The 57671-nt window shown below is 68.7% G+C and carries 51 protein-coding genes (1 of these 51 running past the window's edge); 32 read left to right on the top strand and 19 right to left on the bottom strand.

What is annotated here, in order from left to right:
- Positions 1–786, bottom strand: partial view of a beta-ketoacyl synthase chain length factor gene (locus tag J7I44_RS10795; RefSeq protein ID WP_209620274.1) — the 5' portion only. Its footprint begins 12 nt before the window's first position; only the first 786 of its 798 coding nucleotides appear in the window; its start codon is at positions 784–786; its stop codon lies beyond the left edge, outside the window.
- Positions 783–1988 carry a beta-ketoacyl-[acyl-carrier-protein] synthase family protein gene (locus J7I44_RS10790; RefSeq protein ID WP_209620273.1) on the bottom strand — a complete coding sequence of 402 codons (1206 nt, stop codon included), beginning with the start codon at positions 1986–1988 and terminating at the stop codon, positions 783–785. The genes J7I44_RS10795 and J7I44_RS10790 overlap by 4 nt, the downstream gene beginning before the upstream one ends.
- Positions 1989–2139: 151 nt before the next feature.
- Between J7I44_RS10790 and J7I44_RS10785 the strand changes: the two genes are divergently transcribed.
- Together J7I44_RS10785 and hemF are read left to right on the top strand one after the other, a co-directional pair.
- A complete protein-coding gene (locus J7I44_RS10785) occupies positions 2140–2859 on the top strand; it encodes a YdcF family protein (protein ID WP_209620272.1) in 720 nt (239 codons plus the stop codon).
- Between the two features lie 457 nt (positions 2860–3316).
- Positions 3317–4234 carry an oxygen-dependent coproporphyrinogen oxidase gene (hemF, locus tag J7I44_RS10780; protein ID WP_209620271.1) on the top strand — a complete coding sequence of 306 codons (918 nt, stop codon included), beginning with the start codon at positions 3317–3319 and terminating at the stop codon, positions 4232–4234.
- Positions 4235–4302: 68 nt separating this feature from the next.
- On the opposite strand, the gene J7I44_RS10775 is transcribed toward hemF, so the two are convergent.
- A complete protein-coding gene (locus J7I44_RS10775; RefSeq protein WP_209620269.1) occupies positions 4303–4947 on the bottom strand; it encodes a DUF4097 family beta strand repeat-containing protein in 645 nt (214 codons plus the stop codon).
- Between the two features lie 135 nt (positions 4948–5082).
- Here J7I44_RS10775 and gpmA point away from each other — a divergent pair, with 135 nt between their 5' ends.
- Positions 5083–5826, top strand: a complete 744-nt coding sequence (gene gpmA / locus J7I44_RS10770; RefSeq protein ID WP_209620265.1) for a 2,3-diphosphoglycerate-dependent phosphoglycerate mutase — start codon at positions 5083–5085, stop codon at positions 5824–5826.
- Between the two features lie 241 nt (positions 5827–6067).
- Positions 6068–6592 (top strand): CcdC protein domain-containing protein, encoded by a 525-nt coding sequence (locus J7I44_RS10765; protein ID WP_209620261.1) that lies wholly within the window; start codon positions 6068–6070, stop codon positions 6590–6592.
- Between the two features lie 49 nt (positions 6593–6641).
- Here the strand turns inward: J7I44_RS10765 and glnK are convergent, their stop codons facing one another.
- Positions 6642–6980, bottom strand: coding sequence for a P-II family nitrogen regulator (glnK, locus tag J7I44_RS10760; RefSeq protein ID WP_091338139.1), 339 nt, complete (start codon positions 6978–6980; stop codon positions 6642–6644).
- Between the two features lie 174 nt (positions 6981–7154).
- On the opposite strand from glnK, the gene J7I44_RS10755 reads away from it, so the two are divergent.
- The 3 genes from J7I44_RS10755 to J7I44_RS10745 all read left to right on the top strand — a co-directional run bounded on the left by J7I44_RS10755 (position 7155) and on the right by J7I44_RS10745 (position 11515).
- Positions 7155–7412, top strand: coding sequence for an accessory factor UbiK family protein (locus J7I44_RS10755; protein ID WP_209620258.1), 258 nt, complete (start codon positions 7155–7157; stop codon positions 7410–7412).
- 251 nt (positions 7413–7663) lie between these two features.
- Entirely contained in the window at positions 7664–9166 is a 1503-nt protein-coding gene (locus tag J7I44_RS10750) for a YifB family Mg chelatase-like AAA ATPase (protein ID WP_209620256.1), read from the top strand.
- Between the two features lie 555 nt (positions 9167–9721).
- On the top strand, positions 9722–11515 hold the full coding sequence (locus tag J7I44_RS10745) for a cation:proton antiporter (protein ID WP_209620253.1): 1794 nt from the start codon (positions 9722–9724) through the stop codon (positions 11513–11515).
- Between the two features lie 165 nt (positions 11516–11680).
- Here J7I44_RS10745 and aceA read toward each other — a convergent pair whose 3' ends face one another.
- Positions 11681–12976: an isocitrate lyase gene (gene aceA / locus J7I44_RS10740; RefSeq protein WP_209620250.1), complete on the bottom strand. Its 1296-nt coding sequence runs from the start codon at positions 12974–12976 to the stop codon at positions 11681–11683.
- 102 nt (positions 12977–13078) lie between these two features.
- Positions 13079–14698 (bottom strand): malate synthase A, encoded by a 1620-nt coding sequence (aceB, locus tag J7I44_RS10735; RefSeq protein WP_209620247.1) that lies wholly within the window; start codon positions 14696–14698, stop codon positions 13079–13081.
- 258 nt (positions 14699–14956) lie between these two features.
- On the opposite strand from aceB, the gene J7I44_RS10730 reads away from it, so the two are divergent.
- Positions 14957–15865 (top strand): LysR family transcriptional regulator, encoded by a 909-nt coding sequence (locus J7I44_RS10730; protein WP_245188120.1) that lies wholly within the window; start codon positions 14957–14959, stop codon positions 15863–15865.
- A 153-nt stretch (positions 15866–16018) separates the two neighbouring features.
- Here the strand turns inward: J7I44_RS10730 and J7I44_RS10725 are convergent, their stop codons facing one another.
- From J7I44_RS10725 to J7I44_RS10680, 10 genes are all read right to left on the bottom strand, one after another.
- Positions 16019–16606, bottom strand: coding sequence for a hypothetical protein (locus J7I44_RS10725; RefSeq protein WP_209620241.1), 588 nt, complete (start codon positions 16604–16606; stop codon positions 16019–16021).
- The gene (locus J7I44_RS10720) at positions 16603–18051 is read right to left on the bottom strand and encodes a phospholipase effector Tle1 domain-containing protein (protein WP_209620238.1); all 1449 of its coding nucleotides are present in this window, start codon (positions 18049–18051) and stop codon (positions 16603–16605) included. The genes J7I44_RS10725 and J7I44_RS10720 overlap by 4 nt, the downstream gene beginning before the upstream one ends.
- 20 nt (positions 18052–18071) lie before the next feature.
- Entirely contained in the window at positions 18072–18650 is a 579-nt protein-coding gene (locus tag J7I44_RS10715) for a hypothetical protein (RefSeq protein ID WP_209620235.1), read from the bottom strand.
- A 229-nt stretch (positions 18651–18879) separates the two neighbouring features.
- Complete coding sequence (locus J7I44_RS10710; protein ID WP_209620232.1) at positions 18880–19473, bottom strand: 1-acyl-sn-glycerol-3-phosphate acyltransferase; 594 nt, start codon at positions 19471–19473, stop codon at positions 18880–18882.
- Positions 19470–19892 (bottom strand): alternative ribosome rescue aminoacyl-tRNA hydrolase ArfB, encoded by a 423-nt coding sequence (arfB, locus tag J7I44_RS10705; protein ID WP_209620229.1) that lies wholly within the window; start codon positions 19890–19892, stop codon positions 19470–19472. The genes J7I44_RS10710 and arfB overlap by 4 nt, the downstream gene beginning before the upstream one ends.
- 76 nt (positions 19893–19968) lie before the next feature.
- Complete coding sequence (locus tag J7I44_RS10700) at positions 19969–20667, bottom strand: pseudouridine synthase (RefSeq protein ID WP_209620226.1); 699 nt, start codon at positions 20665–20667, stop codon at positions 19969–19971.
- Between the two features lie 147 nt (positions 20668–20814).
- Positions 20815–22461, bottom strand: a complete 1647-nt coding sequence (gene ubiB / locus J7I44_RS10695; RefSeq protein WP_209620223.1) for a ubiquinone biosynthesis regulatory protein kinase UbiB — start codon at positions 22459–22461, stop codon at positions 20815–20817.
- Positions 22458–23105 (bottom strand): ubiquinone biosynthesis accessory factor UbiJ, encoded by a 648-nt coding sequence (locus J7I44_RS10690; protein WP_209620220.1) that lies wholly within the window; start codon positions 23103–23105, stop codon positions 22458–22460. The genes ubiB and J7I44_RS10690 overlap by 4 nt, the downstream gene beginning before the upstream one ends.
- A gap of 119 nt (positions 23106–23224) precedes the next feature.
- Positions 23225–23692, bottom strand: a complete 468-nt coding sequence (gene trmL / locus J7I44_RS10685; protein WP_209620217.1) for a tRNA (uridine(34)/cytosine(34)/5-carboxymethylaminomethyluridine(34)-2'-O)-methyltransferase TrmL — start codon at positions 23690–23692, stop codon at positions 23225–23227.
- 60 nt (positions 23693–23752) lie between these two features.
- Positions 23753–23959, bottom strand: coding sequence for a hypothetical protein (locus J7I44_RS10680; protein ID WP_209620214.1), 207 nt, complete (start codon positions 23957–23959; stop codon positions 23753–23755).
- Positions 23960–24211: 252 nt separating this feature from the next.
- On the opposite strand from J7I44_RS10680, the gene J7I44_RS10675 reads away from it, so the two are divergent.
- The 4 genes from J7I44_RS10675 (at position 24212) to J7I44_RS10660 (ending at position 31156) form a co-directional block, all read left to right on the top strand.
- Entirely contained in the window at positions 24212–27073 is a 2862-nt protein-coding gene (locus tag J7I44_RS10675) for a M16 family metallopeptidase (RefSeq protein WP_209620211.1), read from the top strand.
- A 141-nt stretch (positions 27074–27214) separates the two neighbouring features.
- A complete protein-coding gene (locus J7I44_RS10670) occupies positions 27215–27619 on the top strand; it encodes a DUF4156 domain-containing protein (protein WP_209620208.1) in 405 nt (134 codons plus the stop codon).
- A gap of 227 nt (positions 27620–27846) precedes the next feature.
- Positions 27847–30081, top strand: a complete 2235-nt coding sequence (locus J7I44_RS10665; RefSeq protein ID WP_209620931.1) for an NADP-dependent isocitrate dehydrogenase — start codon at positions 27847–27849, stop codon at positions 30079–30081.
- A 55-nt stretch (positions 30082–30136) separates the two neighbouring features.
- Positions 30137–31156, top strand: coding sequence for a TraB/GumN family protein (locus J7I44_RS10660; RefSeq protein WP_209620206.1), 1020 nt, complete (start codon positions 30137–30139; stop codon positions 31154–31156).
- 88 nt (positions 31157–31244) lie between these two features.
- On the opposite strand, the gene J7I44_RS10655 is transcribed toward J7I44_RS10660, so the two are convergent.
- Both J7I44_RS10655 and J7I44_RS10650 read right to left on the bottom strand, forming a co-directional pair.
- Positions 31245–32198: an aldo/keto reductase gene (locus tag J7I44_RS10655; protein ID WP_209620203.1), complete on the bottom strand. Its 954-nt coding sequence runs from the start codon at positions 32196–32198 to the stop codon at positions 31245–31247.
- Between the two features lie 195 nt (positions 32199–32393).
- Positions 32394–32564 (bottom strand): hypothetical protein, encoded by a 171-nt coding sequence (locus tag J7I44_RS10650; protein WP_209620200.1) that lies wholly within the window; start codon positions 32562–32564, stop codon positions 32394–32396.
- A gap of 132 nt (positions 32565–32696) precedes the next feature.
- On the opposite strand from J7I44_RS10650, the gene J7I44_RS10645 reads away from it, so the two are divergent.
- The 6 genes from J7I44_RS10645 (at position 32697) to J7I44_RS10620 (ending at position 37879) form a co-directional block, all read left to right on the top strand.
- Positions 32697–33611 carry a LysR substrate-binding domain-containing protein gene (locus J7I44_RS10645; RefSeq protein ID WP_209620197.1) on the top strand — a complete coding sequence of 305 codons (915 nt, stop codon included), beginning with the start codon at positions 32697–32699 and terminating at the stop codon, positions 33609–33611.
- 122 nt (positions 33612–33733) lie between these two features.
- Positions 33734–34846 carry an S-(hydroxymethyl)glutathione dehydrogenase/class III alcohol dehydrogenase gene (locus J7I44_RS10640; protein WP_209620194.1) on the top strand — a complete coding sequence of 371 codons (1113 nt, stop codon included), beginning with the start codon at positions 33734–33736 and terminating at the stop codon, positions 34844–34846.
- Between the two features lie 145 nt (positions 34847–34991).
- Positions 34992–35654: an NYN domain-containing protein gene (locus tag J7I44_RS10635; RefSeq protein ID WP_209620191.1), complete on the top strand. Its 663-nt coding sequence runs from the start codon at positions 34992–34994 to the stop codon at positions 35652–35654.
- A 33-nt stretch (positions 35655–35687) separates the two neighbouring features.
- The gene (locus J7I44_RS10630; protein WP_209620188.1) at positions 35688–36566 is read left to right on the top strand and encodes a class I SAM-dependent methyltransferase; all 879 of its coding nucleotides are present in this window, start codon (positions 35688–35690) and stop codon (positions 36564–36566) included.
- A 1-nt stretch (position 36567) separates the two neighbouring features.
- Positions 36568–37101: a pseudouridine synthase gene (locus J7I44_RS10625; protein WP_209620184.1), complete on the top strand. Its 534-nt coding sequence runs from the start codon at positions 36568–36570 to the stop codon at positions 37099–37101.
- 28 nt (positions 37102–37129) lie between these two features.
- A complete protein-coding gene (locus J7I44_RS10620; RefSeq protein ID WP_209620181.1) occupies positions 37130–37879 on the top strand; it encodes a class I SAM-dependent methyltransferase in 750 nt (249 codons plus the stop codon).
- A 284-nt stretch (positions 37880–38163) separates the two neighbouring features.
- On the opposite strand, the gene J7I44_RS10615 is transcribed toward J7I44_RS10620, so the two are convergent.
- The gene (locus tag J7I44_RS10615) at positions 38164–38949 is read right to left on the bottom strand and encodes a TatD family hydrolase (RefSeq protein WP_209620178.1); all 786 of its coding nucleotides are present in this window, start codon (positions 38947–38949) and stop codon (positions 38164–38166) included.
- A gap of 273 nt (positions 38950–39222) precedes the next feature.
- On the opposite strand from J7I44_RS10615, the gene J7I44_RS10610 reads away from it, so the two are divergent.
- The 14 genes from J7I44_RS10610 to gspD all read left to right on the top strand — a co-directional run bounded on the left by J7I44_RS10610 (position 39223) and on the right by gspD (position 57494).
- On the top strand, positions 39223–41178 hold the full coding sequence (locus J7I44_RS10610) for a S8 family peptidase (protein WP_209620174.1): 1956 nt from the start codon (positions 39223–39225) through the stop codon (positions 41176–41178).
- Between the two features lie 293 nt (positions 41179–41471).
- Positions 41472–43052, top strand: a complete 1581-nt coding sequence (locus J7I44_RS10605; protein ID WP_209620171.1) for a M4 family metallopeptidase — start codon at positions 41472–41474, stop codon at positions 43050–43052.
- 124 nt (positions 43053–43176) lie between these two features.
- Positions 43177–45582 carry an ESPR-type extended signal peptide-containing protein gene (locus J7I44_RS10600; protein WP_209620168.1) on the top strand — a complete coding sequence of 802 codons (2406 nt, stop codon included), beginning with the start codon at positions 43177–43179 and terminating at the stop codon, positions 45580–45582.
- Positions 45583–45790: 208 nt separating this feature from the next.
- The gene (gene gspE, locus J7I44_RS10595) at positions 45791–47521 is read left to right on the top strand and encodes a type II secretion system ATPase GspE (RefSeq protein ID WP_209620166.1); all 1731 of its coding nucleotides are present in this window, start codon (positions 45791–45793) and stop codon (positions 47519–47521) included.
- Positions 47522–47733: 212 nt separating this feature from the next.
- On the top strand, positions 47734–48951 hold the full coding sequence (gspF, locus tag J7I44_RS10590) for a type II secretion system inner membrane protein GspF (protein ID WP_209620164.1): 1218 nt from the start codon (positions 47734–47736) through the stop codon (positions 48949–48951).
- 108 nt (positions 48952–49059) lie between these two features.
- On the top strand, positions 49060–49482 hold the full coding sequence (gene gspG / locus J7I44_RS10585) for a type II secretion system major pseudopilin GspG (RefSeq protein WP_342451976.1): 423 nt from the start codon (positions 49060–49062) through the stop codon (positions 49480–49482).
- Between the two features lie 83 nt (positions 49483–49565).
- The gene (locus tag J7I44_RS10580) at positions 49566–50021 is read left to right on the top strand and encodes a GspH/FimT family pseudopilin (RefSeq protein ID WP_425599755.1); all 456 of its coding nucleotides are present in this window, start codon (positions 49566–49568) and stop codon (positions 50019–50021) included.
- 68 nt (positions 50022–50089) lie between these two features.
- Positions 50090–50551: a type IV pilus modification PilV family protein gene (locus J7I44_RS10575; protein ID WP_425599754.1), complete on the top strand. Its 462-nt coding sequence runs from the start codon at positions 50090–50092 to the stop codon at positions 50549–50551.
- 50 nt (positions 50552–50601) lie between these two features.
- Entirely contained in the window at positions 50602–51384 is a 783-nt protein-coding gene (locus J7I44_RS10570) for a type II secretion system protein GspJ (RefSeq protein WP_209620155.1), read from the top strand.
- A complete protein-coding gene (locus tag J7I44_RS10565; protein ID WP_209620152.1) occupies positions 51381–52229 on the top strand; it encodes a type II secretion system minor pseudopilin in 849 nt (282 codons plus the stop codon). The genes J7I44_RS10570 and J7I44_RS10565 overlap by 4 nt, the downstream gene beginning before the upstream one ends.
- A complete protein-coding gene (locus J7I44_RS10560) occupies positions 52226–53392 on the top strand; it encodes a PilN domain-containing protein (RefSeq protein ID WP_209620149.1) in 1167 nt (388 codons plus the stop codon). The genes J7I44_RS10565 and J7I44_RS10560 overlap by 4 nt, the downstream gene beginning before the upstream one ends.
- The gene (gspM, locus tag J7I44_RS10555) at positions 53389–54051 is read left to right on the top strand and encodes a type II secretion system protein GspM (RefSeq protein WP_209620147.1); all 663 of its coding nucleotides are present in this window, start codon (positions 53389–53391) and stop codon (positions 54049–54051) included. Before J7I44_RS10560 ends, gspM begins: the two co-directional genes overlap by 4 nt.
- Positions 54048–54872 carry a hypothetical protein gene (locus tag J7I44_RS10550; RefSeq protein WP_209620145.1) on the top strand — a complete coding sequence of 275 codons (825 nt, stop codon included), beginning with the start codon at positions 54048–54050 and terminating at the stop codon, positions 54870–54872. The genes gspM and J7I44_RS10550 overlap by 4 nt, the downstream gene beginning before the upstream one ends.
- A 3-nt stretch (positions 54873–54875) precedes the next feature.
- Positions 54876–57494 (top strand): type II secretion system secretin GspD, encoded by a 2619-nt coding sequence (gspD, locus tag J7I44_RS10545; protein ID WP_209620142.1) that lies wholly within the window; start codon positions 54876–54878, stop codon positions 57492–57494.
- Positions 57495–57671: the final 177 nt, after the last annotated feature.

Below are 57671 nucleotides of genomic sequence, written 5' to 3'. Positions count from 1 at the left end.
CTCCAGGTCCACATCCATGGCGAGCGAGCCGGCCGCCATCAGCCGGCAGCGACCCCCGCCCTGTGCGAGCAATGCCAGCAGCGGCAGCGCCACGGCCGAGGGGCTGCTGGCGATCCATTCCGCCGGCACCGGCGATGAGGCCGGTACGTCGGCGATGCTACCGGGGCAAAGGTGCAGAACAAGTCGCCCCAGCGTAGAGGGACCGGGTTGTGGGCTCAGCACCAGCGCGCAGCCGAACGGCGCCGGGCTGTCGGTCACCTCGGCCAGCGGGCCATTGCCGGCGACGTCGCTGCATACCAGCAGTACCGGGCGTGCGTCGGCCAATGCGAGGCTGGCCGCCTCGAGCAGGCCGGCACCGACGCTGGCGCGCTGCGCGCAGACCGCATTGGATGGCGCGTGGCAGCCGGTGGCCATGGTCCAGTAGCCGGCCGGCGCGTTGTGCACGGAGTTATGGAAGCGCGTGGGCGAGAGTTCGGACGGCGCACTGGCCAGCACCGTGCACATGTAGTCCATGATCGCCTGGTCGCCGTGCGACGAGGTGAAGACGCAGGGCAACGTGGCCGCCTCGCGCCCGCTCATCGCAACCGCCTGGGCGGCCACCTCCACCGCCAGCAGCACGCTCTCCGGTGCCCGGCGACGCTCGCCCGCCGGCAGCACGGTGGCTGCCGGGCGCGTGGAAGGGGGCGTGGGCACCTGACCCTGCACGGCGGCACGCAAGGCGTCGAAGTCGGCCAGCTGCGGCGACCACACGCCGGCGCCTTCGACGTAGACCGTCAGCGCGCTCATGCACCACGCTCCGCACGGGCGAAGGCAAGGCAGGCGTTATTGCCGCCGAAGCCGAACGAGTTGCTGAGCGCCACGTGGACCGGGCGCGCTTCGTTCGACCAGGCGAACTGCGGGCCACAGGCCGGGTCGGGTTGTTCGGCGCCGAGGTTGCCCGGCACCAGGCCGTGTTCGATCGCCAGCAAAGCGACAACCGCTTCCAGGATCCCGGCGGCACCGAGCGTGTGGCCGGTGAAACCCTTGGTGCTGCTGGCCCGGGTCGCTGGCGGGAAAGCGCGGGCGATCAGCGCGGCCTCCACCTCGTCGTTCTTGAGGCTCGCGGTGCCATGCAGGTTGATGTAGTCGACCTGCGCCGGTTCGAGCCCCGCGCGCGCAAGCGCGTCACGCAAAGCCAGTTCCGCGCCCAGCCCTTCCGGGTGTGGCGTGGACATGTGGTGGGCGTCGCTTGCCTCGCCGTAGCCGAGCAGCCGTGGCGCATCCGGCGCGGCGCCGGCGCGTTCGAGCAGCGCGAAGCCGGCCGCCTCGCCGATCGAGATGCCGCTGCGGGCCTGGTCGAACGGGCGACACGGCGCGGGGGAGACCAGCCCCAGCGCATTGAACCCGAACAGCACGCTCTCGCACAGCGTATCGACGCCGCCGACCAGCGCGGCATCGACCACGCCCAGCCGGATCAGCCGTTCGGCGCTGGCAAACACCTTCGCGCTGGAGGAACAGGCGGTGGAGATGGTCAGGCACGGCCCTTCCAGTCCCAGCGCCTCGGCCAGGAAGCCGGCCAGCGAGTGCGGTGCGTGGATCGGCGGGCGCAGCATGTCCTCGGGGAAGCCGCCGTCGGGACCCAGGCGGCGATAGGCCTCTTCGGTCGCGCCGATGCTGGCCGTGGACGTGCCCACCAGGAGCGCCACGCGCGTCGCGCCATAACGCTCGCGCGCGGCGTGAACGGCGTCGAGCACGCCGTCCTGATGGAGACCCAGCCAGGCCAGCCGGTTGTTGCGGCATTCCCACACCGCCAGCGGTGCGGGCAAGGGGGCCTGTTCGACGCCGTCGACGCGCCCGACCCAGCAGGCCAGCGGGGCCAGGCTGAAATCGTTGGCGCGCAGGCCGGTGCGGGCCGCCTCGAGGGCGCGACGGTGCGCTTCGCGACCGCGGCCGAGGGCGGAAGTGGCGGTGTAGGCGCTGACCGCCAGGGGGTTGATGGGTTGCAACATCGAACCAGCCTAACGGCGGCCCGCGGGCTTGCCTAGCCTCGCCTCCGGGCGGCCTGGCCACGGTTCATGCTTTGGCGGGCGAAGCGGTTCGGCCGGCGTTCGGGCACGGCGCGATTGCAGCGACACAGCCGGCTGCGCACACTGGTTGTTTATGCTTCGCCGACCCGCCGTGCCGCCGTCCCTCTCACAACGCAACCCATGGCGATACCTGCGCGATGCCGACGTGCTGCATGCGGCCGTGGTGACCCTGCTTGCGGTGGGGCTGAGTGCGGGCATCGCCTGGCTGGGTTGCGTGGTGCACGTATGGCGGATCGCGCGGCGGGCGCCGACCACGCTGCCGGGGCGCTGGGTGGTGCTGGTGTTCGGGCAGCGGCTGATCGCCGATGAACCCGGGCACGACTACCGCAGCCGACTGGCTCGGGCACGCGTGTTGCTCCGCGAAGGCGTGGCCGGCCGGATGTTGCTGCTCGGCGGTCGCAGCGGCGGCACGCGCAGCGAGGCCGCCGCCGGCCATGCCTGGCTGCGCGGGCAGGGGTTGCCGGCCGGTGCCCAGGTCGAGCTGGAGCAGGAATCGGTGGACTCGCTGGAGAACCTGCGCCATGCGCGCGGCCTGCTGCAGGGTGGCGACCGGTCCGAGGTGCTGCCACCGGTCGCGCTGCTGACCAGCCGCTATCACCTTGCGCGTTGCCTCCTGCTGGCACAACGACTCGGCTTCGACGGCCACGCCCTGGCCGCGGAAGACACCTTGCCGCACACGCCGCGCTACCTGACGCTGCTGTTGATGGAGGCAACCTATCTGATGTGGATCGATCTGGGCATGCGCTGGGCGCAGCTGATCGGACACCGCCGCATGGCCGCGCGGATCCGTTGATGTGCCCTGGGCCGACGCCGCGTGCGCGGCTGGCTCGCGCCGCGCTCCGAGGCGTACCCCGCGACAGACCCGTGCCGATCGCCGTACCCACGGGCATGAACGACATGCAGGTCGGCAAGGCGCTGCCGCCGCGGCTGGACCGTCACCGGCGCGCGGGTCGGCAACACCAGCGCCAGCTCGGCGCAACGATCGGGCGCCAGGATCGATTTCGACACACGGCTCGTGCGGATGCGCCACGTCGACAGCAAAAACCTCAAATAGCGCTCTGGCGTGCATGCGCAGGATCCCCGCCAGCGACATGGGCTCGATGCCATGGTTTGCGGCGACATCGGTCGCAACCTCGGCTCATTTCGGCCGCGGCAGGCTGATCGCTCAAGCGCCCGCGTCGACGCGCCACAGCGTGGGCGCGGGCCCGCTTGCTAAGCTCTGCGGCAGTCACGACCGCGCGATCCTTACGATGAGCCAGCAAGCCGACCAGGCCGAAACCTTCCTGCAGGACGTGCAGGACCGCATCTGCAGCGCGATCGAACGACTCGACGGCGGCGCGCGCTTCGTCGAGGACCGCTGGACCCGCGAAGCGGGCGGCGGCGGGCGCACCCGCGTGCTGCGCGACGGCGCGATGTTCGAGCAGGCGGGGGTGAATTTCTCCCGCGTGCACGGCCACACCCTGCCGCCCAGTGCCACCGCGCACCGGCCGGAACTGGCTGGCGGCAGCTTCATCGCCACCGGCGTGTCGCTGGTGCTGCACCCGAAGAACCCCTACGTGCCGACCACGCACGCCAACGTGCGCTATTTCGAGGCCAGCAAGCCGGGCGTCGAACCGGTGTGGTGGTTCGGTGGCGGCTTCGACCTGACCCCGTTCTATCCGTTCGACGAGGATGTGCGGCACTGGCATACGGTCGCACGCAACCTGTGCGCGCCCTACGGCGCGGACGTCTACCCGCGCTACAAGCGCTGGTGCGACGACTACTTCTACCTCAAGCACCGCGACGAGACGCGCGGCGTGGGCGGGCTGTTCTACGACGACCTCAACGAGGGCAGCTTCGAGCGCTGCTTCGCCTTCACCCGCGACGTGGCGCAGGGCTTCCTGGATGCCTACCTGCCGATCGCCGAACGCCGGCGCGACATGCCGTACGGCGAGCGCGAGCGTGAGTTCCAGTTATACCGACGCGGCCGCTACGTCGAGTTCAACCTGGTGTGGGATCGCGGCACGCTGTTTGGCCTGCAGTCGGGCGGGCGTACCGAGTCGATCCTGATGAGCCTGCCGCCGCGGGTGCGTTACGAGTACGGCTACGTGCCCGAGCCGGGCTCGCCAGAGTCGCGGTTGCAGGACTACCTCACGCCGCGCGACTGGTTGCCGGCAACCGACTCGTAGGGTGGGCTCCAGCCCACCGCAACCTCGCGGCGAGCTGCCGGTGGACCGAAGGCCACCCTACGCGAACCTTACGGCTGCGAGCCGCTGAACTTCACTGGCGTGGCACCCTTCACCGCGCCGATCTGCGCGCTGTCGCTGACTTCGAGCACCACTTCGTGGCGGAACTCCAGCGTGCCCTGCACGACGGCGTGCGGGCCGATCACGATGTGCGGCGTGCGGTTGTGGTGGAACCAGCCGCCGTTGGGCTTGTCGACCAGGATGCCGCCCTCGACGCGCGAGTTGGCGCCGATGTCGATGTCGCCATCGACGGTTTCCACCCCGCCGCCGACGTGCGCCGCATCCAGCTCGATGCGACCGTTGACGTTGGAAACGCGCCCGCTCACGTCGGCGCCCCTGGCCAGCTCGATATGGCCATTGACCGCCTCGATCTCGCCGCTGACCTTCGCGCCGGCCTGCAATTCGATGCCGCCGTTGACCGTGTTGACCGAACCGATGGTGGCGCGCGCGCCGAGCGTGACACCGCCGTTGACCGTATCGGCCTTGCGCGCGCTGGCGCCGTCGGCGAGCGTGATGTCGCCATTGACGGTGCTGAGCTCGCCGGCGCTCTGGCCGGCGTCGATGCGGATGTCACCGTTGACCTTGTCGACGTCGTTGTCGGAAGCGACCGCCGCCAGCGGCAGGGCCAGGGCGAGGGCGATGATCAGATGGCGCATGGTGGTGCTCCTTCGTGGGAATGGACGTCAGATGCGCGGCCGGCCGCCGCGGTTTAGCGTGACCTTCGGCAGGGGCCGATTTGACGCCGTCGCGGGGCCGCCCCACCATTTCGCGTTTTCCGCCAGGTTACCGCCATGCACAAGCTCGTCCTGATCCGCCACGGCCAGTCCCAGTGGAACCTCGACAACCGCTTCAGCGGCTGGGCCGACGTCGACCTGACTGCGCAGGGCATGGCCGAGGCGAAGGAAGCCGGCCGCTTGCTGGCGGAGGGAGGCTACACCTTCGATGTGGCGCACACCTCGGTGCTCAAGCGCGCGGTGCGCACGTTGTGGGGCGTGCTCGATGCGATGGACCTGATGTGGATCCCGGTGATCACCGACTGGCGCTTGAACGAACGCCACTATGGCGGGTTGACCGGCCTCAACAAGGCCGAGACGGCCGCCAAGTACGGCGAGGAGCAGGTCAAGATCTGGCGCCGCAGCTACGACATCCCGCCGCCGCCGCTGGAGCGGGCCGACAACCCGTCGCTACGCGATCCGCGCTACGCCCTGCTCGATCCGTCGATGGTCCCCGACACCGAGTGCCTGAAGGACACCGTCGCCCGCGTGCTGCCCTACTGGCACGACGTGCTGGCGCCGGCGGTGGCCTCCGGCCAGCGCGTGCTGGTGGCCGCGCACGGCAATTCGCTGCGCGCGCTGATCAAGTACCTGGACAACATCTCGGACGAGGCCATCGTCGAGATGAACGTGCCCAACGGCGTGCCGCTGGTGTACGAGTTCGATGACCAGATGAAGCCCCTGCGCAGCTACTACCTGGGCGACGCGGACGCGATCGCCGCGAAGATGGCCGCGGTGGCGAACCAGGGGAAGGCGAAGTAGGGCAGTTTGCCCCCGGCCCTCCGTCGGTCGCTTTTTCCGCCAACGGAAGGACGCTTCGAGTGAGGAAGGGTCGGGATAAGCCTGCCGCCACGCATTCGGTCGCGGATGCCTCCACCTTCCATGGGGAAGGTGCGACCGGCGGATGGGGGTGATCCGGGCCGGCGCCCACCTTCCAGCCACTCTCGCCTCGCCCGCCCGCCGGGGTTAGGCTTGCTCGATATCCCATCCCGAGAACCTGGACATGGCGCCCAATCTCCTCATGCCCGCGCTGATGTCGCCGCTGCTGGCCTTCATGGTCTGGCGTCGGGTGCGCCGGCAGTTCGGGCGCCAGCCCGTGCGACGCGGCGCGATGATTACCCGCGTGGTGATCCTTCTTGCGGTAACCGGCCTGCTGTCGCTCGCCGGCGTGCACGATCCGCAGGTGCTCGAAGGCCTCGCCGGCGGCCTGCTCGGTGGCATCGCGCTGGGCCTGGTCGGCCTGCGCCTGACCCGGTTCGAACGCGGCGCCGATGGCCGCGATCTGTATCTTCCCAACGCCTGGATCGGCGCTGCCGTCACGGCCCTGCTGGTCGGACGGCTGGCCTGGCGCTTCCTGGTGCTGGCGCCGGATGCAGGTCACGCCGGCGCGATGGCGGTCCCGGCCGTGCCGCAACTAGGTAACAGCCCGCTGACCCTGCTGGTGGTCGGTCTGATGATTGGCTACTACGTCAGCTACTACGCCGGCCTGCTGGTGCACCACCGGCGATTCGTGCGCGCACAAGGCTGAAGAAGCCGCAGGTGGGCTCAGCCCACCTTGGGATGGGTGCGAAGCCGGGCTAGAGCGCGTCGTTGTCCAGCTCGCCGGTACGGATGCGGATGACCTGTTCGAGCGGACTGACGAAGATCTTGCCGTCGCCGATCTTGCCGGTACGCGCCGACTGCTGGATCGCCTCGATCACCCGCTCGAGCTGGTCGTCGGCCACCGCCACTTCCAGCTTGATCTTGGGCAGGAAATCGACCACGTATTCGGCACCACGATAAAGCTCGGTATGGCCCTTCTGGCGGCCGAAGCCCTTGACCTCGGTCACCGTGATGCCCTGGACGCCTACTTCGGCCAGCGCCTCGCGCACGTCGTCCAGCTTGAACGGCTTGATGACCGCCACAACCAGCTTCATGGATGCTCCTCGCTCGCTCTTCCCTTCGTCCGTACCATTGTGCCTGCCGCCTCGCGGCCTGTCGCCCCGGCGGGGCGTGTAAGACAATTCCTACATTCTCTGACGGAGCCGGCCGATGGTGCACCAGTGTTCACGTTACTTAGACTTCCTTCCGACCCGTTCGAGGCGCCGTCCATGATGGATCGGCAGGAAATCGACCGAATTGCCCTGCGACTTGTGTCGCTGGTACCGCCAGGGTTGGCACAGGCGCAGCAGGATTTGCGAACCAACTTCCACGATGTCCTGATGCAAGGATTGCGTCGCCTCGAACTGGTCACCCGCGAGGAGTTCGAAGCCCAGAGCCAACTGTTGGCGCGCACCCGCGCCAAGGTCGACGAACTGGAAAAGCGCATCGCCGAACTGGAGGCCGATGCGACGGCCCGCGGACTCTAGCTGCCAGCTCCCGGGAGCCGCCCCCGATCCGTCACCCTCACCCCGAGAGCGATCGGGGGCGGTTATTTTTTTCTGACGTCGATGGGGTCGCGTTCCACCATGCATTCTCGCGACGCCATCGCTCACGGCCAGCGCGATTCGCGCGCGTCACGCGTGAGCGCGTGGCCGGTCGCAAGGGCGAATCCCACAACCGTGTTTCTCCAGCCGTTGCGGTCAGGGATGACCGCGTCCTGGCCCGGGCGGATGGTTCCGTGAGCCTGGCGGTCACCCTGAGCCGTGCCCAGGAAGGTGTCAGCGCGCCGCAGGTGATGGTCGAGGTACACCTTTCCGGCGGTCTTCCGGGCACGCACATCGTTGGCCTGCCGGAAGCGGCGGTGCGTGAGGCGCGCGATCGCGTCCGGGTAGCGATCCAGAACGCCGCGTTCGAATATCCCAACCGTAAGGTAACCGTGAACCTGGCGCCGGCCGAGTTGCCCAAGGACGGCGGGCGTTTCGACTTGGCCATCGCGCTGGGCATCCTGGCCGCCGGTGGGCAGGTGCCGCGCGAAAAGCTCAATGAATGCGAGTTCCTGGGCGAACTGGCGCTTTCGGGCGACCTTCGTGGCGTTTCCGGCGTATTGCCGGCGCTGCTGCGGGCGCGGGCGCGCGGCCGGCGCGTGGTGGTCCCGCGCGACAACGCCGCGGAGGCCGCGTTGGTGCCGGACGCCGACGTGCTGGTCGCCGACACCTTGGCCGATGTCTGCGGTTGGCTCCGCGACGCGCAGGAACTGGCCCTGCCGGGCCAGGCCGACACGGGGCAGACGGTCGATCCGAGCGTGCCCGACCTGGTCGACGTGCGTGGCCAGTTGCAGGCCCGACGCGCGCTGGAAATCGCCGCCGCGGGCGGCCACCACCTGCTGCTGATCGGTCCGCCGGGCACCGGCAAGACCATGCTGGCCGAGCGGCTGCCCGGCATCCTGCCGCCGCTGGGTGAGATCGAGGCACTGGAAACCTGCGCCGTGCTGTCGGTCGCCGGCCAGCGCGTTGATCCGGCGCGCTGGCGCCAGCGGCCGTTCCGCGCACCGCACCATACCGCCTCGGCGGTGGCGCTGGTCGGGGGAGGCTCGCATCCGCGACCGGGCGAGATTTCTCTGGCGCACAACGGCGTGCTGTTTCTCGATGAGCTGCCCGAATTCAGCCGTCACGTGCTCGAAGTGCTGCGCGAACCGCTGGAGTCCGGGCAGATCCTGGTGTCGCGGGCTGCGCGCCAGTCGACCTTTCCGGCCCAGTTCCAGTTGATCGCGGCGATGAACCCGTGCCCTTGCGGCTACGCCGGTGATGCCCGCGAACGTTGCCGCTGCACGCCCGACCAGATCCAGCGATACCGGGGACGTATCTCCGGCCCCCTGCTGGATCGCATCGACCTGTGCGTGGAGGTGCCGCGCGTCCCTCTGGCCGAACTGGGCGCGCCGCGCAGCGTGTACGACGAGGATTCGGCCACCGTGCGTGCGCGCGTGGTGCAGGCACGGGAGCGCGCGCTGGCCCGCGCAGGTCGGGCCAACGCCGAAATCAACACGCGTGAACTGGAGCGAGACTGCGCGCTGGGCGAGGCCGAGCGACGTTGGTTCGAGGCGGCGCTTGAGCGGTTGGGGCTGTCGGCCCGGGCGTATCACCGCATCCTGCGGGTGGCCCGGTCGATCGCCGACCTCGACGGTGGGGCGGCCTTGCTGGACCGCACACACTTGGCCGAGGCCCTGCAATACCGCCGTTTCTGAGATTTTCTGAACTCACGGGTATTGACTTCCCCTGCGCTGCATCTAATATCTGCACTCGCCGGTTCTTAAATGCTTCCGGCCTGCCGCCCCGGTATCGGTCCCCCTCCTCCCCCCCGCCCGATACCGGGGTTGGCCTCTTCCCTCCCCGGCAACCTGTTCCGAAGGCCGACAGTCGCTTGCAGGAACCCTGTGCGGGACGCTCTTCGAGAGCCTGGCCCGCGACTGGCTTGCAGAAGACGCCCCACGGGTGCCGTCCCAGGCGCTCACCAAGCCAAGCCTCTACCCCAGAGGAGACTCGGCCTCGATCGGGTATGCCCGCGAAAGCGGAAGGCGCTGTTCAACAGCGAATGCGGCACATCCATGCAGGCCTGGGCTCCCTAAGGCGAGATGGACCCGTTTTGACGGACATAGACGCCGAGAAAATCGAGCAGCGCAGGGTTCGTTCAGCTGACGCCCGACGCTGATCGGGTCCCTTGCGGACGCCAGCGGCATGCGGTTTCGATTCGGCGATAGCTCTCGGGCAGAATGGGCGCCCCGGAAAGCGAAGGACGGCCGATGACGCTACAACCCGGGCTGATGCTGGCGTGCATGCTGGGTATCGGCTTCCTCGCCCAGTGGCTTGCCTGGCGGGTGAAGCTGCCGGCGATCCTGTTCCTGCTGCTGGCCGGCATCGTGCTGGGACCGGCAACCGGCGTGTTCCGGCCGGATGCGATGCTGGGCGACCTGCTGTTCCCGCTGGTTTCGCTGGCGGTCGCGCTGATCCTGTTCGAAGGCAGCATGACGCTGCGCTTCCACGAGCTGCCCGGTATCGGTCGCGCCGTGCGTGGGCTGGTCAGCTACGGGGCGATCGCGGCGCTGCTGCTGCTGGCGCTGTCCGCGCGACTGATCGCGGGACTGGGCTGGGACGTGGCGCTGTTGTTCGGCGCGCTTACCTGCGTGACCGGGCCGACGGTGATCGCGCCGATGCTGCGCACGCTGCGTCCGAATGCGCGCATCGCCAACACGCTGCGCTGGGAGGGCATCGTGATCGACCCCCTCGGCGCGCTGTTTGCGGTGCTGATCTACGAGGCGATCGTCTCGCACAAGGAAGGCCACACGGTCGGCGTGTTCCTGGGCACGATCGGCTGCGGCGCGATCATCGGCGCGCTGGCGGCTTGGGCGCTGGCCTGGCTGCTGCGGCGCCAGCTGATTCCCGAATACCTGCAGAACTTCGGCGTGCTGGCGACGGTGCTGCTGGCTTTCAGCCTTTCCAATACGTTCGCGCACGAATCGGGCCTGCTCGCCGTGACCATCATGGGTATCGCGCTGGGCAACATCCGCAACGTGCACATCGATGACATCCTGGACTTCAAGGAAAACCTGACCACGCTGCTGGTTTCCAGCCTGTTCATCCTGCTGGCGGCGCGGCTGAAGTGGCCGCTGCCGGACGGCATGCTGTGGGCCGGCATCGCGGTGTTCCTGGTCGCGCAATTCCTCGTCCGGCCGCTCACGGTGGTCTTCGCCAGCGTGGGTAGTTCGCTCAGCTGGCGCGAGCGCGCGCTGATTGCCTGGGTGGCGCCGCGCGGCATCGTGGCCGCCTCGGTGTCGGCGCTGTTCGCCCTGCGCCTGCAGGAGCTGGGGGTGGCCGGCGCGGATGCGATGGTGCCGCTGGTGTTCATCCTGATCATCGGCACGGTGGTGCTGCAGAGCGCGACGGCACGGCCGCTGGCGCGTTGGCTGGGTGTGGCCGAGCCCGAGCCGCGCGGCGTGCTCATCTACGGTTCGGACGAGGTGGCGCGCGCGGTGGGGAAGGCGCTGGCCGACGCCGGTTTCCGCGTGGTGCTGGCGGACGATTCCTGGGACGGCATCCGCCATGCGCGCATGGAAGGGCTGGCGACCTTCTTCGGCAACCCGGCCTCGCCGCATGCCGAGCGCAACCTGGATCTGACCGGCCTGGGCCGGCTGCTTGCCATGTCGACTCATCGGGAACGCAACTCGCTGGCCTGCGTGCACTACCGGCGCGAGTTCGGCCGCGAGAAGGTGTATCGACTGCGCAATCTCGCGCCGCATGAGGCGACCGATCGCGCGGCCATCGCCGGCAACCTCCTGGCGCCGCCGCTGTTCGGCGAGGACATGACGCATGCGCGCTTTGGCGAGTTGCTGGCGACCGGATGGCGCATCAAGTCGACGCGCCTGACGCCGGCGTTTGGCTGGAGCGACTTCACCGAGCGCAACGGCGCCCAGTCAGTGCTGCTGTTCGGCGTCGATGAAAAGGGCAACCTGCGGGTGGCGTCGGCCAAGCGGCTGCTGGAGCCAAAGGCGGGGTGGCTGGCGATTGCGCTGACCCCGCCGGCGGAGCCGGCGAGCTGAGGCAGGGTGCCCCATCCGCCCTTAGGGCGCCTTCCCCTGTGGAGCGAGGGAAGGCTCGATAGGGACCGATGCTCCTCCCATCCGATCTGCGAAATGCCGACTGACCTGCAGGCCCTTCCCCCGTCCCACGGGGGAAGGTGCCCAAAGGCCGATGGAGGCCTTGCCTCAGGCGGCCGAGGCGCGCTGGAACTGCGCTTCCTCGGTCGAACCCTTAAGGGCGACGGTCGAGGACTGGCCTTGCTGGATCGCCTGGGTGACCTGGTCGAAGTAGCCGGTGCCGACCTCGCGCTGGTGCTTGACCGCGGTGAAGCCACGCTCGGCGGCGGCGAACTCCTTCTCCTGCAGGTCCACGAACGCGCTCATCTGCCGGCGCGCGTAGCCGTGTGCCAGCTCGAACATGCCGTAGTTGAGGCTGTGGAAACCGGCCAGCGTGATGAACTGGAACTTGTAGCCCATCGCGCCCAGCTCGCGCTGGAACTTCGCGATGGTCGCGTCGTCGAGGTTCTTGCGCCAGTTGAAGCTCGGCGAGCAGTTGTAGGCCAGCAGCTTGTCCGGGTACTTGCCGCGGACGGCCTCGGCGAAGCGGCGCGCGTCATCGAGATTCGGCTTGCTGGTCTCGCACCACACCAGGTCCGCGTAGGGCGCGTAGGCCAGGCCGCGGCTGATCGCCTGGTCCAGGCCAGGCCTGACGCGGAAGAAGCCCTCGACCGTGCGTTCGCCGGTAAGGAACGGCTTGTCGTTGTCGTCCACGTCGGAGGTGAGCAGGTCGGCCGCGTCGGCGTCCGTGCGGGCGACCAGCAGCGTCGGCACGCCGCAGACGTCGGCGGCCAGACGCGCGGCGGTAAGCTTGTCGATCGCCTCGCGGGTCGGCACCAGCACCTTGCCGCCCATGTGGCCGCATTTCTTCACCGCGGCGAGCTGGTCTTCGAAATGCACGCCGGCAGCGCCGGCCTCGATCATCGCCTTCATCAGTTCGAAAGCGTTGAGCACGCCGCCGAAACCGGCCTCGGCGTCCGCCACGATCGGCGCCAGCCAGTCGATCTCGTCGCTGCCCTCGGCGTGGTGCAGCTGGTCGGCGCGCAGCAATGCGTTGTTGATGCGCTTGACCACCTGCGGCACCGAGTTGGCCGGGTAGAGCGACTGGTCCGGATACATCTCGCCGGCCACGTTGGCGTCGGCGGCGACCTGCCAGCCGGAGAGGTAGATGGCCTTCAGGCCCGCCTTCACCTGCTGCATGGCCTGGTTGCCGGTCAGCGCGCCGAGCGCGTTGACGAAATCCTCCTTGTGCAGCAGGTGCCACAGCTTCTCGGCACCGTGGCGGGCCAGCGAATGCTCGATCGGCACGGTGCCGCGCAGGCGCGCGACGTCCTCGGCGCTGTAGTTGCGGCGCACGCCGGCCCAGCGCGGGTTGTTGGTCCAGTCCAGGGTGATCTGTTCGGCGGTCGGCAGGGTGGTTTTCATCGGTCTCTAGGCTCCGTGAGGGTGTCCTGCAGGAGCGCACCTTGAGCGCGACCGGGATGCATGGCGGTCGCGCACAGGGTGCGCTCCTACAAAGGCGGGCGGTCAGGCCAGTTGCTGGTAGGCGGGCAGGGTGAGGAAGGCGCCGAGCTGTTCGGCGTGGGTCAGTTCGCTGAGCAGATGCGCGGCGTCCTCGGCGCGGCGGGCGCCCGGATGCGTGCTTTCGCGCAGGCGATGGGTGTGCGCGGCCAGCGCCTGGTCGAACAGCGCCATGTCGATCGGCGCGCCATCGGGGAACTCCAGCGGCACGCAGTCGGAAATGACGTCACCGGCGTAGTGCAGCCATTGCCACAGCTGCGCGCGGGCGATCTCGGCGGTGGCGGCGTCTTCCATCAGGTGGTGGATCGGCACGCAGCCCAGGCCGTCGAGCCAGGCGGCCGTGTAGCGCAACGCGACCTCGACGTTGTTGTCGAAGCCGGCGCGGGTGATCGTGCCGCAGGCCGGCGCCAGCAGCTGGTCGCGGGTGACGTGGACGTCCTCGCGCAGCACGTGCAACTGGTTGGGCTCGGGCATGTAGCGGTCGAAGATCGCCTGCGCCACCGGCACCAGTGCCGGATGCGCAACCCAGGTGCCGTCATGGCCGGCGTGCACCTCGCGCAGCTTGTCCGCGCGAACCTTCTCCAGCGCCGCTTCGTTCGCGGCGTCATCGCCCTTGATCGGGATCTGCGCGGCCATGCCGCCCATGGCGAAGGCGCCGCGGCGATGGCAGGTCTTGATCAGCAGTTCGGAATAGGCCTTGAGGAACGGCACGGTCATCTGCACCTGGCCGCGCTCGGGCAGCAGGCGGTCGTGGTGGCCGCGCAAGGTCTTGAGGTAGGAGAAGATGTAGTCCCAGCGGCCGCAGTTGAGGCCGACCACGCGCTCGCGCAGCGCATGCAGGATCTCGTCCATTTCGAAGGCGGCCGGCAGCGTCTCGATCAGCACCGTCGCCTTCATGCAGCCGCGCGGGAGATCGAGCTGGTGCTCGGCATGCGCCATCACCGCGTCCCACAGTGCGGCCTCTTCCATCGCTTCCAGCTTGGGCAGGTAGAAATACGGGCCGCGGTCGCGCGCCTGCAGTGCGCGGGCGTTGTGGAAGACGAACAGGCCGAAATCCACCAGCGCGCCGGCCATCGGCTCGCCGTCGACCAAGAAGTGCCGCTCGGGCAGGTGCCAGCCGCGCGGGCGCACGATGAGCACCGCCGGATTCGCGCCGAGCTTGTAGTCGCGACCGTCGGGCGAGCGGTACGAAATGGTGCCGGCCACGGCGTCGATCAGGTTCTCTTGGCCGTCGAGCTGGTTGGCCAGGGTCGGCGTCGAGGAATCCTCGAAGTCGGCCATGAACACCTTCGCGCCGGAATTGAGCGCGTTGATGATCATCTTGCGCTCGACAGGCCCGGTGATCTCCACGCGGCGGTCGCGCAGCGCGGGGGGGACCGGTGCAACCTGCCAGGCGCCCTCGCGGATGGCGCGGGTGTCGGCGCGGAAGTCGGGCAGGGCCCCGGCGTCCCATCGCGCCTGCCGCTCGTCGCGGGCGGCCAGCAGTTCCCGTCGACGGGCATCGAAACGGTGGTGCAGGTCGGCCAGGAAGGCCAGCGCGTCGGCGGTGAGCAGGCTGGCGTAGGCGGCGGTGTTGCCGTGGACGGTCAGCGGGCCGGGATCGAGTCGTTCCTGTGGGACGGCCATGGATGCAGCTCCTTGGAGGGGTGCCATCCACGCTAGGCCTGCATGCCAGGCTTTGACAAAGCGAATGTTTCAATCTTTCTTATTGAGAAATTCAAAGTAGCAGGCAAAATCGCGCCTTACCGAGCCGAAAGGGAGGCAACGGCAGTGAACGGAACAAGACAGGGGCGGCGGGCGAAGCCTGCAAAAGCGGCCGCGAGGGCCCGGGAAGCGGTCGAGGTTGCAGAGCGTTACTACTACAAGGGCAACCGCCACAAGCAGCTGCGCGCCTTCGTGAGCATCGTCAAGCTGGGCACGCTCACCCGTGCGGCTGAGGCGCTGTTCCTCTCCCAGCCGACCGTCACCCTGCAATTGCAGGCCCTGGAGCGTGAACTCGGCGTGCCGTTGCTGGAACGGCGGCGCCGACGCATCAACCTCACCGATGCCGGCGAGGCGCTGTACGAGCTGGCGCGTCCGCTGATCGAGGGATGGGAAAACCTCGACCGCGACTTCCAGGCACGCATCAAGGGTCTTACCGCGGGCCGGTTGACCATTGCCGCCGGCGCTTCGACCATCCAGTACCTGCTGCCCGATCTGGTGCGACGCTACCGCGAGGCTTACCCCGCGGTGCACCTGCAGCTGGCCAACGTCACCGGCCGCGACGGCCTGGCGCTGCTGCGCGCGGACGAGGCCGACTTCGCGGTGGGCTCCATGCTGGACGTACCCAACGACATCGCCTGGGCGCCGCTGCGCCAGTACGACCCGATGCTGATCACCCCGCGCAACCACCCGCTGGCGCACAAGGCGGATATCGCGCTGGAGGACCTCTCCCCCTACGGCCTGATCCTGCCGCCGCATCGGCTGTCGACCTACCGGCTGGTCGACCTGGTGTTCCAGCAGCGCCAGGTACCTTACCGGGTGGCGATCGAGGTCGGCGGGTGGGAAGTGATCAAGGAGTATGTCGCTTCAGGGCTGGGCATTTCGATCGTCACCGGCATCTGCATCACCGAGGCCGACCGCGCCCGCCTGGCGGTGCGCAACATGAAGCGTTTCTTTCCCCAGCGCAGCTACGGTGTGGTGATGCGCAAGGGCAAGTTCCTGAGCCCCGAGGCGCGCGCCTTCGTCGACATGATCAAGCCCGGCCTGCTGACCCATCGCGAGCACGACGAGCCAGGCCACTCCGGCCGCTGACGCTTGGTGCGGCGCGCGCCCAGTGCGCGACCGGGAGGCTGGGCGGTCGCGCGCCGGTGCGCTCGCACAGAAGGCCATGCCGGCAGGGCGGATTCCCGCCCGCCCCGCCCACTGCCAAGCACGCGCCCGATCGGCGATGACCGGGGGAGATGTTCAATGGATGGGCCGATACTCGCCGTGTGTGCCGTAACGAGGCGCATGGGCCGCGATGCGCGCGCACAAGCCGTCGCCGCAGGGCCGCAAGGCACCCGAGCGAGTGGCCTCCAGCAGGTCCGCGGAGAAGTGGGCCCGCTCGATCGCCTGATGGTTGCGCCAGGCCAGGTAGCCGCTGCCGCCCGCGGCGAGGACGGCGCCTGTCAGCAGGGCAAGGCCACCCTTCCAGAGAACCGAACGCGACAGCCGGCGCATCCGCTCCAGTTCGCGTTCCATGGCGCCGGCGGCGCGCGTGGCCGCATCGCAGGCCGCCTGCAGTCGTTCGCCACCCTGGCGCATGCCCGCTGTCACGTTCCGTTCGATCCCCGTGCGGACTTCCTGGCCAACGCTCGCGGCCAGCTCCCGTGCAAGCTCTCCGGCTTGCAGGCCCAGTCCCTGCGCCGTTTCCTTCAGGGCTTGCGTGCCGCGCCCGGTTTCCTCGACCAGACGTTCGGCATGCTCGCCCAGGACGTTGGCGAAGGCGCTCAGACGCAGCGCCAGTTGCTGCAGGTCCTCGGGCGCGACGCGCTCTTTCACATCACTGGTCACACGCGCATACCCGGGCTTTGTGTTGCGACGTCCGGCGTCAGCACCATGGACGGTTGATCCTCCCCCATCCGCGCGGCCTGATGGGCCAGCTGGCCTTGTTGCAGCCAGATCTGGCCGTCCCCGGTCTGGGCGAACTGCCGACCGGCGTCGAGGATGCCGCGGGCGTTGCGATCGAGGGCCGCATCGCTCATCTGCAGGAACATCTGGTTCCAGTCCACCCTGATCGGTGGTGCGGGCGCGACGTGTGGCCGGGTTTCAAAGAAGGCCGGGAGTGCCGAGTCTTCTCGCTCAGGCGGGACCGGAACGAGCTGGTGGCGAAAGCGCGCGTCCAGCGCCTTGTTCATGGGCTCGGCGTCGCGGGTGTTGGAGAACAGGCTCTGCAGCTCGTTTATCGCCCGATAGGGAGAAATGGGTCCCACCAGCCGGTCGACCGTCATACGGTGCCCCAGCGAGGAGTCCAAGGCCGTTGTGTAGAACCATTGGTGCTGCTCGCTGCGATGGATGACATTCATCGCCGGCGCGCTCGGCACTGTCTTTTCCTCAAGGAAGGGCACACCGCTGAGCGCGTTGAGGTACGCGGTCATCAGGTTGCCGCTGCGCACGGACAATCCGTTGAGCAGATAGGACCCGCCGACGTCGCAGTGCGCGCCGTGCACCTGTGCGTTGAAGAACCGGCCATCGGGCGAGATGCCCGGATCGATGATCTGCTTGGAGGCAAATTCGTCGCGCCGTTCGTCCAGAGCCGTGATCTGGAAGCCGGAAATTACAGACGGCGGCAGACGCACGTCCGCCTCGTTCATCACGCCAGTGGCGACCGGATCAAACAAGCCCACCACCTGCGCGGTCTGTCCCGGCGGGACCAGCGGCGGGCGGGTGGGCGTGAGGCTCAGGATGCGGCCTTTCTCGTCGCGTTCGATGATCATGCCCGCCGGATCCTGGATACCGCGTTCCTGGACCATGCGGGCGAATATGGCGGTAGTGACGCCACCGCGGCTGAAACCGATCGATGCCACGCTAATCTCGGCGTTGGGGTCCTCCCTTTTCCAGCGCGCAGCCTGTTCGATGAACTGGAGGTACATATCGTTCATGCGCGGGCCGTAGCTGTAACCGAGCGCGCCGTCCACCGCCTTGGAGAAATCCTCCGTCTGGGTACCAACTCCTGTGACATAACCTGCCTGCACTGCGCGCTTGTGGCCACCTCGCCGGATTTGGTCAACCACATTAGCAACATTAGTAGCGTGTTCCGGATCCGCGTACTTGTCGTTGCCTGTGCCATCAAACCCGGCGATATAAAGTCGAGCGTGCGGCATTTGCGGGCCGACGAGCACCGGGACGGCAAGCTGTGCCAGCGCCTTGCGTTGCTCACGGTAGCCTTCCAGGGCTTCTTCACCGGCTGGACGTGTTTCGACACCATCCGGCCAGCGCCGTAACTCGTCGTCGGTCATGAGTTCGTCCTTGAAGCCAGTCAGTACGTCTTGCTGTGAACAAGAATCAGGTCGTCACGGAAACTGCTATACGGGTTTCCGGCAATCTGGAGTTTGTTGGTCGTAACGAACGCACGCATATAGACGTTGATCGTCCGATCGTTGACCTCAAGGATAATGCCCGGGTAGACAGGGGCTTTGAGTATTGCTGGCAGATCAGCTTGTGGTACGCGATGGCGAACCGTTTGATCTGCAAAGATCTTGGCAATATCTACTTCGGCCTCGTGCGGTTGGCCGTCCTTGGATCGCCATGTCACATGTGCCGGACGAGGGAAGTTCCGAATCCCGATCCAGCTGGCATACATGTCGTCCGGGTACTTGGCGCCCAGTGACGCCGACGAAGCCTGCTTGACGTCTTCGGGGTCATGGCTGTCGTAGCGCCCGTTATAAAGAACCTTGCAACCGTAGGTATCGAAACAGTACGAGCCAAAGCTGTGCTCGTCGAACGGGATCGGCTTGCTGGTATCGATGTGGACGATGTGATGGGCGTCCAGCGGGATGTGCGCGGGGATCACGCCCGATGGCGAGGGTGCGCGCGACGACGCAGGTGACTGTCCCATTGGCGAGCATCCTGCGAGAAGAAGGGCCATTCCGCACAGGTACGCGGTGGCGGGCGGCCGGGGGCCGATTCGGGGGCGCGTAGGGCTTGGGGTCATGTCCGTTTGACGCAGTCCAGTGACCCCGGGGACGTTATCACGCGGCAACGGGCCGGACGGCTGCGGGCCTGCACGCTTGCCGTAGGGCTGGGCGAACGGGTCGCGTAGGGTTTGCCCCACGCGTGGCACATCCCTACTCGGAATCCCGATGCTTGCCGCGATAGCCGCGGAACAGCGCGCGGATGCGCGCCATGTCGGCGTCCGGATCGTCCGTTGCGTACTGCGGCGTGCCCAGCGTGAAGGTTCTGGTCGGGTAGTCCAGGAACACCGGCAGGATCGGCACCTGGGCCTCGCGCGCGATGCGCAGGAAGCCGCTCTTCCATTGCGTGACGTGCTTGCGCGTGCCCTCGGGGGTGATGCCCAGCCACATGCGCGGATGGTCGCCGAAGCGGCGCACCATCTGGCCGACCACGTTCAGCGCGGCCTTGCGGTTGATGCCGATCATGCCCAGTGGCCGCAGGACCAGGCCCAGCGGGCTGTCCAGCACCTCGCGCTTGATCATCACCTTGATGTCCGCGCCCAGCGCGATCTTCATCATCAGGCCCCATACGCCGTCCCAGTAGGAGGAGTGGGGTGCGCCGATGATGATCAGCTTCGGAACGTCCGGCAGTTCGCCGAGCAGGCGCCAGCCGGACAGGCGCAGCAGGCCGCGCATCAGCCAGGGCCAGAAGCGGCTGTCGATCCGCGGCGCCTGTGGCGGCAGCGGCGGCAGGATGGCACCGCTCATTCGCCGCTCCAGTCACGCGAGCGGCCCTGCTTGAGCTTGCCGCGTTGCTGCTTGCCAGCCAGGCGGCGCTCCTTCGAGGCGCGCGTGGGGCGCGTGGCCAGGCGCTTCTTCGGCGCGGCCAATGCGCCGCGCACGATATCGGCGAGGCGCTCGCGCGCGTCGTCGCGGTTGCGCGCCTGCTCGCGGAAGCGGCGTGCCTGGATCACCAGCACGCCTTCGTCGGTCATGCGCCGGTCGCGCCGCGAGAGCAGGCGCGCACGCACCGGCTCGGGCAACGACGGCGAGGAGGCGACGTCGAAACGCAGCTCCACCGCACTCTCGGTGCGGTTGACGTGTTGCCCGCCGGGGCCGTCCGCGCGCAGGAAGCGTTCGGTCAGTTCGGTGTCGGGGAGCGTGAGGGTGCGGCTGATCTGCAGCATCGGCGCAGTTTAGGGGATCGCGGTTGGTAGGCTGAAGCCCACCCTACGGCCATGCCGTGCGCCAGTAGGGTGGGCTTCAGCCCACCAACCCCCAGCCAAAACGCCCCAGCACAGCCTGGAACGCCTCATCCAGCGGCGCCTCCAACCTTACGGGCGCGCCGCTGACCGGATGCGCGAACTGCAGATGCCAGGCGTGCAGCAGCATGCGGTGGCATCCGAAGTGCTGCTTGTACAGGCGGTTGTGGTCGCCGCGTCCGTGCTGGCAATCGCCGATCACCGGATGATGAATGTGCGCCATGTGCTTGCGGATCTGGCGGAAGCGGCCGGTCTCCGGCTCGGCCAGCACCAGTGCGTAGCGTTGCTGCGGATAGCGGCCCAGCGCGATCGGCACCTCGACCGTGGCCAGGCGCCGGTAGTGCGTGCGTGCCTCGCGGCGCGGGCCGGTTTCGCGCGAGCCGGGCAGCGGATAGTCGACCAGGTCCTCGGCCGGTTCAGGCCAGCCGCGCACCACGGCCAGGTACTGCTTGTGCACCTGGCGGGCCATGAACTGCTCGCCCAGTGCGGCGGCCACCGCAGTCGAGCGGGCGACCAGCAGCACGCCACTGGTGGCGCGGTCGAGGCGGTGGGCCAGGAACAGCTCGCCACCGATCTGTTCGCGCAGCAGGTCGATCAGGAAGGCCTCGGCCGGCCCGATCAGCTTCGAGCGATGCACGGGCAGGCCCGCGGGCTTGTTGACCGCGAGCAGGGCGTCGTCCTGATGGAGGATATCGAGCATCATTTCTTCAGGAGCTCAACAACTTGATGAACCCTTGTGGGAGCGCACCCCGTGCGCGGCCTCACCGGACTGGCAGGCGCGTGGTCGCGCACAGGGTGCGCTCCTACAGGGGCACTGCGCGGCGATTGGAGGTTCTGCAGCGCCGGATCAGCGGCGGGCGCTGGTCAGGAAGGCGAGCAGGGCGACGGCCAGGCAGCCCAGTGCCACCCAGTCCGAGCCGGCCGGTCCGCCCGCAATCCACAACAGCGTGGCGCAGCCGAGCAAGGCCGTACCGAACAGTCCGCCGAGCAGCGCGCGCCGCCGGCGCAGCGCAAGCTCCGCATGCAGCGCCAACTGCGCCGGGTCGGCCAGCTGCCGCTGCTCACCACTGGCCGTCTGGCGCAGTGCATCGCGCACCAGCTCGGGCAGCTGCGGTGCGGCGTGCAGCCACTCGGGCAGCCGTTGGCGCACCGCACGCAGGGTGCGCCGGGCGCTGTAGCGCTCGCGCAGGATGCGCTTGAGCACCGGGTGGGCCACTGCCCAGATATCGATATCCGGATCGAGCATGCGCCCGACGCCCTCGATGTTGAGCAGCGTCTTCTGCAGCAGGATCAGCTGCGGCTGCAGGGTCAGCTCGAAGCGCCGCGCGGTCTGGAACAGCTTGACCACCACCTCGGCCAGCGAGATCTGCGACAACGGACGGGTGAAGTAGGGCTCGCACACCGTGCGGATGGCCGCCTCCAGCTCGTCCAGGCGCACCGTCGCGGGCATCCAGCCGGCCGCCACGTGCAGTTGCGCGATGCGCGCGTAGTCGCGCTCGAACAGGGCGATGAAGTTCTGTGCCAGCCAGTACTGGTCGGCCTCGGGCAATGAACCCATGATGCCGAAGTCGAGCGCGACGAAGCGCGGTTCCGCGCGCCGCTCGAGATCCACCCAGATGTTGCCCGGGTGCGCATCGGCGTGGAAGAAGTTGTCGCGGAAGACCTGCTCGTAGAACACCCGCACGCCCTTGGCGGCCAGTGCCTTGCGGTCGATGCCGGCCGCGTCGATGGCGGCGATGTCGTCCGCGCTCACGCCGTGCACGCGCTCGAGCGTGAGCACCCGCTCGGAAGTGAAGTCCCAGTGCACCGCCGGCACGTAGAGATCCACGCCGCTTTCGAAGTTGCGCTTGAGCAGGCTGGCGCTGGCGCCTTCGCGCTGCAGGTCCAGCTCGTTCTCGAGCATCTTTTCCACTTCGGCGACGACGTCGAGTGGACGGATCTTGTCCGCGTTGGGATGCCAGCGTTGCGCCAGCTCGCCCAGCGAACGCATCAGCGCGATGTCGCGCGCGATCTTCTGTTCGATGCCCGGACGCAGCACCTTCACCACCACGGCGCTGCCGTCGTGCAGGGTGGCGGCGTGGACCTGGGCGATCGACGCGGAGGCCAGCGGCGTTTCGTCGAATTGGGCGTATAGCCGTCCGATGCGTGCCTTGAGCTCGTTTTCCACGATGACGCGGGCTTCGCTGCCGGGAAACGGCGGCACCTGGTCCTGCAGCTGCGCCAGCTCGTCGGCGATGTCGGCCGGGATCAGGTCTCGCCGGGTCGACAGCACCTGCCCGGCCTTGACGAAGATCGGCCCCAGCTCCGTCAGCGCCATCGCCAGCCGCGCGCCGCGCGGAAGTTCGCGGGCGCCCGGGCGCGAGCGGGCGAGCAGCGGCCTCAGCAGCTTCAGCGGCCGATACAGGTGCGCCGCGTCGACCAGCTCGTCCAGCCGCCAGGCGAGCAGTACCGAGGCCACTCGCAGCACGCCAGGCACCACCTTCAGCGGCGTCATGCGCGCGGCCCCATGCGCTGGCGCAGGCGCACCAGGCGGGCTTCGAGGCGTTCGCTGCGCTCGCGCAGCGCGTCCACGCCGTCGAGAAAATCGTCCACTTCGCCCATCGCCGGAGTCAGCCGGGCCTCGTCGCGCAGCCAGTCGGCGCTGTCCTGGCCGAGATGCTGTGCACTTTCGCGCGCATGGCGCAGGCCTTTGGTGATCGCCTGCGCCAGCGGCACGCCGAGCACGTCGCCGAAGCTGCGCGCGAAGGCTTCCTCGAAATCCGGCTGGAAGGTGCTGGCCAGTTTCTCCAGCCGGCGCGCCAGGTCGGCGTCACCGGCGATCTCGACCTTGCCTGGCGAGACGCCCTCGTCGCCGCGGCGCAATGCCATCGCCAGCAGGCTGCCGGGGCTGGCCGCCACGCGCAACTGGCTGGTGTCCTGCGGCGGGCCGACGTGCAGGCGCTCGCCCTCCACCGTCACGCAGAGCGCCAGCTCCGGCCCGCGCAGGTGCAACTGAATGCTGCGACCGGCGAGCGCAGCCAGTTTCTGCCGCGTGTCCGGATCGAGCGAGAGCGTGTGGTTGAGCGCGGTTTCCAGCGCGCGACCGGCGAGCTTGCGCAGCGGCTGCGGGAGCCATGCGTTCGGGGTGGGGGCGTTCATCCGGCGATTGTAGCGGCCACCAGCGCCACATCGGCCTTCGTGCCTTTGAAGGAACCCGCTTGCGGGCGAGGCCCTGCCTTGCTGCCACCGGATCACGAGCATCGCCCGCAAGCGGGCGCCTACGACACGGCGCCGGCAAACCCCAGCTGGCGCCAGGCTTCGTAGACGGCCACCGCCACGCTGTTGGACAGGTTGAGGCTGCGGCTCTCGGGCCGCATCGGCAGGCGCAGGCGCTGGTCCGGCGGGATGGCGTCCAGCACATCGCCCGGCAGGCCGGCGGTCTCGCAGCCGAACAGCAGGGCGTCGCCCTCGGTGTAGCGGGCATCGACATGGGCAACGCGGCCGCGGGTGGAGAAGGCGAATACGCGCGGCTGGCCCAGCGCTGCCAGGCACGCGGCCAGATCGTCATGCACCCTGACGCGGGCGTACTCGTGGTAGTCCAGGCCCGCACGGCGCAGACGGGCGTCGTCCAGTTCGAAGCCGAGCGGGCGGATCAGGTGCAGTGAGGCGCCGGTGTTGGCGCACAGGCGGATGGCGTTGCCGGTGTTCGGCGGGATTTCCGGGCGGAAGAGGATGACATGCAGCATCCGGCCATTATCCGCTGCGCGGGCCGTCGATGGCTCGGGCAGGGGTCAGGCGCACGCGGGTCAGCTTTCCTGCCGCGGGCAGACCACGCCATCGGGCGGCAGCATGCATGCGCCGGGCACGGCCAGCATCACGCCGAGCTGGGCGCCATCGCCGCTGCCGGCCAGCTGCACCGGGCCGGGCGTGAACACCATCGAGGCCATGATGCATCCGCATACCAGCAGGCAGGCGGCGAACAGGCTGCGCAGCAAATAGGTTTCAAGTTTCATGGCTTCGGTTCCTTGGGGCAGGGGGGGTTCCTGTAGCCAGTGTGGCAAGCCCCGTGCCAGCCATGCAGTGGCAGCAAACCCGTTGATCTACTGACGTTTGTCAGACCTTGCGCCATGCGCGTGGGTTGTCCGCGGACAGTGTGCGGTCCGCGGGCGGACACCGTCCGGACAGCGCCGCGACCTCTGGCGCTTGTGCTTGCTTGTCCCGGACCGATAGCCTCGGACCTCTTTCGTGAGACAGGAGGTTGCACCGTGGCAAAGCGTTTCCCACCCAAGACCGCGCTGGCGCTGATCGCCGCCAGCCTGCTCGCCGGACCGGCCCTGCTGCCGGTGGCGCAGGCCGCCGACGCGCCGGCGGCGCAGGCGTCGAAGATCCCCGAGCTGAAGTACGAGCGCTTCACCCTGCCCAACGGCCTGACGGTCGTGGTGCACGAGGATCACAAGGCGCCGGTGGTGGCCGTGAGCGTGTGGTACCACGTGGGCTCCTCCTATGAGCCGAAGGGCAAGACGGGCTTCGCGCATCTGTTCGAGCACCTGATGTTCCAGGGCTCGGAGAACCACAAGGACGAATACTTCAAGCCGTTCGAGCTGGCCGGCGCCACCGACATGAACGGCACCACCTGGCTGGACCGCACCAATTACTTCGAAACCGTTCCCACCACCGCGCTGGACATGGCGCTGTGGATGGAGTCCGACCGCATGGGCCACCTGCTCGGCGCGATCGGCCAGAAAGAGCTGGACGAGCAGCGCGGTGTGGTGCAGAACGAGAAGCGCCAGGGCGAGAACCAGCCCTACGGCCGCGTCAGCGAGCTGATCCAGGCCGAGGCCTTCCCGGCCAATCATCCCTACCACCACGACACGATCGGCTCGATGGCCGACTTGAACGCCGCCTCGCTCGCCGACGTCAAGCAGTGGTTCAAGGATTACTACGGCGCCGCCAACACGGTGGTGGTGCTGGCCGGCGACATCACGCCGGCGCAGGCGAAGCAGAAGATGCTCAAGTATTTCGGCGACATCGGTTCCGGCCCGGCCGTGCCGCGCCCGCAGGTGTGGATCACCCCGCGCGACAAGTCCACCCGCGGCGCGATGACCGACAACGTCGCGCAGACACGCATCTACCGCGAATGGAACGTGCCCTCGCGCAACGACCAGGAACTCAACCAGCTGCAGCTTGCGGCGGCAGTGCTGGGCGGCGGCAAGACCTCTCGCCTGTACCAGCGTCTGGTCTACAAGGACAAGCTCGCCGACGACGTCTCGGTCGACATCGAGCAGCACGTGCTGGCCAGCCTGTTCGAATTGCAGGTGGACGTGAAGAAGGGCGCCGACCCGGCCAAGGTCGAGGCCGCGGTGGCCGACGAGTGGGCGAAGTTCCTCAAGGACGGCCCCACCGCCGACGAGCTCGAGCGCGTCAAGACCGGCATCCGCGCGTCGTTCGTGCGTGGCCTGGAGCGGGTCAACACGCAGGCGATGATCCTCGCCGAGGGACAGCTCTATCAGCAGGACCCCAGCGCGTACCAGAAGGACTTCGCCACGCTGATGGCGGCCACCCCGGCCAGCGTCAAGGCTGCCGCCAACCAGTGGATCGCCAAGGGCGACTACACCGTCACCGTCACGCCGGGCAAGGTCGAGGAAACGGACTTCGCCACCTACGGCGGCCGTCCCGCGCTGCCCGGCAAGCCCGAACCCAGACTTGCTGCCAAGGGCGACTTCCACACCACGCCCAGCCCGGTCGACCGCAGCAAGGGCGTGCCGGAGGTGACCCAGTTCCCGGGCCTGACCTTCCCGACCCTGCAGCATGGCAAGCTCGCCAACGGCATCGAAGTCACCCTGGCCGAGCGCCACGAGGTGCCGGCGGTGCAGGTGCAGCTGCTGTTCGACGCCGGCTACGCCGCCGACCAGGGCCGCAAGCTTGGCACCTCCAGCTTCACCATGGCGATGCTGGACGAGGGCACGAAGGCGCTGGACTCGGTCGAGATCGCCAAGCGCGAACAGCGCCTGGGCGCGGTCATCGGCAGCGGCTGCAGCCTGGATTTCTGCAACGCCTCGCTCAACGCGCTGAACGACAAGCTCGGACCGTCGCTCACGCTGTTCGCCGACATCGTGCGCAACCCGGCCTTCCGTACCGATGACGTCAACCGCCTGCGTGGCCAGTGGCTGGCGCGCATCGCGCAGGAGAAGAGCCAGCCGATCGGCATCGCGCTGCGCACGCTGCCGCCGCTGCTGTATGGCCCGGGCCATGCCTATGCGATCCCGTTCACCGGATCGGGCACCGCCGAATCGATCACCGCGCTCGACGTCAACGACATGCGCCGCTTCATGGGCGATTTCATCCGCCCGGACAACGTGCAGATCCTGGTCGCCGGCGATACCACGCTGGAGACGATCATTCCGCAGCTGGACAAGGTGTTCGGCGACTGGAAGCCGGGCGCGGGCAAGGTGCCGGCCAAGAACGTGGGCCACGTGGCGGCGCCCGAGTCGTCGCGCGTCTACCTGATCGACCGCCCCGGCGCGCAGCAGAGCCTGATCCTGGCCGGCAGCCTGGCGCCCTCGACCAAGGTCGACAACAACCTGGCGATCGAAACCATGAACGGCGCCTTCGGCGGCACCTTCACTTCGCGCCTGAACATGAACCTGCGCGAGGACAAGCACTGGGCCTACGGCGCCTACAGCTTCATGCCCGATGCGCTGGGGCAGCGCCCGTTCCTGATGTACGCGCCGGTGCAGACCGACAAGACCGCACCCTCGGCCGAACAGATCCTGGCCGAGGCCCGCGGCGTGGTCGGCAAGCATCCGCTGACCGCGCAGGAAATCGCCAAGATCAAGGAAGGCGACGTGCGCAGCCTGCCCGGCGAATACCAGACCACCTCCTCGGTGATGGGTGCGCTGGCGGACATCGCCCAGTACGACCGCCCCGACAACTGGATCCAGACCGAGAAGGCGCGCATCCAGGCGCTGAAGGATCCGCAGGTGCAGGCGGCCGCCGACGAGGTGATCCATCCGGACCACCTGACCTGGGTGATCGTCGGTGACCTCAAGAAGATCGAGGCGCCGGTGCGTGCGTTGAACCTGGGCAAGGTGCAGGTGCTCGACGCCGACGGCAAGCCGGTGAAGTGACAGGCCCGCTCTCTCCCGGCGCAGCCGGGGGAGAGCCGCAGGGCAGGCGAGGACCGTGGGTTTTCGCCTGCCCTTCAGCCCACTCCCGTGCCGCCACGGTACGATGAGCCTCTTCCCGATCGCCCTTTCGGAGCCCCACCCATGCGCAAGACCCTGCTGCTGCTCGTCCCCGTCCTGCTCCTCGGCGCCTGCACCTGGGGCATCACCCTCAACGATGCGGGCAAGCAGGTGCGCACGGCCTGGAACGGCGACGTCTCGCAATGCCGCGACCTGGGCAAGGTCACCGTGTCGGTGATGGAGCGGGTCGGCCCGGTCGACCGCAACGACATCAAGGTGCGCGACGAGTTGGAAGTGATGGCGCGCAACGAGGCGGCCAAGATGGGCGCCGACACGGTCAAGCCGCTGGCCGAGCCGGTCGATGGCGAGCAGGCCTGGGGCGCCTACCAGTGCGGCAGCGCACGTCCGGCCTCGACCAGCCGCCCGACCACCCAGCCGGCACCGGCCGCCAGCGGCGGCGTGCAGACCTATCCGATCAGCGGCGGCTGAGCGCTTCTTTTCCCTGGCTTGCGTGCTCCGCTGACGCCTCGGGGCACTTCATGGCGTCGGCCGTTTCCGTCCGCGCGTTGACGTGCGTGCGCCAGTCCCCCGTGCGCCCGCGTATGCGTGTGCGATAGCCAGCGCGGGCCATTCGGGCGAAAATGGCCGTCTTTTCCTCGCGGCGCGGCTGCTTGTCGCGCTCCCCGTACGCCTTTGCACGAGAGGTCATGCAGACGATGTCCCAGGCTCCGAAGATTCTCTACACGCTGACCGACGAAGCGCCCTTCCTCGCCACCCAGTCGCTGCTGCCGATCGTGAAAGCCTTCGCCCACACCGCGGGCATCGACGTGGAGACGCGCGACATTTCGCTGGCCGGGCGCATCCTCTCGCAGTTCCCCGAGTGCCTGAAGGAAGACCAGCGCATCGCCGACGACCTGGCCGAGCTGGGCCAGCTCGCCACCACGCCGGACGCCAACATCATCAAGCTGCCCAACATCAGCGCCTCGGTGCCGCAGATGAAGGCCGCGATCAAGGAACTGCAGGCGCAGGGCTACGCGCTGCCGGACTACCCCGACGAGGTCCATGGCGACGTCGAGCAGTACAACATCAAGGCGCGCTACGACAAGGTCAAAGGCAGCGCGGTCAACCCGGTGCTGCGCGAGGGCAACTCCGACCGCCGCGCGCCAGCCTCGGTGAAGAACTACGCACGCAAGCATCCGCACCGGATGGGCAAGTGGAGCGCCGATTCGAAGACCCGCGTGGCGCACATGGACGCCGGTGATTTCTACGGCTCCGAGCAGTCGGCCACGATGGACAAGGCCGGTAGCCTGAAGATCGAGCTGCTCGGCAAGGACGGCAGCGCCACGGTGCTGAAGGAAAAGGTGGCCGTGCAGGCCGGCGAAGTGGTCGACGCGGCGGTGATGAGTCGCGCGGCGCTGGCGCGCTTCGTCGACGCGGCGATCGCCGACGCCAAGGCGGCCGGCGTGCTGTTCTCGCTGCACCTGAAGGCCACCATGATGAAGGTCTCCGACCCGATCATGTTCGGCGTGGTGGTGCGCGAGTTCTACAAGGACGTGCTCGGCAAGTACGCGACCGAACTGAAGCAGATCGGCTTCGATGCCAACAACGGCATCGGCGATCTCTACGCGCGCCTTTCGCAGCTTCCGGAAGACAGGCAGGCGGCGATCAAGGCCGACATCGACGCCGAGTACGCGAAGCGTCCGGCGCTGGCGATGGTCAATTCCGACAAGGGCATCACCAACCTGCACGTGCCGTCCGACGTGATCGTCGACGCCTCGATGCCGGCGATGATCCGCGACTCGGGCAAGATGTGGAACGCCAAGGGCGAGCTGCAGGACACCCTCGCGCTGATCCCTGACCGCAGCTACGCCGGCATCTACCAGGCGGTGGTCGAGGACTGCAAGGCGCACGGCGCCTTCGATCCGGCGACCATGGGCTCGGTGCCCAACGTCGGCCTGATGGCGCAGAAGGCCGAGGAATACGGCTCGCACGACAAGACCTTCCAGATCGCCGCCGACGGCACCGTGCGGGTGACCGACCAGGACGGGCGCACCGTGTTCGAGCACGCGGTCGAGGCCGGCGACATCTGGCGCATGTGCGAAACACGCGACGCGCCGATCCAGGACTGGGTCAAGCTCGCCGTCACCCGCGCACGCCTTTCCGGCACGCCGGCGGTGTTCTGGCTGGATCCGCAGCGCGCACACGACGCGCAGCTGATCGCCAAGGTCGAGCGCTACCTCAAGGACCACGACACCGCCGGCCTGGACATCCGCATCCTGTCGCCGGTCGAGGCCATGCGCGTCTCGCTGGAGCGCATCCGCAAAGGCCAGGACACCATCTCGGTGACCGGCAACGTGCTGCGCGACTACCTCACCGACCTGTTCCCGATCATGGAGCTGGGTACCAGCGCCAAGATGCTCTCGATCGTGCCGCTGATGGCCGGCGGCGGCCTGTTCGAGACCGGCGCCGGCGGCTCGGCGCCCAAGCACGTGCAGCAGTTCGTCGAGGAGGACTACCTGCGCTGGGATTCGCTGGGCGAGTTCCTGGCGCTGGCCGCGTCCTTCGAACACCTGGCCGAGCGCTACGGCAACAAGCGCGCCGCCGTGCTGGCCAAGGCGCTGGACGAGGCCAACGGCCGGATCCTGGACAACAACAAGTCGCCCGCGCGCAAGGTCGGTGAGCTGGACAACCGCGGCAGCCATTTCTACCTGGCGCTGTACTGGGCGCAGGCGCTGGCCGCGCAGGACGAAGACGCGGGCCTGAAGGCCACCTTCGCGCCGCTGGCCAAGGCACTGGCCGACAACGAGGCGGCCATCGTCGCCGAACTGAATGGTGCCCAGGGCAAGCGTGTCGACATCGGCGGCTACTACCACCCGGATCTCGCCCGCACCCGCGCGGCGATGCGGCCGAGCAAGACCTTCAACGACGCGCTGGCAACGCTGAAGGATTGAACCGGAAGGCGCGCTACGGCGCGCCTTTTTTTATACGTAGACAGGGACGGACCCCATGCGCACGATCCTTCTGTCGCTGCTGATGTTGCTAGCCACGGCCGCCGCCGGCCGGCAGGCCACACCCGTGCCGGCCGCCTCGGTCACCACCCTGGCGCCGGTACTGGTGCGCGGCGAGCAGCCCGGTCCGGGTCTGTGGAAAGTGAGCTCGCCCCAGGGCCACGTGATGTGGGTGCTGGGCACGCTCGAGCCGCTGCCGCGCGACATGCAATGGCAGTCGCGCGAGGTGCTCGACCGGCTGCGCGGCGCGCAGGAACTGCTGCGTGAACCGGGCATCCACCTGAAGTCGAACCTGGGCTTCTTCGGCAAGCTGGCGCTGCTGCCGCGGCTGATCGGCATCCGCAACAACCCCGACCACGCACGGCTGGCCGAGGTCGTGCCCGCGGCCAGCTATGCGCGCTGGCTGGCGCTCAAGGCGCGCTACATCGGTCGCGATGGCAAGGTGGAGAAATGGCGGCCGCTGTTTGCCGGATTCCGTTTGTACCAGGCGGCGATGGACCGGGCCGGCCTGGATCGCAAGGGCGTGGTGCCCGGCCTGCTGGATGCGGCCAGGCAGGCCGGCATCCCGCGCACGTCGACCGCCTACGTGGCCACCATCGAAGACCCCAGGGCGCTGGTGAAGGACTTCAAGCGCGAACGCCTGGACGACCTGACCTGCTTCGACGCCATGCTTGCCCAGGTGGAGGTGGACCTGACACAGATGGGCCAGCGCGCCAACGCCTGGGCCAGCGGTGACCTGGCGACCCTGCGCCGGCTTCCCGGCGATGCGGCGCGGGCGCCGTGCGCCGATGCGCTGAGCGGCGCAGGCTTCGCCCGCAAGCTGGGCCTGCAGGATGTCGAGGGCAAGATGCGCCAGGCCTGGCTCGCGGCGGCGCGCAAGGCGCTGGCGGCCCACGCGAGCAGCTTCGCGCTGCTGCCGATCGACCAGGCCTTGCGCCACGATGGCTACCTCGCGGCGCTGGCGGCGGAAGGCTACGTGGTCGAGTCGCCGGACGACACCGGCGAGACGGCACCGTAGCGCAGGCCCGGCCGGTGCGCCTTTCGCGAGGCGTGCCTCCAGGCAGGGCTGCGCACGGTGATCCGTGAGCAACCGTCGGAGGCCTGCATCAGGACGGCTTGGCGCTGGCCTGGTCGAGCAGGGCGATTTCATCCGGCGCCAGCGCAAGTTTCACCGCATCCAGCAGCTCATGCAGTTGTTCCAGGCTGGTCGCGCTGGCGATCGGCGCGGTGAGGCCCGGGCGGGCGATCAGCCAGGCCAGCGCGATCTGCGCGGGGGTGGCCTGGTGGTTGGCGGCGACGCGGTCGAGCGCGTGGAGGATGTCCAGTCCGCGTGCGTCCAGGTATTTGCGCACGCCGGCGCCGCGCGCGCGGCTCTTGGCCAGATCCGCCTCGCTGCGGTACTTGCCGGTCAGGAAGCCGCTGGCCAGCGCGTAATAGCTGATCACGCCGACCTGCTCGCGCCGGATCAGCGGTTCCAGCTCGCGCTCGTAGCCGGTGCGGCGCAGCAGGTTGTATTCCGGCTGCAGTGATTCGTAGCGCGGCAGGCCATGGTCGGCCGACATCTTCAGCGTCTCGGCGAAGCGGTCGGCGGTGTAGTTGGAGGCCCCGATCGCGCGTACCTTGCCCTGCTCGATCAGCCGTCCAAACGCGCCGAGCGTGTCGGCCAGCGGAACCGAGGCGTCGTCCTCGTGCGCCTGGTACAGGTCGATGCAATCGATCTGCAATCGCCTGAGCGAACCTTCCACCGCCTGCTGGATATTGACCGGTGACAGGCCCGGCTGTTCGGCCCACTTGGCCACCTTGGTCGCGATCAGCACTTTGTCGCGCTTGCCGGTGGCCTTCAGCCAGCGGCCGATGATGGTCTCCGATTCGCCGCCGCGGTTGCCCGGCACCCAGGCCGGATAGACGTCCGCCGTATCGACCAGGTTGAAGCCGGCGTCGACGAAGGCGTCCAGCAGCTCGAAGGAGCGTTTCTCGTCCGCACTCCATCCAAACACGTTGCCGCCAAAGACAAGCGGGGCGATGGCAAGCGGCGAGCGGCCGAGGGGGCGCAGATGCATGGGGATCCTCCGGGCTGGGAATCCTCAACAGATGGAGCGCCTTTTCCAAGGAATCAACGGCAGGAGCACGCCTCTGCACGACGGCAGTCCCGGCGTGCGGGTGTTGTCCGGGCGGACCCATTGCGCAGGGCGGGCGGGCTTCAGCCCATCCGCCGCATCGCGAGGGTGGACTGAAGCCCACCCTGCGCCGGCGTCCTAGCTGACCAGCGCCGCGCGTAGCACCTCGCGCCAGCGCAGCATCGGTGGCGCCGGCTTGCCGGTCGCCACGGTACGGCCACCGCGCTCCGGCGCGTCCTCACGCCAGCTCAGCCCGGTGGGCAGGGCGTGGCCATGCAGGTAAAGCAACTGTTTCCAGAACGGTTTCACGAGAACCTCCGGTGTGGGGTGTTGCCTTGGGGAGCGCTCAAGGTACGCCGCATGCGGGGCGCCCAAAAGCGATATATTCGCAAGCCAGCCTTGAGTGGACTTCAAGTCGCCAACGCCTCGGAGGCCGACCTCGTGAGCCATGTTCCGCTGGGTCTGTTGCAACAGTTCGTGCGGGTCGCGCGCGTCGGCAACCTGTCGCGCGCGGCGGTGCAGGCCAACCTCACCGTCAGCGCGTTGAGCCACCAGATCCGCCAGCTGGAGGAGCGCCTGGGCCGTCGCCTGTTCGAACGCGGTCCGCGCGGCGTCACGCTCACCACCGAAGGATGCGGCCTGCTCGAAGCGGTCGGCGAGCACTTCGACGGCATCGACCACGCGCTCGCGCGCTACCGTGAGCGGCGGCACGATTCGCTCACCCTGAGCGCAAGCTCCGGGATCATGTCCAGCTGGCTGGTACCGCGGCTGCCGGGACTGGTGGCCGCGCACCCGGAGCTGGAGCTCAACCTGCAGACGGCCACCACGCTGGTGGATTTCGAGCGCGAACCGGTCGATGCCGCGCTGCGCTATGGCCGCGGCCAGTGGCCGGGGCTCACCAGCGAACGGCTGTTTGGCGAGTGGCTGGCGCCGGTGGCCACGCCGGCGCTGATCGCACGCATGGACGGCGCCGATCCGGGCCAGCTCGGCGACTGGCCGCTGCTGGGCGACCCGGGCGATCGCTGGCGCGAGTGGTTCGCCCAGGTGGGCGGCACGCCGCCGAAGCGCTACGTGGCGCACTTCGACAGCACCGACGCGCTGCGCCACGCGGCTCTGGAGGGTCTGGGCGTGGGACTGGGCCGCATGGTCAGCTCACGCTCGCTGATCGAGGCCGGTCGGCTGGTGGTGCTGGGCCAGCGCTACCTGCCGATCCAGGAGGCCTATTGGCTGGTCTACCCGCCGCGCTCGCAGGAACACCGGGGCCTGCAGGTGTTCCGCCAATGGCTGCTGGGCGAGGCGCAGGCGTACTGCACACAGATGCCGCGGTTGCGCGAGGTCGAGCCCGTCAGCGCCTGATCCTGCAGCAGCGCACCTGGGCGCGACGCGATGTTCACGGTCGCGTACCGGTGCGCTCCTGGAGGTTTCTTCGAATCCCTGCGCGCGGCATCATCGGACCTTCCCCTCGCCAGGAACTCCCCATGAAATCGCGTGCCGCCGTCGCCTGGGAAGCAGGCAAACCGTTATCGATCGAGGATGTGGACGTCGCCGGGCCGAAGGCCGGCGAGGTGCTGGTGCGCATCGTCGCCACCGGCGTCTGCCACACCGACGCTTTCACGCTCTCCGGCGCCGATCCGGAAGGCTTGTTCCCCGCGATCCTCGGCCACGAGGGCGGCGGCATCGTCGAGGAGGTGGGCGAGGGCGTGACCACGCTTGCCGTGGGTGATCACGTCATTCCGCTGTACACGCCCGAATGCGGCACCTGCGAATACTGCCGTTCGGGCAAGACCAACCTGTGCCAGCGCATCCGCGCCACCCAGGGACAAGGACTGATGCCCGACGGCACCTCGCGGTTTTCGAAAGACGGCCGGATGATCCACCACTACATGGGCACCAGCACCTTCAGCGAATACACGGTGCTGCCCGAGATCGCGGTGGCCAAGATCAACCAGGCCGCGCCGCTGGAAAAGGTCTGTCTGCTCGGCTGCGGCATCACCACCGGCATCGGCGCGGTGCTCAATACGGCCAAGGTCGAGCCGGGCGCCAGTGTGGCGGTGTTCGGGCTGGGCGGCATCGGCCTGTCGGTGGTGCAGGGCGCGGTGATGGCCAAGGCCGGGCGCATCGTGGTGGTCGATACCAACCCGTCCAAGTTCGAAATGGCCAAGCTGCTGGGCGCCACCGATTGCGTCAATCCGAAGGACTACCCCGATACGCCGATCCAGCAGGTGATCGTCGAGCTCACCGGTGGCGGCGTGGATTACTCGTTCGAGTGCATCGGCAATGTCGATGTGATGCGCGCGGCGCTGGAGTGCTGCCACAAGGGCTGGGGCGAGTCGGTGATCATCGGCGTCGCCGGTGCGGGCCAGGAGATCCGCACGCGGCCATTCCAGCTGGTGACTGGACGGGTGTGGCGCGGCTCGGCGTTTGGTGGCGTCAAGGGCCGCTCGCAGTTGCCCGGCTACGTCGACCGCTACATGGCCGGCGAAATCAGGATCGACGAGATGGTCAGCCAGGAGCTGCCGCTGGAGCGCATCAACGAGGCGTTCGACGCGATGCACGAAGGGCGCGTGATCCGCTCGGTGATCCGCTACTGAGCCAGCCCCGCTCTTCGTAGGAGCCCACTTGTGGGCGATGCCTTTGCGCCAGGAACAAAAGCATCGCTCACAAGCGGGCTCCTGCGGCGGCGCCGGCGCTCGGCTAGAATGCGCGCGCCTTCCCGGCACTCCCCAAAGGACCCCCATGCAACGCACCGCCATCCTCGTCGACGGCGCTTTCTTCCTTGCCCGTTACCGCAAGGTGTGGGGCGAGCGTGACGCCAACGACGCGCGTACCGTGGCCAAGACCGTGTTCGGCATGGCGCTGGAGCACCTCAAGGCGCTGGACCGTCCGCGCGAGCAGCTGTACCGGATCTTCTTCTACGACTGCCCGCCGCTGGACAAGGTGCTGGTGCGTCCGCTCAGCGGCGAGGCGGTGGACTTCTCGCGCACCGGCGCGGCCGCCTTCCGTCGCGAGCTGCACGACCAGCTGCGGCGCCAGCGCAAGATGGCGCTGCGGCTTGGCCGGCTGGCCGAGCGCGGCGAATGGAAGCTCCGCCACAACGCCTACCAGCAGCTGCGCGAGGGCACCCTGGCGTGGGAGGATCTGGGCGACGAGCATTTCGAGCCGGACATGCGCCAGACCCAGGTGGACATGAAGATCGGCATCGACATCGCGGCGCTGACCTACAAGAAGCTGGTCGACCAGATCATCCTGGTCGCCGGCGATGCGGATTTCATCCCGGCGGCAAAACTGGCTCGCTACGAGGGGATCGACTTCATCCTCGATCCGATGTGGCAGGGTATAGCCCCGGACCTGCACGAGCATATCGACGGCCTGCAGTCGGTTTGCCCGCGTCCTTTCTGAAACATTCGTCCCGCGTGGTCGTAAGGAGACACCATGAAGACCTTGTTGCTTACCGCTTTCTGCACCACCGCCCTGCTGGCCCTGCCGGCCATCGCACAGGACCAGCCCACCGATGCGCTGGTGCCGCCGACCTCGGCCAGCGACTACACCGCCACCCAGCTTGCCCAGGTCATCGGGGGCGACTGGCGCCCGACCGACCAGCGCGCGCGCGACACCTACCGTCACCCGAAGGAAACGCTGACCTTCTTCGAGCTGCGCCCGGACCAGACGGTGATCGAGATCACCCCCGGCGGCGGTTGGTACGCACAGATCCTGGCACCCCTGCTGCGCGACAACGGCCATTACATCGCCGCCGAAAAGCAGCCCTCGGCCGACAGTGAAGCGCGCGACGACGACAGTGCCCTGCGCAAGCTCTTCCTCGCGCACCCGGCGCAGTTCGGCAAGGCCGCCATCGTGGCCTTCGATCCGAAGGCGCCGGTGCTCGGCCCGGCCGGCTCGGCCGACCGCGTGCTGACTTTCCGCAACGTCCACAACTGGGCGATGGACGGCACCGCGCCGGCGATGTTCAAGGCCTTCTACACGGTGCTCAAGCCCGGTGGCGTGCTTGGCGTGGTCGACCATCGCGCCGACGCCGGCGCCACGCTGGACGAGGTCAAGCGCAGCGGCTACCTGCCGGTCGATTACGTCATCAAGCTGGCGACCGACGCCGGGTTCGTGCTGGACGGCCGCAGCGAGATCAACGCCAACCCGAAGGATGACCACGATCATCCCGAAGGTGTGTGGACGCTGCCGCCCACGCTGGCGCTGGGTGACAAGGACAAGGACAAGTACCTGGCGATCGGCGAGTCCGACCGCATGACCCTGCGTTTCGTGAAGCCGGAGGCGCCGGCCCACGCGGCCTCCTCGCCGTGACGTGCTGATCGCGCTCAACAAGCCCTATGGCGTGTTGTGCCAGTTCTCCGGCGATGGCAGCCGGCCGACGCTGGCCGGCTACGTGCGCGAGAAGGACGTCTATCCGGCCGGACGGCTGGATCACGACAGCGAAGGCCTGCTGTTGCTGACCGACGACGGCCGCCTCGCGCACCGCCTCACCGATCCGCGCCACAAGCAACCGAAGACCTATCTGGTGCAGGTCGATGGCGCCATGACCGACGAGGCGCTCATTGCATTGCGGCGTGGCGTCGCGCTCAACGACGGTCCCACGCTCCCGACGGGCGCCGAGCACGCGGTCGAGCCGGACTGGCTATGGCCGCGTGACCCGCCGGTGCGCTTCCGCAAGGCGATCCCCACCAGCTGGCTCACCGTCACGCTGCGCGAGGGGCGCAATCGGCAGGTGCGGCGGATGACGGCCGCGGTGGGCTTTCCCACCCTGCGGCTGATCCGTGTGCGCATCGGCGACTGGGCGCTGGATGGCCTGCCCCCGGGCCAGACCCGCCGGCTCCTGTAGGAGGGCCGCTCCGCGGGACAATGCGCTCATGCCGACCTTCAAAGACCACTTCTCCGCGCACGCCACGCTCTACCGGGATGCACGACCGCTGCCGCCCGCCGACTGGTTCGACTGGCTCGCCGGCCAGGCGCCGGACCATGCGCTGGCCTGGGATGCCGGTTGTGGCAATGGCCAGGCCAGCCTGGGGCTGGCGGTGCACTTCGAGCATGTGGTGGCAACCGACCCGAGCGCGACACAGATCGCCCAGGCCAGCGCGCACCCGGCCATCGACTACCGCGTGGAACCGGCCGAGCACAGCAGCCTGGCGACGGGCAGCGTAAGTCTGGTCAGCGTGTCGCAGGCATTGCACTGGTTCGACCTGGAAGCGTTCCATGCGGAAGTGCGCCGGGTCGCCAGGCCGGGGGCGCTGCTGGCGGTTTCCGGCTATGGCAACTGCAGCGTGGACCGGGCGGTGGATGCGGTCGAGTGGAGGCTGTACGCCGACACGCTCGGCGGCGACTGGCCGCCCGAACGCGCGCTGGTGGATGAGGGTTATCGTGGGTTGCCGTTTCCCTTCGAGCCGGTCGCGGCGCCAAGCTTTGCCATGCAGGCGCGCTGGAACCTTGCGCAGTTCCTTGCTTATCTGCGCTCCTGGTCCGCGACACAGCGTTACGTCAGGCGCACGGGTGTCGATCCGGTGGCGGCGGCTGCAGCCGACCTGGCGCACGCCTGGGGCGACGTGGGCCTGGTGCGGACCGTGCGTTGGCCTTTCTTCACCCGCGTCGGCCGCATCGCCTGATTCTCTTTGAACCAGTCCGGGTGCCGACAGGCGATCGGAAGCCTTCGGCACGCGAGCCAGGTCGTGGAACACCCACGCAAGAACCACAACCAAAGCCACTCATGCGGGAAGCATCACGGCGAGCCCCGGCCCCTCACTCCAGCCCTCTCCCCGGAGGGGAGAGCAAGCCAAGTGCGGCGCTCGCGCCGCAAGTCCTCCCACGCCGCCGCTTCAACGCCTCTGCCCTGAACGCGGGAGAGCCCGGATAAAGCGCAGCCCTGTACCGCCGTAGGGCAAGACGCCCGCTACAGTCCGAAGAACGCCATCGCCGCGGCGGTGCTGTTCGCTGCCGTCAGCTCGACCGGCTCGCCGCGATCGCGCGCCACTTCCTCGCAGATGTGCCTGAGGTACATCGGCTCGTTGCGCCGATGGCTCGGTTGCGGGCGCACCGTGCGGGGCAGCAGGTAAGGCGCGTCGGTTTCCAGCATCAGGCGTTCGGCGGGAATCTCGCGCACGAATTGGCGCAGGTGCGTGCCGCGGCGTTCGTCGCAGATCCAGCCGGTGATGCCGATGTGGCAGTCCAGCGCGAGGTAGTCGTGCAGCGCCTCGCGGGTGTCGGTGAAGCAGTGCACCACCGCCGCCGGTACGCGGTCGCGGTAGCGCTTGAGCAAGGCCAGAAAATCGGTGTGCGCGTCGCGCTGGTGCAGGAACAGCGGCTTGCCCCGTTCCGCCGCGATCGCCAGTTGCTGCTCGAACACGCGCAGCTGCACGTCGCGCGGGGAGTAGTTGCGGTGGTAGTCCAGCCCCGTCTCGCCGACCGCGCGCACCGCGGGCAGGCCGGCCAGCTCGCGCAGGCGCGCGTCGGTGGCCTCGTCGTAGTCGATCGCGTGGTGTGGATGCACGCCCGCGGTCGCCCACAGCACACCAGGGTGTTCGTGCGCCAATGCCAACGCCTGCTCGCTGCCTTCGCGCGAAGCGCCGGTCACGACCATTCGCGTGACCCCCTCTGCAGCGGCCCGCGCGAGTACCTCGGCGAAGTCGTGGCGGAAGGATTCGTGCGTGAGATTGGCGCCGATGTCGACCAGCTGCATGGCTTGTCCGCAAAAGCGCGCATTGTTGCAGAGCAGGCCGGATTGGCAAGGCGCGCAGCCGTCCAGCCCGCTGTCACATCGAGGCGACAAACGACCCCCTAGCTTGCCAATCGACGACGGCAGGGAAGCAGTGGGGCGTGGGTGATGCAGTCACGCGACAGCCGGCAGGATGCGTCCAGGGCGACCGTCGTCGACGGAAGCGGAGTTTCAGGACTTCGTGCAGTACTGCCCGCCGTGCAAGGCGGCGGGTGCTCAAGACCGGGGAATCACTTCATGTCAAATCGTATGCGGATCGGGGCGCTGCTCGGCGCTTCCATGGCCTTTGCCTTCTCCATGGCGGCGCACGCCGCCGCTCCTGCCGGGGGATTGGGCGCCACCCACTACAACCTCAGTTCGCTCAAAAGCGACGGCCATTACGACCGCTTCATCGTTACCTGGCGGCCAGGCAGCGCCGAGCGGGCCAATCCTTCGCTGATGCGCCAGAGCATGGGCGCGGCGCTCTCGCGCGCCGGCCTGGTGCGCGCCACGCTCAGTGCGCAGGGCATGATGCAGGCGCCGGTGCAGGCGAGCTACGGACGGCGACTGGCGATTGGCGCCGACGTACTGCGTACCTCGCGCAAGCTCGATCGCAATGAGGCGGCCGCGCTGATGGCGCAGATTGCCAGCGACCCGGCCGTGTTGCACGTGGCGCCGGACGTGCTGCGCCACGCCGTGCGCGACATCGCCGCGCCGGCCTCGCTGCGCCCCAGCGCGTTCAAGCCCAGCGACACCGAATTCCGCCAGTACCAGTGGGACCTCAAGGCACCCAGTGGTCGGGCCACCGCATTCGGCGACCGCAACTACGGCGGCGCGCACGTCAACGCCGCGTGGGACCTGGCCGACGGCAAGGGCATCGTGATCGCCGTGCTCGATACCGGCATCACCACCCACGTGGACGTCAACACCAAGCTCGCCGGCGCCGGCTATGACTTCATCACCGACGCGTTTCTTTCCGGCCGCAAGAACGACGGCCGCATCCCCGGCGGTTGGGATCCGGGCGACTGGACGACGGGCAGGCCGTGGCAGTCGATGTGCACGGATGAGTTCAACCCACCGCAGCCCAGCTCCTGGCACGGTACCCACGTGGCCAGCACGGTCGGCGCCGAGCGCACCAACAACGGCATCGGCCTGGCCGGCATCGCCTACCGTGCGCGGGTGCTGCCGATCCGCGTGCTCGGCCACTGCGGCGGCTACGACAGCGACATCAGCGACGCGATCATCTGGGCCGCCGGCGGCCACGTCGATGGCGTGCCGGACAACACCCATCCGGCGCAGGTGATCAACCTCAGCCTGGGCGGTTACGGCCAGTGCACCGCGGACGATCCGATGGGACAGGCGATCGCCCTGGCCAACAAGCGTGGCGCGGTGGTGGTGGTCGCGGCAGGCAACGACAACGACAACGCCAAATACTTCTCGCCCGCCAGCTGCCCGGGCACCGTCACGGTGGCTGCCACGGGCATCACCAGCCGGCGTGCCTACTACTCCAATTACGGGCGCACGGTCGACCTGGCCGCGCCGGGCGGCGGCATCTACGCGGGCGACCGCAGCAGCGGCGAGCAGGTGTCCGACGGCTTCGTCTGGCAGGCGATCAACAGCGGCGCCACCAAGCCGGTCGCGGACGACTCCAACTACGCCGGCTACGCTGGTACCTCGCAGGCGACGCCGCACGTCAGCGGCACCGTGGCGCTGATGCAGGCCGCGCGACTGGCCCGCGGCCTCAAGCCGCTGACCCCCGCTGCGGTGCTGGACATCCTCCAGCGCACCGCCGCCACGCCCAAGGTCGCGCCCGACCATCGCATCGGCGCAGGCATCCTGGACGCCTACGCGGCAGTGAACATGGCCATCAACTCCGGTGGGACGACCAGCCAGGCGACGCTGCTGGGCAACGGCGTGGCGCTTTCGGACCTGTCGGGGGCCAAGGGTAGCCGCACGGTGTATCGCATCGACGTGCCCGAAGGCGCCGGCAAGCTGAGCCTGCGTACCAGCGGCGGCAGCGGCGACGTCACCCTCTACGTGAACCGGGGCACTCCCGCCACGGCGGAGGATTACCACTGCCGCTCGGCCCACGCCGGCACCAGCGAATCGGTGGTGCTCGATCACCCGGCAGCCGGCAGCTGGTTCGTCACCGTGGTGGGCCGCACCGGCTACCGCGGCGTGAGCCTGGTTGGGAAGTACCTCGCCTCCCGCTGATCGGGGACAATGGCCGGCGGCGCATGTCGCCGGCCATGGCATTCGTGGTCTGCAAGGCACGCTGCGCGGTACGCCACTGAAAGGCGATGCGCACGTCTGCCTCCCCGGAGGCAAAATCCGGCCAAACCCTTGAGTGATAGCACAGGCCGACAGCGGCGACTCTTGGAAAATTTCGTGGTTGACGCTCCCGTCAACCCTTCCTACTGTGACGCGGTCGTCATTTTCGCGATATGACGACGTTAATCGAGTCCCGCTGCGCCACGCCGGGGCTACCGTCCGCAAGGGGAAAAAACATGTTCCAGAAGAAGCTCGTCGGCGCCATGCTCGCCGCGCTGGGGTGCGCGTCGGCTTCGCTGTGTGCCGCCACGCCGGTGCATATTCATGCCGGTCGCCTCGGCCAACTCGCGCCGGCCACGCTGGCCAGTCGCCTGGGTCTGGGGCAGGGCAGCACCTTCACTGCCGGTGCGCACGCCAGAACGGTGCGCGGCACCGTCAAGACGCGTGAATGGCAGACTTTTCAGGGCGTACCGGTGTACGGGCGCAGCCTGGTCATCGAACGTGACGCCCGCGGCAACGTGGTGAGCGCCCACGGCGAGGCCGAGGCCAGCCTGTCGGGCCAGTTGCAGTCGGTGCGCCCGCACCTCGACGGCACGCAGGCCCAGGCCGCCCTGCAGGCCAAGCTGGGCCAGCAGGGCCTGGCCGCGAGCAATGTGCGCAGCGAGCTGTTCGTCTATCCGCAGGCCAAGGGCAACGCCCGGCTGGCGTACCGTACCTCTTACCTGGTGACGTCCAACGGTCGCATCTCGCGTCCGACGGCGATCGTGGACGCCAACACCGGCGAGGTCCTGCGTCATTGGGATGGCCTGACCACCGGCCGCCGCCCGCCGGGCACCGGCACGCCGACGCCGGTCGACGCCAATGGCCCGGGCGGCAACGAACTGACCGGCCTGTACCACTACGACGGTTCGGGGGCCGGTCTGGAGCTGCTCAGCGCCACGCGCATCGGCAGCACCTGCTACCTGCAGGACGACAAGGTCGCCACTTACAACGTGGCCGGCGGCCAGCGCGTGACCTTGTGGTCGTTCGGTTGCGCGGGCACCAATCCGGCCGGCTGGACCAGCATGGGCGACGCGATCAACGGCGCCTATTCTGCGATCAACGACGCGCACCACTTCGGCGGCGTGGTCTATGACATGTACAACAGCTGGTTTGGCGCGCCGCCGCTGAAAAATGGTGACGGCAGCCCGATGCAGCTGCACATGTGGGTGCATTACGGCGCCAACTACGAAAACGCCTTCTGGGACGGCTCCGAGATGGTGTTCGGCGATGGCGACCAGTATTTCTATCCGTTCGTGGTGCTCGACATCACCGGCCATGAAATCAGCCACGGCTTCACCGAGCAGCATTCGGGCCTGGAATACGACGGCCAGTCCGGCGGCATGAACGAGGCGTTCTCGGACATGGCGGGCGAAGCGGTGAAGTATTTCGACCGCGGCAGCAACGACTTCATGACCGGCGCGGAGATCGTCAAGCCGGCCACCGTGCCGCTGCTTGGCATGGCAGCGCTGCGCGACATGTGCACGCCGAGCAACGACGGCATCTCGATCGACAACGCGTCGCAGTATTACGACGGGCTCAACGTCCATTACTCCAGCGGCGTCTACAACCGGGCGTTCTGCACGCTGGCCAAGACCGCCGGCTGGAACACGCGCACCGCGTTCGAAGTGTTCCACGACGCCAACGCGCTGTACTGGGGGCCGACCGAGTCCTTCGACAGCGGCGCCTGCGGCGTCGAGCAGGCGGCGACCGACCGTGGGTATGCGACCGCGGACGTCGCGGCCGCTTTCAGCGCGGTCGGCGTCACCTGCCGCTGAGCGGACTGGCCCGCGAGCCACGCGGCTCGCGGGCGACCGGGCGGCCGGCGCATGCGTCCGGTGCCCCTTTCAACGAATGAACCTCCGCCAGGCACTGCGGTGCCCGGCGGACAGGGAGAGGCTTGTGAACAAAATCCACAGCAAGGTCTGGAATCGGGCGCGCCGCATGGTCGTGGTCGCCTCGGAGTTGGCGCGTAGCCAGGGCAAGCGGAGTTCCGGCGGACGCGCTCGCGCACTGGTGCTGGGCGCAGCCATGACGATGGTCGCCGTGGCGAGCCCGGCGCAAACGGCGGTCTTCGCCGCCGATCCGGGTACCGACGCAGTATTGATCGACCCGTCCGTGCTCGAAGGCGGCACCGCTGGCGGCCACAACGCCAGTGCGGGCTTCTATGCGACCGCGCTGGGTCTCTATGCGAACGCGGCCGGGCACGGTTCGGTCGCCGTCGGCGAGAATGCCTATTCCGATGGGTCGTGGTCGCTGGCGATGGGCGCCCGTTCCTATGCGTCTGCGCTCTATGGCGTGGCCGTCGGCACCGACAGCATGGCCACGGACGAAAGCGCCACGGCAGTGGGTGGCACTTACACCGATTACGACGGCACCGAGTACAGCACCGAGGCAAGTGCCTTCGGTGCCACGGCGCTGGGCGCCGGCGCGGGCGCCGATGGCGTCGACAGCACGGCGGTCGGTTCGCTCGCCTACGCCACCGGTCAGGGTTCGTTCGCCGGCGGCACCAATGCCGGGGCCGACGGCTACCAGAGCGTGGCGCTGGGCGCCAATGCGCAAGCCACCGACCGCGGCACCATCGCGATCGGCGGCGGCGATCCGGACCTGATGTCCGGCGAAGCCACCACTGCCACGGGCGAGGGCGCCATCGCACTGGGTTCGCTGGCCTACGCCTCCGGCACCGGCGCCATGGCCAACGGCTACCAGGCCACTGCGCTGGGCAACTTCGCCATGGCCAGCGGCAATGGCGCCTGGGCACAGGGCACGGCCGCGTCGGCCCTGGGCAGCAGCGCGCTTGCCGCCGCCGACAAGGCCACCGCCGTGGGCAACAACGCGCAGGCGCTCGCCGGTACGGCTACCGCTGTCGGTGCGGATGCCTTCGCGCAGGGCACCTACAGCATCGCCATCGGCTCCCAGGGCGACCCGAACACCGGCGCCTTCGGCAGCCAGTCGATCGCCATCGGCCTGGACAGCTTTGCCGCCGACAGCTACGCCAACGCGCTGGGCAGCTTCAGCGTGGCCGCCAAGTTCGCCAGCGCCTACGGTTATGGCGCCAGCGCCCTCGGTTACGCGAGTCTCGCGTCGGGTGTGCAGAGCGAGGCTTCGGGCGACTTCTCGGTGGCGCTGGGCGTCGGTTCGATCGCGTCGAATGCCGACAGCGTCGCCGTCGGCGACGGCAGCGAATCCGATGGCGCGGCCGCGGTGGCGCTGGGCGCGGGTGCGTATGCACCGGCCGACAACAGCGTCGCGCTGGGCGCCGGTTCGTACGCCGACCAGGACAACACGGTGTCGGTCGGTGCCGCGGGGGCCGAGCGGCGCATCACCAACGTGGGCGATGGCGTCTACGCAACCGACGCGGTGAACAAGGGTCAGCTCGACGCGGTCGCCGATCTCGTGGGCGCCAACGACCAGGCGCTCAGCGACCTGGGTGACCAGGTGACCAACATCGACGGCCGCGTGACCACTATCGAGGGGCAACTGGGCAGCCTTCAGTCGAGCACCGCCGGCATGGCCTACCTGAGCGTGGACGGTGACACGGCGGCCAACACCCAGACCGGCAGCAAGGCCGTGGCGCTGGGCTCGGCCGCGTCGGCGCAGGGCGACCACGGTACCGCGATCGGCGGCGACAGCTATGCGGCCGGCCCGAACGATACGGCCATCGGCGGCAATGCCCACGTCAATGCCGACGGCAGTACGGCGGTCGGCGCCAACACCACCATCGCGGCCAGCGCGACCAACGCGGTGGCCGTGGGCGAAAGCGCGAGCGTCAGCGCCAGCGGGGCAGTCGCCCTCGGCCAGGGCGCGGTGGCCGACCGCGCCAACACCGTCTCGGTGGGCACGGCCAGCCAGCAACGGCAGATCGTCAACGTCGCGGCGGGCACGCAAGCCACGGACGCCGCCAACACCGGACAGGTCGACCAGGCGATCGCCACGGCCAAGACCTACGCCGACGCCGGCGACCGCCAGACACTGGCCCGCGCGCAGGCTTATGCGGACCAGAAGCTGGCCAACGTGGCGCTGGACCTGGGCAACTTCCGTCGCGAGGTCGATGACCGCTTCCGCAGCGTGAACACCCGCCTGGACCAGGTCGGTGCGATGGGTTCGGCGATGGCGCAGATGGCGTTCAGCACGCAGGGGATCGACACCCCGAACCGGCTGGGCGTGGGCGTGGGCGGCTACCACGACCGGGGTGCGCTGGCGGTGGGCTATTCGCGCCAGTTGTCCTCCCATGCCAGCCTGACCTTCGGCGCCGCGGTCAGCGGCGACGAAACCTCCGGCGGCGTGGGCCTGGGTGTGGGCTGGTAAGCACCCGGCAAGACCAGGAACGGCCGGCGCACATGCAGGCGCCGGCCGTTTCACGTTGCGCTGAACTTGTGCGCGTGATGTTAGTCGGAAGTTCCACGGCATCTCCCGCCGCGCGCTCGCGCCCGGGCCGGGGGATGTGCTACCAATGGTTTTTTCTCGTCGACGCGGGGGGTGTTGACGGGTTGACGTGACTGGCGGGAGACACTGCATGTCGGCAGTTCCAACGCCCGCGGCCACCTGGGCGCTCTCCGTGGACGACCGTGAAGCGGCGGTCTGCGCACTCCTGGTGTCGCGCGGCAACCTCAAGGACAGCGACCTCCATCGCGCGCGCCGCCTCCACGAGGAGGCGCCGGAGGGCACCCTGACCGCGCTGCTGGCGCGGCTGGGTCTGGTGTCCGAGCGCGACCTGGCCGAAGGCTGGTCTGAGCTGCTCGGCGTGCCGCTGCTGGCTGCGCGCGACGCGCCGGAAATGCCGCCGGCCGAGCCCGAGCTTTCCCTGCGCTTCCTCAAGCAGCAGCACGTGGTGCCGGTGCGCGAGGGCGAAGACGACCTGGCGCTGGTCGTGGCCGACCCGGCCGATCCCTACCCGCTGCAGGCGGTCGAACTGGCCGCCGGCCGGCCGGTCGCGCTGCGCATCGGTCTGCGTTCGGAAATCGACGATCTGATCGAGCGCTACTACGGCAGCGGTCGTTCGGCGATGGGCACGATCGTGGAGAACCTCGGCGGCGAGGCCAGCGAGGAGGACGACGTCGAGCATCTGCGCGACCTCGCCTCGGAGGCGCCGGTGATCCGCCTGGTCAACCTGATCCTGCAGCGCGCGGTCGAGCAGCGCGCCTCCGACGTGCACATCGAGCCGTTCGAGAACCGCCTGAAGGTGCGTTATCGCATCGATGGCGTGCTGCACGAAGTGGAGGCGCCGCCATCGTCCTCGACCGCAGCGGTGATCAGCCGCGTCAAGATCATGGCCAAGCTCAACATCGCCGAGCGCCGGCTGCCGCAGGACGGGCGCATCCAGTTGCGCGTGCAGGGCAAGGAGCTGGATCTGCGCGTGTCCACCGTGCCAACGGCCTATGGCGAGTCGGTGGTGATGCGTATCCTGGACCGCGAGTCGGTGGAGTTCGACTTTGAGTCGCTGGGCTTCACGCCCGCGTTCGAGAAGCGCTTCGTGGAAGTGCTCGAGCGCCCCAATGGCATCCTGCTGGTGACCGGCCCGACCGGCTCGGGCAAGACCACCACGCTGTACACGGCGCTGTCGCGGATCAACACGCCGGACGTGAAGATCATCACCGTCGAAGATCCGGTCGAATACCAGCTCGAAGGCATCAACCAGATCCAGGTCAAGCCGCAGATCGGACTGGATTTCGCCAATGCCTTGCGCTCGATCATGCGCCAGGACCCGGACGTGATCATGATCGGCGAAATGCGCGATCTGGAAACCTGCCGCATCGCGATCCAGTCCGCACTCACCGGCCACCTGGTGCTGTCCACGCTGCACACCAATTCGGCCGCCGGCGGCGTCACCCGCCTGCTCGATATGGGGGTCGAGGATTACCTGCTCGGCTCGACCGTCAACGCGATCCTGGCGCAGCGCCTGGTGCGCCGGCTCGATCCGGAGACCGCGGTTCCCTATGAGCCCACGCCCGAAGTGATCGCCGAGTTCGAGCTGGAGAAATACACCGACGAACGGCCGATCCGGCTATGGAAGCCCGGCAGCAGCGCCGCCAACCCCACCGGCTACCGCGGCCGCCGCGCCATCGTCGAATTCCTGGTGATGAGCGAACCGCTGCGCCGACTGGTGATGCAGCGCGCCGACGCCAGCGAGATCGAGCGCGTCGCGCGCGCCGAGGGCATGCGCACGATGTACGAAGACGGCATCGCCAAGGCGGTCGCCGGCGTCACCACCCTGGAGGAGGTGCTGCGTGTCACGCAGGAAGGCTGATGCCATGCGGACCGGCACCCTTGCTCCCTCTCCCCACCGGGGAGAGGGCTGGGGTGAGGGACCGGGGCTCGCCCGGATCCTGATCAGTACGCCTGCAGCTTTTGCATTTGAGGGCGCACCGGGTTTCACTCATCCTTTCCCGCAAGCCGTGGCCCCTCACCCCAGCCCTCTCCCCGCCGGGGAGAGGGAGCCGTATCGGCAAGGGCTCTGAGATGGCGCAGTTCCGCTACCGCGCCATCAGTGCCGCCGGCGAAATGCTGGACGGCCAGATCGAGGCTCCCAGCCTGGAGGAGGCGATCGGGCGCCTGCAGGACCAGGGCCATACGCCGCTGGAAGCCCGGCCCGCCGACGCCATGGGCGAAGGCTCGGCGTTCGCCGCACTGCTCAAACGCGGCCCGTTCACCGGCGACCAGCTGGCGCAGTTCACCCATCAGCTGGCCACGCTGCTCGGTGCGGGCCAGCCGCTGGACCGGGCGCTGGGCATCCTGATGGAACTGCCCGAGGCCGAGCGCGCCAAGCGGCTGGTCGAGCGCGTGCGCGACCGCGTGCGCGGCGGCACCACGCTGTCGCAGGCGCTGGAAGAGGAGCACGGGGTGTTCCCCAGGCTGTACATCTCGCTGGTACGCGCGGGCGAGGCCGGCGGTTCGCTGGAGGACACCCTGCGCCGCCTGGCCGAGTACCTCGAACGCGCCCAGCAACTGCGCGGCAGCATCATCAACGCGCTGATCTATCCGGCGTTCCTGATGATCGGCGTGCTCGGCTCGCTGGTGCTGTTGCTGGCCTACGTCGTGCCGCAGTTCGTGCCGATCTTCCAGGACATGCAGGTGCCGATCCCGCTGATCACGCGGGTGGTGCTGTTCATCGGCCAGGTGCTGCAGACCTGGTGGTGGCTGCTGCTGATCGTGCTGATCGTCGGCGTCACCGTGTGGCGCGCACGCCTGCGCGATCCGGCGCTGCGCATGGCCTGGCATGCGAGGCTGCTGACCCTGCGCGTGATCGGCCCGCTGCTGCTGAAAGTGGAGACCGCGCGCATCGCCCGCACGCTGGGCACCTTGCTCAAGAACGGCGTGCCGCTGCTGACCGCGATCGGCATCGCGCGCCAGGTCACCGGCAATACCGCGCTCGACGACGCGCTCGCGCAGGCGTCCGAACAGGTCAAGGGCGGCGGCGGCCTGAGCGCTGCGCTGGCGCGTTCGCAGCGCTTTCCGCGACTGTCGCTGCAAATGGTGCAGGTCGGCGAGGAAGCCGGCCAGCTCGACAGCATGCTGCTGAAGGTCGCCGACACCTTCGATCTCGAATCCAAGCGCGCGATCGACCGCCTGCTGGCCGCACTGGTGCCGGCACTGACGATCGTGATGACGGTGCTGGTGGCGATCATCATGGCGGCGATTCTGCTGCCGCTTTTGAGTTTGACCTCGAACATTCAGTAATTGGAGACACTTATGCTTGACCAGGCACGGGGATTCGGGAATCGGGATCCGGGATTCGTTAAGGCGTGCAAGCGCCAACCACCCGCTCTTGCGAATCCGAAATCCCGAATCTCGAATCCCAAGCGCCGCGCCGCGCACGCCCGCGGCTTCACCCTGCTCGAAATGCTCGCCGTGATCGTGCTGATCGGCATCATCGGCGCGATCGTGGTACGCCAGGTCGGCAGCAGCGTCGACAAGGGCAAGTACGGCGCGGGCAAGGCGCAGCTGATGACGCTCGGCCAGAAGATCGAAAACTACTCGCTCGACAACGGCTCGCCGCCGGCCGGCCTCGACGCGCTGGTCAAGAAGCCGCCGAACGCACCGAACTGGCAGGGCCCGTACGCCAAGCCGTCGGATCTGGTCGATCCGTTCGGCCATGCGTTCGGCTACAAGGCGCCCGGCGAGCATGGGAGCTACGACCTGGTGTTCTTCGGCCAGGATGGCAAGCCCGGCGGCGACGGCTACAGCAAGGACATCGGTAGCTGGCAATGATGTCGGGATTCGGCATTCGGGATTCGGGATTCGGGAAGGCGCGCAAGCGCCGGCCGCCCGCGTTTGCGAATCCCGAATCTTTAATCCCCGGTCGCCGGCGCGCGCGCGCCAGAGGCTTCACCCTGCTCGAAATGTTGGCGGTGATCCTGCTGATCGGCATCGCCGCGGCGGCGGCTGCCGTGTCGGTGACGCAGGGGCTGGCCAGCGCACGCACGCGTGCGGCCAGCGTGGAACTGGCTGCCGCGCTGCGTGCCACGCGCGCGCAGGCGATCGTCAAGGGCAAGGAACAGACCTTCGAGCTGGACACGAAAGCAGCCAGCTACCAGGCGGCCGGTGGCAGGGAAGTGGCCTTGCCCAGGGGCATGCGCCTGTCCATCACCAGCGCACGCGAGGACCAGCCCGACAACCACACTGGCCGCATCCGCTTCTTTCCCGACGGCAGCTCCACCGGCGGCCACATCACCCTGCAGCGCGGCGAGCGCCGCTGGCAGGTCAACGTGGCCTGGCTGACCGGCGCGGTGAGCGTGGTGACGTCGTGACCACGGGAATCGTAAATGGGGAATGGGGAATCGCCAGGGCGCGCAAGCGCCAGCCGCATGCCTTTTCCATTCCCCATTCCCCATTCCCCATCCCCCGCCGCGCGAAGCGCGCCAGGGGCTTCACCCTCCTCGAAGTGATCGCCGCCGTACTGCTGCTGGCGATCACCTTCGCCTCGCTCATGCGCGTGGCCGGCAGCTCGCTCAACCTCACCGCGCGCTCGGCCGAACGCAGCGAGGCGGCGATGTGGGCGCGCAGCCTGCTCGACAGTGCGTTCGTGCTGGAGCCGATCCGGGTCGGCCGCAGCAGCGGTCGTTTCGATGAGCGCTATCGCTGGCAGCTCGACGTGCAACCGTTCCAGCCGCCGACCACTGCGCAGGCGAACGGCCCACAGCCGCGCGCGCCGGCCTCGCCGCTCAAGCTCTACCGGCTCGAGCTGAACGTCATGTGGAAGAGCGCCGGGCATGATTACAGCGCGCGCTTCAGCACCTTGCGTGTCGGCGGCCCGCAGCCGCAGGGGGCGGGGTCGTGAGGACGGTATCCGGCACGCGGGATTCGGGACTTGATAGGGCGCGCATGCGCATGCGGCCGGTCACCCCGGTGGATCCCGAATCCCGAGTCCCGAATGCCCGGCGCCCACCACGGGCCGCCTTCCCGAATCCCGAATCCCGAATCCCGCATGCCGGGCAAGCAACGCGCGCCAGCGGCTTCACCCTGCTCGAAACACTCGCCGCACTGGCGCTGCTTGCGCTGCTGCTGGTCGGCGTCTACTCCGGTATCCGCACCGCCTCCCACAGCGTGCAATCGGGGACTGCGGCGGTGGAGCGGCTGGACGCAGTGCGCTCGGCGCAGCAGTTCCTGCGCAGTGAACTGGCGCAGGCGATGACCCAGCAGCTGGGCAAGAACCCCGACAACGACGAGGCGATCTTCTTCCGCGGCGAGCCCGACACGATGAGCTTCGTCGCCCCGTTGCCCGGCTACCTGGGCAAGCTCGGGCCGCAGGTGCAGACGCTCGAACTGGTCGACAACGGCAAGGGCGGCCAACGCCTGCAGGTCCGTTTTGCGTTGCTGCCGCCCACCGGCGAACCGCTCAAGCCCGGCCCGCCGCAGGTGCTTCTGGAGGACGTGCGCGATGCCGCCTTCCACTACCGCGGGGTGGATGAGCGGGGCCGCCCCGGTGCGTGGCGCAACGACTGGCGCCAGGGCGACCGCCTGCCGCAGCTGGTGCGCATCGATCTGAAGCTGCCCGGGGTCGGTTACTGGCCGCAACTGACCGTACCGCTGCGCGTGGACGCCTCGGCCAACCAGCGCCAGTTCGCGATGCTGGAGGTTGCCGGCCCCCACCTCGCCTGGAGGCAGCCATGAGCGCGCGTCGTGGCCAGCGCGGCGTCGCGCTGTTGCTGGTGCTGTGGGCCTGCACGCTGCTGGCGATCATGCTGGGCGGCTACGCGATGACCGCGCGTACCGAGGGCTTGCAGGCGCGCTTCCAGTTCGCCCAGGCCCAAGCGCACTACGCGGCCGAGGCCGGCCTCTCCCGCGCCGTCTATAGCCTGCAGGACCCGCGCCTGGCCGAGCGCTGGCAGGCCGATGGCCGGCCGTACACGTTCCGTTTCGACGGTGCCACCGTACAGGTCAGCGCAGTCGACGAGGGCGGCAAGGTGGATTTGAACAGTGCCTCGCCGATCGTGCTGCAGGGTCTGTTCCGCGCCGCCGGCCTGCGTCCGGACCAGGCGCAGAAGATGGCTGGCGCGGTCGTCGACTGGCGCGAGTTCAGCGCCGGCCAGAAAGTGGGCGCGCAGGTGTATGCGGCCAACGGCTACCAGCCGCGCCACTCGCCGTTCCTGAGCATCGAGGAACTGCAGCAGGTGGCCGGCATGACACCCGCGCTCTATCGCACCATCGCCGGTGCGATCACCATCTGGTCCGGCCGCGAGAGCCCCGATCCGAACACCGCCCAGCCGCTGGCGCTGGGCGCGATCCCGGGCATGACGCCCGAGCGGGTCGCGCAGGTGCTGGCTGCCCGAAAGAACACGCGGCCGGGCGTGGCCGCCCTGTTCGCGGGCAATGGAGTGACGCATAGTATTCGCTCGGAGGCCACGATGGCCGACGGCACGCGCGCCGTGCTGCATGCCACCGTACGCCTGCAGGGCGTTCGTCCGGGGGCGCAGCCTTACGCGGTGTTGCACTGGCGGGAGGGTGACCGCGAATGACCAACGCAACGCAATCGCTGCGACCGCAGCTGGACCGCGCGCGCCGTGCCTGGCGCGCCTCGCCGCTGCCGCGCTTCTTCGCCTGGTGGTTCGCCGAACTCGGCGCGCTGCTGCCGGCTTCGTGGGGCCGGCTGTTCGGCGGCGGCGCGCAGTGGTACCTGCTGCAGCGCACCGACGGGCGCTGGGAGCTGCGCCGCACCGGCGAATCGGAAGTGCGCGCGCAATGGCCGCGCGGCACCGAGGCGGCGATCGAGCAGGCTGCCCTGTCGGCGGCCGTGCGCGAAACCGACCGTGAAGACCTGCGTCTGGCGCTGCTGCTGCCGGCCAGCGCGGTCCTGCGCCGGCGCCTGCTGCTTCCCCGCGCGGCGGCCGACAACCTGCAGCAGGTCGGCGCGTTCGAGATGGACCGGCAGACGCCTTTCCGCGTCGAGCAGGTCCACTACGCCGTGCTCGAACTGGACACGCCGGCCCCGGCCGGTCGCTTTTTCGCCGAACTGGTGGCGGTGCCGCGCGACACGCTCGACCCGCTGCTGACCGAGCTCGAAGGCGCCGGCATCCGCGTCGATGCGGTGGACGTGGCCGAGGGCACCGGCCGGCTTGGGGTGAACCTGCTGCCGCCGGCACGCGTGCCGTATCGCACCAACCCGCGCCAGCGCCTGAACCTCGCGCTCGCCGCCGCGGCGGTGCTGCTGCTGGTGCTGGCACTGGCGCAATGGCTCAACAACCGCGAACAGGCCCTCGCCGCCATGCAGGTGCAGGTGCAGGACATGCAGGCCGAGGCGCAACAGGTCGCCGCGCTGCGCCAGGAACTGCAGGACAACGCCGGCGCGGCCAGCTTCCTGGTCCGGCGCAAGCAGAACCGCGTGACCATGCTCGACCTGCTGCTCGACCTCACCCGCCGGATGCCACAGAGCGCCTGGTTGGAGCGGCTCAGCGTCGACCCGAGCGGGCAGGTGGGTTTCCAGGGCCAGGCGCCCCAGGCCGCGGCGCTGATCGATGCGCTGAAGGATTCGAAGATCGTGCGAGACCCGAACTTCCAGGGCAGCATCCAGCCTGATCCGGCCAGCGGCAAGGAGCGCTTCTACATGGTGGCGCAGTTGCGCCAGGCCGGCAGCGCCGCGCCCGCGACGCCGGCCAGCGCCGCCTCGGAGGCGCAGCCATGAGGCAGCTGGAACTGAAGCCGCGCGACAGCCGCATCGCCGCCGTGCTGCTGCTGGTGCTGGCACTGGTGCTGGTGTATTTCCTGTTGATCCACTGGTGGTTCGTCGCACCGCTGCGCGCGGTCGATGCGCAGATGGGCGACCTGCGCGACACCCAGAGCCGTTACGCGGCGGCCATTGCCGAGAAGCCGGCGCTGGAAAAGCGCATCGCCGAACTGGGTGCCGGCCAGGCCGCCAGTGCCGCGTTCCTGCCCGAGAGCGACCCCAACGCCGCCTCCGCCGGGCTGATGCAGCGGGTGGTCGACGCCGTGGGCGCGCACACGGCCGGCGGCGCCTGCGAAGTCACCCAGAAGATGCCCTTGCCCAACCCGCCGGACGACGACGCCAGCCCTTATCGCAAGGCGGCAGTGAGCATCAGTCTGCGCTGCGACATGGAACCGCTGGTGGCGGTGCTCAATGCGCTGGAGCAGGGCACGCCCTACCTGTTCGTCGACGACCTGAGCATCTACCGCAATCCGGTCGCCGCGCAGCAGGGCAACCAGCCGGTGCTGGAGATCCAGTTCACCCTGTCCGGCTACGTGCGCCCGTCGCACGGGCAGGCGGTTGCCGCGCCGGTACCTGCCGATGACACGGTCGGCGCTGACAGCGGAGAGGAGCCATGAATGCCGCCGCGCAACGTCGCCTGACCGTGCCGCTGGTCGCCGCCACGGTGGTGCTGGGCGTGCTGTTCCTGGCGCTGCTGGCCGGCGTCGGCCGTGGCGTGCGCTGGGCGCCGCCGCACGCGGCGGCGCCGCTGCCGGCCCAGCATGCCGCCACGCTGCCGCCACCGGTGCCGCTGGATCACTACGCGCCGGTGTGGCAGCAGCCGCTGTTCAACCCCGACCGCAAGCCGGTGGCGCACGCTGCCAGCGGCAGCAGCCAACTCGGCGACATGCAGCTGACCGGCATCATCCTCACGCCGACCTTGCGCATGGCGCTGCTGCGCAACAAGCGCGCGGCGGAGAAAAACCAGGAGTTGCGCATAAAAGAGGGCGCCAGCCTGCCCGACGGCAGCTGGACCCTGGTCGAGGTCAAACCCCGCTCGGCGGTGTTCGATTCCTCCAGTGGCCGCGTCGAGCTGCAACTGCCGGCCGGCGTGCCGATCGACCAGGTACGCGCCAACCCGGCCGAAGCCTCGTCCGTCCCTGAGCTGCCGGACGAAGTCATCGACCGCTCGCATCACCTGCAGGCGCCCGAGGACGACCAGGACGGCAACCCGCAAGGCCAGCCCGACACCGGTGCGCCGCAGGACAACGGCGACGATGACGACAATGCCCCGCCCAGCGGTGGCACGGCCGGCCAGGGCCTTCGCGGCGGTGCGCCGGCCCGCATGCAAATGACCAACGAGGAGCGCCAGGCCGATCGCCTGCGCCAGCTCAAGGCAGCCATCCAGAAACGCCGCGCCGAACAGGCAGCCGCGAAGGCTCACGAAGGAGATCGCTGAACCATGTTCCCCAACGCCCTGCACCGGATGTCCCGGATCGGCGCCATTGCGCTGACGGTCTGGCTTGTCGGCTGCTCCAGCATGCCGCAGCCGCGCGACGACTACGCGCTGCAGCGCGAGGCCGTCGCCGGTACCGAGAAGCCCGCGCCCGCGCCGCTGCCACTCAACAACAACGTCGGCCCGGCCGGAGCGACCAGCGCGCAACCGCAGATCGACACCGGCACCGGACAGTTCATCCACCCGCAGGCGCTGGCCAAGCCACGGCCGGCCGCGCATGGCGAAGGCGCGGTGACCTTCAACTTCGAGAACCAGCCGGTGCAGGCCGTGGTCAAGGCCATCCTCGGCGACTTCCTGAAGAAGAACTACACCATCGTGCCCGGCGTGCAGGGCAACATTTCCTTCTCCACCTCCGAGCCGATCGACGCCAGCCAGGCACTTCCGGTGCTGGAGACGCTGTTGTCCTGGACCGGCAACGCGCTGGTGCGCCAGGGCAACAGCTATGTGGTGATGCCGGCCAAGAACGCGATCGCCGGCAGCGTGTCGCCGAGCCTCGGCGCGGTGGCGCCGCAGGGCGGCATGCAGGCGCGGCTGTTCCCGCTGCACTACATCTCCGCGGCGCAGATGCAGAAGCTGATCAAGCCGTTCGCGCGACCGGATTCGATCCTGCTGGCCGATCCGGCACGCAACGTGCTGGTGCTCGCCGGCTCGCCGCAGGAACTGGACAACTACGCGCGCACCATCCGCACCTTCGACGTCGACTGGCTCAAGGGCATGTCGGTGGGCGTGTTCAGCCTGCAACGGGCCAACGTGTCCGAGCTGATGCCCAAGCTCGATGCGATCTTCGGCAAGCAGGGCGACAGCCCGCTGGCGGGCATGCTGCGCTTCATCCCGATCGAGCGCACCAATGCGCTGGTGGTGATCAGCACGCAGCCGGACTACCTGCAGGAAGTGGGCGACTGGATCGCCCGCATCGACCGCGGCGGTGGCAACGAGCCACAGCTCTATGTCTACGACGTGCGCAACATCAAGGCCTCGGACCTGGCCAAGTACCTGGCGCAGATCTACACCAACGCCTCGGCCGGCGGCAGCAGCGGCGGTGAAGTCGGTCCGGGTCTCAACTCCGGCACGCTGGGCAACGCCGACAACGCCAACGGCACCGCGATGGGCAGCACCGCCGGCAGCTTCGGCAACAGTGGTGGCATCGCCGGTGGTTCGGGCAGCTTCAAGGGCGGCAACGACACCGGCGGCAGCAGTGGCCTGTCGGGCCTCAACGGCAACGACAGCAGCATGGGCGGCCAGGGCAACGGCTTCGGCGGCAGCGGCGGCTTCGGCAACAGCGGTGGCCTGGCCAATGCCAGCAGCTCGGCGAACGACCAGCAGTACAGCTCCTCGGATGGCTCGATCAAGATTTCCTCGGTCGATTCCAACAACCAGCTGCTGGTGCGCGCGCGACCGTCCCAGTGGGCGGAGATCGAGGGCGCGATCCAGCGCCTGGACACCGTGCCGCTGCAGGTGCAGATCGAGACGCGCATTCTGGAAGTGCAGCTCACCGGCGCATTCCAGTTTGGCGTGCAGTGGTACCTGGAAGGCCTCGTTGGCGGCACCCCCAACAGCAGCGGCGGGGTCACCCCGGGCCAGCCGGGCAACCAGCAGCAGTGGGCGTTCGGCAAGGGTGGCATGACCTACAACCCGACCGGTGATTCGTTCTTCTACTCGTTCCTCAACAACAATCTGCAGGTCGCCCTGCACGCGCAGGAGACCAATGGCAACGTCAAGACGCTCTCGGCGCCCTCGCTGGTGGTGATGAACAACCAGGTGGCGCACATCCAGGCGGGCGACGAGATCCCGGTCAACCAGACCTTCTTCACCACCGGCCTGGGAACCAACACCGACAACAATCCGACCACCGTCGGACAAGTGCAGTACATCAGCACCGGCGTGATCCTGGACGTGCAGCCGCGCATCAATCCAGGTGGCCTGGTCTACCTCAACATCAAGCAGCAGGTGAGCGTGCCGGGTACCAAGGACACCAACGGCAACTACACCATCCAGCAGCGCGAAATCGCCACCCAGGTCGGCGTGCAGAGCGGCCAGACCGTGCTCCTGGGCGGCCTGATCCGCCAGGACGAGGGCAACACCGACACCGGCATCCCTGGCCTGAACCGCATTCCGCTGATCGGCCGCCTGTTCGGCAGCACCGACCGCCATCGCAACCGCTCCGAGCTGATCGTGCTGATCACGCCGCGGGTGATTGGCTCCAGCGACGACGCCAAGCGCATCACCGACGAGTACCAGACCAAGTTCGAGTCGCTGGCGCCGCTGCAGGCGGAGCGGGCGAAGGAGCCGCCGCCGCCGGCCGCCTCGCCGGCCGACGTGCCCCTGCCCACGCCGCCGGCCTCGCCCGAGCAGCTCAACCAGCAGGCCGAGGCGGCGCTCAAGCAGACCGACTACGAGGCGGCGCAGCGGCTGGCGCTGCAGTCCTGGCGCGATGGCCCACAGCACGGCGAGCTTTGCGCGCGCAACTGGCAGATCATCGCCAGCGTGCGTACCCACCTGGGTGATACCGAGGGCGTGGACACGGCGCGCAAATGGGTCGCGCAGTGCATGGCGGGCGGGAAGTAGTTTCCCCGCAGGGCAACCCCCATCCGCCTGTCGGCACCTTCCCCCGTAAACGGGCGAAGGATCGATAGGCGGGATCGCGCTGCGCCTTCTCTCCTGGCAGGCCCGTACATTGAAGTGGTCAAGTCTTTTTGGACACCGGATAGGAGCTAAGCCGCCATTGCATCAACGATGGCGGGT

It is taken from the genome of Frateuria flava (assembly GCF_017837635.1).
Lineage (GTDB): Bacteria > Pseudomonadota > Gammaproteobacteria > Xanthomonadales > Rhodanobacteraceae > Frateuria_A > Frateuria_A flava.
The sequence above is the reverse complement of the archived record's forward strand: the minus strand, read 5'-3'. Positions and strand labels throughout refer to the sequence as shown.

Bases quoted from the DNA above. Each gene is read 5' to 3' on its own strand.
- J7I44_RS10790 (WP_209620273.1), bottom strand. From the start codon at position 1,988: ATGTTGCAACCCATCAACCCCCTGGCGGTCAGCGCCTACACCGCCACT.
- J7I44_RS10785 (WP_209620272.1), top strand. From the start codon at position 2,140: ATGCTTCGCCGACCCGCCGTGCCGCCGTCCCTCTCACAACGCAACCCA.
- hemF (WP_209620271.1), top strand. From the start codon at position 3,317: ATGAGCCAGCAAGCCGACCAGGCCGAAACCTTCCTGCAGGACGTGCAG.
- J7I44_RS10775 (WP_209620269.1), bottom strand. From the start codon at position 4,947: ATGCGCCATCTGATCATCGCCCTCGCCCTGGCCCTGCCGCTGGCGGCG.
- gpmA (WP_209620265.1), top strand. From the start codon at position 5,083: ATGCACAAGCTCGTCCTGATCCGCCACGGCCAGTCCCAGTGGAACCTC.
- J7I44_RS10765 (WP_209620261.1), top strand. From the start codon at position 6,068: ATGGCGCCCAATCTCCTCATGCCCGCGCTGATGTCGCCGCTGCTGGCC.
- glnK (WP_091338139.1), bottom strand. From the start codon at position 6,980: ATGAAGCTGGTTGTGGCGGTCATCAAGCCGTTCAAGCTGGACGACGTG.
- J7I44_RS10755 (WP_209620258.1), top strand. From the start codon at position 7,155: ATGATGGATCGGCAGGAAATCGACCGAATTGCCCTGCGACTTGTGTCG.
- J7I44_RS10745 (WP_209620253.1), top strand. From the start codon at position 9,722: ATGACGCTACAACCCGGGCTGATGCTGGCGTGCATGCTGGGTATCGGC.
- aceA (WP_209620250.1), bottom strand. From the start codon at position 12,976: ATGAAAACCACCCTGCCGACCGCCGAACAGATCACCCTGGACTGGACC.
- aceB (WP_209620247.1), bottom strand. From the start codon at position 14,698: ATGGCCGTCCCACAGGAACGACTCGATCCCGGCCCGCTGACCGTCCAC.
- J7I44_RS10720 (WP_209620238.1), bottom strand. From the start codon at position 18,051: ATGACCGACGACGAGTTACGGCGCTGGCCGGATGGTGTCGAAACACGT.
- J7I44_RS10715 (WP_209620235.1), bottom strand. From the start codon at position 18,650: ATGGGACAGTCACCTGCGTCGTCGCGCGCACCCTCGCCATCGGGCGTG.
- J7I44_RS10710 (WP_209620232.1), bottom strand. From the start codon at position 19,473: ATGAGCGGTGCCATCCTGCCGCCGCTGCCGCCACAGGCGCCGCGGATC.
- arfB (WP_209620229.1), bottom strand. From the start codon at position 19,892: ATGCTGCAGATCAGCCGCACCCTCACGCTCCCCGACACCGAACTGACC.
- J7I44_RS10700 (WP_209620226.1), bottom strand. From the start codon at position 20,667: ATGCTCGATATCCTCCATCAGGACGACGCCCTGCTCGCGGTCAACAAG.
- ubiB (WP_209620223.1), bottom strand. From the start codon at position 22,461: ATGACGCCGCTGAAGGTGGTGCCTGGCGTGCTGCGAGTGGCCTCGGTA.
- J7I44_RS10690 (WP_209620220.1), bottom strand. From the start codon at position 23,105: ATGAACGCCCCCACCCCGAACGCATGGCTCCCGCAGCCGCTGCGCAAG.
- trmL (WP_209620217.1), bottom strand. From the start codon at position 23,692: ATGCTGCATGTCATCCTCTTCCGCCCGGAAATCCCGCCGAACACCGGC.
- J7I44_RS10680 (WP_209620214.1), bottom strand. From the start codon at position 23,959: ATGAAACTTGAAACCTATTTGCTGCGCAGCCTGTTCGCCGCCTGCCTG.
- J7I44_RS10670 (WP_209620208.1), top strand. From the start codon at position 27,215: ATGCGCAAGACCCTGCTGCTGCTCGTCCCCGTCCTGCTCCTCGGCGCC.
- J7I44_RS10665 (WP_209620931.1), top strand. From the start codon at position 27,847: ATGTCCCAGGCTCCGAAGATTCTCTACACGCTGACCGACGAAGCGCCC.
- J7I44_RS10660 (WP_209620206.1), top strand. From the start codon at position 30,137: ATGCGCACGATCCTTCTGTCGCTGCTGATGTTGCTAGCCACGGCCGCC.
- J7I44_RS10655 (WP_209620203.1), bottom strand. From the start codon at position 32,198: ATGCATCTGCGCCCCCTCGGCCGCTCGCCGCTTGCCATCGCCCCGCTT.
- J7I44_RS10640 (WP_209620194.1), top strand. From the start codon at position 33,734: ATGAAATCGCGTGCCGCCGTCGCCTGGGAAGCAGGCAAACCGTTATCG.
- J7I44_RS10635 (WP_209620191.1), top strand. From the start codon at position 34,992: ATGCAACGCACCGCCATCCTCGTCGACGGCGCTTTCTTCCTTGCCCGT.
- J7I44_RS10630 (WP_209620188.1), top strand. From the start codon at position 35,688: ATGAAGACCTTGTTGCTTACCGCTTTCTGCACCACCGCCCTGCTGGCC.
- J7I44_RS10620 (WP_209620181.1), top strand. From the start codon at position 37,130: ATGCCGACCTTCAAAGACCACTTCTCCGCGCACGCCACGCTCTACCGG.
- J7I44_RS10615 (WP_209620178.1), bottom strand. From the start codon at position 38,949: ATGCAGCTGGTCGACATCGGCGCCAATCTCACGCACGAATCCTTCCGC.
- J7I44_RS10610 (WP_209620174.1), top strand. From the start codon at position 39,223: ATGTCAAATCGTATGCGGATCGGGGCGCTGCTCGGCGCTTCCATGGCC.
- J7I44_RS10605 (WP_209620171.1), top strand. From the start codon at position 41,472: ATGTTCCAGAAGAAGCTCGTCGGCGCCATGCTCGCCGCGCTGGGGTGC.
- gspE (WP_209620166.1), top strand. From the start codon at position 45,791: ATGTCGGCAGTTCCAACGCCCGCGGCCACCTGGGCGCTCTCCGTGGAC.
- gspF (WP_209620164.1), top strand. From the start codon at position 47,734: ATGGCGCAGTTCCGCTACCGCGCCATCAGTGCCGCCGGCGAAATGCTG.
- J7I44_RS10570 (WP_209620155.1), top strand. From the start codon at position 50,602: ATGCGGCCGGTCACCCCGGTGGATCCCGAATCCCGAGTCCCGAATGCC.
- J7I44_RS10565 (WP_209620152.1), top strand. From the start codon at position 51,381: ATGAGCGCGCGTCGTGGCCAGCGCGGCGTCGCGCTGTTGCTGGTGCTG.
- J7I44_RS10560 (WP_209620149.1), top strand. From the start codon at position 52,226: ATGACCAACGCAACGCAATCGCTGCGACCGCAGCTGGACCGCGCGCGC.
- gspM (WP_209620147.1), top strand. From the start codon at position 53,389: ATGAGGCAGCTGGAACTGAAGCCGCGCGACAGCCGCATCGCCGCCGTG.
- J7I44_RS10550 (WP_209620145.1), top strand. From the start codon at position 54,048: ATGAATGCCGCCGCGCAACGTCGCCTGACCGTGCCGCTGGTCGCCGCC.
- gspD (WP_209620142.1), top strand. From the start codon at position 54,876: ATGTTCCCCAACGCCCTGCACCGGATGTCCCGGATCGGCGCCATTGCG.